55 protein-coding genes and 1 tRNA gene (1 of these 56 only partly in view) are annotated in these 55,875 nt (G+C 69.3%); 24 read left to right on the forward strand and 32 right to left on the reverse strand.

Annotation, left to right across the window (positions count from 1 at the left end):
- Positions 1–866, reverse strand: an 866-nt coding sequence (locus tag AC3E6M_RS09850; RefSeq protein WP_490529762.1) for a hypothetical protein, incomplete at its 3' end; no start/stop codon positions are given.
- Here AC3E6M_RS09850 and AC3E6M_RS09855 point away from each other — a divergent pair.
- From AC3E6M_RS09855 to AC3E6M_RS09940, 18 genes are all read left to right on the forward strand, one after another.
- A complete protein-coding gene (locus AC3E6M_RS09855) occupies positions 825–1,565 on the forward strand; it encodes a tetratricopeptide repeat protein (RefSeq protein ID WP_252371080.1) in 741 nt (246 codons plus the stop codon). The genes AC3E6M_RS09850 and AC3E6M_RS09855 overlap by 42 nt on opposite strands.
- Positions 1,562–2,599 (forward strand): HAD-IIA family hydrolase, encoded by a 1,038-nt coding sequence (locus AC3E6M_RS09860; protein ID WP_490529763.1) that lies wholly within the window; start codon positions 1,562–1,564, stop codon positions 2,597–2,599. Before AC3E6M_RS09855 ends, AC3E6M_RS09860 begins: the two co-directional genes overlap by 4 nt.
- A 19-nt stretch (positions 2,600–2,618) precedes the next feature.
- The gene (locus tag AC3E6M_RS09865; protein ID WP_490529764.1) at positions 2,619–2,780 is read left to right on the forward strand and encodes a hypothetical protein; all 162 of its coding nucleotides are present in this window, start codon (positions 2,619–2,621) and stop codon (positions 2,778–2,780) included.
- Positions 2,777–3,577 (forward strand): TlyA family RNA methyltransferase, encoded by an 801-nt coding sequence (locus tag AC3E6M_RS09870; protein WP_138178185.1) that lies wholly within the window; start codon positions 2,777–2,779, stop codon positions 3,575–3,577. The genes AC3E6M_RS09865 and AC3E6M_RS09870 overlap by 4 nt, the downstream gene beginning before the upstream one ends.
- Complete coding sequence (locus AC3E6M_RS09875) at positions 3,574–4,494, forward strand: NAD kinase (RefSeq protein WP_138178183.1); 921 nt, start codon at positions 3,574–3,576, stop codon at positions 4,492–4,494. Before AC3E6M_RS09870 ends, AC3E6M_RS09875 begins: the two co-directional genes overlap by 4 nt.
- The gene (recN, locus tag AC3E6M_RS09880; RefSeq protein ID WP_490529901.1) at positions 4,491–6,191 is read left to right on the forward strand and encodes a DNA repair protein RecN; all 1,701 of its coding nucleotides are present in this window, start codon (positions 4,491–4,493) and stop codon (positions 6,189–6,191) included. Before AC3E6M_RS09875 ends, recN begins: the two co-directional genes overlap by 4 nt.
- A 132-nt stretch (positions 6,192–6,323) precedes the next feature.
- Complete coding sequence (gene pyrG / locus AC3E6M_RS09885; protein WP_138177431.1) at positions 6,324–8,030, forward strand: CTP synthase; 1,707 nt, start codon at positions 6,324–6,326, stop codon at positions 8,028–8,030.
- A 1-nt stretch (position 8,031) separates the two neighbouring features.
- Entirely contained in the window at positions 8,032–8,610 is a 579-nt protein-coding gene (locus AC3E6M_RS09890; RefSeq protein WP_138177410.1) for an NUDIX domain-containing protein, read from the forward strand.
- Between the two features lies 1 nt (position 8,611).
- The gene (gene xerD / locus AC3E6M_RS09895; protein WP_490529765.1) at positions 8,612–9,541 is read left to right on the forward strand and encodes a site-specific tyrosine recombinase XerD; all 930 of its coding nucleotides are present in this window, start codon (positions 8,612–8,614) and stop codon (positions 9,539–9,541) included.
- A 503-nt stretch (positions 9,542–10,044) separates the two neighbouring features.
- Positions 10,045–10,947, forward strand: coding sequence for a ParA family protein (locus AC3E6M_RS09900; RefSeq protein WP_252371051.1), 903 nt, complete (start codon positions 10,045–10,047; stop codon positions 10,945–10,947).
- Positions 10,931–11,773, forward strand: coding sequence for a segregation and condensation protein A (locus AC3E6M_RS09905; protein WP_490529767.1), 843 nt, complete (start codon positions 10,931–10,933; stop codon positions 11,771–11,773). The genes AC3E6M_RS09900 and AC3E6M_RS09905 overlap by 17 nt, the downstream gene beginning before the upstream one ends.
- On the forward strand, positions 11,763–12,395 hold the full coding sequence (scpB, locus tag AC3E6M_RS09910; RefSeq protein WP_138177417.1) for an SMC-Scp complex subunit ScpB: 633 nt from the start codon (positions 11,763–11,765) through the stop codon (positions 12,393–12,395). The genes AC3E6M_RS09905 and scpB overlap by 11 nt, the downstream gene beginning before the upstream one ends.
- Positions 12,392–13,162, forward strand: a complete 771-nt coding sequence (locus AC3E6M_RS09915) for a pseudouridine synthase (RefSeq protein ID WP_490529769.1) — start codon at positions 12,392–12,394, stop codon at positions 13,160–13,162. The genes scpB and AC3E6M_RS09915 overlap by 4 nt, the downstream gene beginning before the upstream one ends.
- 52 nt (positions 13,163–13,214) lie before the next feature.
- Positions 13,215–14,348 (forward strand): prephenate dehydrogenase, encoded by a 1,134-nt coding sequence (locus AC3E6M_RS09920; protein WP_490529770.1) that lies wholly within the window; start codon positions 13,215–13,217, stop codon positions 14,346–14,348.
- A complete protein-coding gene (gene cmk, locus AC3E6M_RS09925) occupies positions 14,341–15,054 on the forward strand; it encodes a (d)CMP kinase (protein ID WP_490529771.1) in 714 nt (237 codons plus the stop codon). The genes AC3E6M_RS09920 and cmk overlap by 8 nt, the downstream gene beginning before the upstream one ends.
- Entirely contained in the window at positions 15,044–16,567 is a 1,524-nt protein-coding gene (gene der, locus AC3E6M_RS09930) for a ribosome biogenesis GTPase Der (RefSeq protein ID WP_138177425.1), read from the forward strand. The genes cmk and der overlap by 11 nt, the downstream gene beginning before the upstream one ends.
- A gap of 297 nt (positions 16,568–16,864) precedes the next feature.
- Positions 16,865–17,308 carry a DUF805 domain-containing protein gene (locus AC3E6M_RS09935; RefSeq protein ID WP_138177427.1) on the forward strand — a complete coding sequence of 148 codons (444 nt, stop codon included), beginning with the start codon at positions 16,865–16,867 and terminating at the stop codon, positions 17,306–17,308.
- A gap of 110 nt (positions 17,309–17,418) precedes the next feature.
- On the forward strand, positions 17,419–18,321 hold the full coding sequence (locus AC3E6M_RS09940) for an NUDIX domain-containing protein (protein WP_490529772.1): 903 nt from the start codon (positions 17,419–17,421) through the stop codon (positions 18,319–18,321).
- Positions 18,322–18,337: 16 nt separating this feature from the next.
- Here AC3E6M_RS09940 and AC3E6M_RS09945 read toward each other — a convergent pair whose 3' ends face one another.
- Together AC3E6M_RS09945 and AC3E6M_RS09950 are read right to left on the reverse strand one after the other, a co-directional pair.
- On the reverse strand, positions 18,338–18,721 hold the full coding sequence (locus AC3E6M_RS09945) for an RNA-binding S4 domain-containing protein (protein ID WP_490529773.1): 384 nt from the start codon (positions 18,719–18,721) through the stop codon (positions 18,338–18,340).
- Positions 18,722–18,761: 40 nt separating this feature from the next.
- Positions 18,762–19,340: a GNAT family N-acetyltransferase gene (locus AC3E6M_RS09950; protein ID WP_490529774.1), complete on the reverse strand. Its 579-nt coding sequence runs from the start codon at positions 19,338–19,340 to the stop codon at positions 18,762–18,764.
- 298 nt (positions 19,341–19,638) lie between these two features.
- On the opposite strand from AC3E6M_RS09950, the gene AC3E6M_RS09955 reads away from it, so the two are divergent.
- Positions 19,639–19,712: transfer RNA gene (locus AC3E6M_RS09955), tRNA-Pro, on the forward strand.
- Between the two features lie 207 nt (positions 19,713–19,919).
- Here the strand turns inward: AC3E6M_RS09955 and AC3E6M_RS09960 are convergent.
- The 7 genes from AC3E6M_RS09960 to AC3E6M_RS09990 form a co-directional block, all read right to left on the reverse strand.
- Positions 19,920–21,149, reverse strand: a complete 1,230-nt coding sequence (locus tag AC3E6M_RS09960) for a tyrosine-type recombinase/integrase (RefSeq protein ID WP_341360873.1) — start codon at positions 21,147–21,149, stop codon at positions 19,920–19,922.
- Positions 21,133–21,345, reverse strand: coding sequence for a helix-turn-helix transcriptional regulator (locus tag AC3E6M_RS09965; RefSeq protein WP_268777298.1), 213 nt, complete (start codon positions 21,343–21,345; stop codon positions 21,133–21,135). Before AC3E6M_RS09965 ends, AC3E6M_RS09960 begins: the two co-directional genes overlap by 17 nt.
- The gene (locus tag AC3E6M_RS09970; RefSeq protein ID WP_490529775.1) at positions 21,342–21,929 is read right to left on the reverse strand and encodes a hypothetical protein; all 588 of its coding nucleotides are present in this window, start codon (positions 21,927–21,929) and stop codon (positions 21,342–21,344) included. Before AC3E6M_RS09970 ends, AC3E6M_RS09965 begins: the two co-directional genes overlap by 4 nt.
- Positions 21,930–22,018: 89 nt before the next feature.
- Positions 22,019–23,797 carry a TraM recognition domain-containing protein gene (locus tag AC3E6M_RS09975; RefSeq protein WP_341360874.1) on the reverse strand — a complete coding sequence of 593 codons (1,779 nt, stop codon included), beginning with the start codon at positions 23,795–23,797 and terminating at the stop codon, positions 22,019–22,021.
- Positions 23,794–24,276, reverse strand: coding sequence for a hypothetical protein (locus AC3E6M_RS09980; protein ID WP_308420487.1), 483 nt, complete (start codon positions 24,274–24,276; stop codon positions 23,794–23,796). The genes AC3E6M_RS09975 and AC3E6M_RS09980 overlap by 4 nt, the downstream gene beginning before the upstream one ends.
- Before the next feature lie 69 nt (positions 24,277–24,345).
- Positions 24,346–25,848 (reverse strand): ATP-binding protein, encoded by a 1,503-nt coding sequence (locus tag AC3E6M_RS09985; RefSeq protein ID WP_114116231.1) that lies wholly within the window; start codon positions 25,846–25,848, stop codon positions 24,346–24,348.
- On the reverse strand, positions 25,842–26,633 hold the full coding sequence (locus AC3E6M_RS09990) for a hypothetical protein (RefSeq protein WP_282072114.1): 792 nt from the start codon (positions 26,631–26,633) through the stop codon (positions 25,842–25,844). The genes AC3E6M_RS09985 and AC3E6M_RS09990 overlap by 7 nt, the downstream gene beginning before the upstream one ends.
- Before the next feature lie 78 nt (positions 26,634–26,711).
- On the opposite strand from AC3E6M_RS09990, the gene AC3E6M_RS09995 reads away from it, so the two are divergent.
- Positions 26,712–27,572 (forward strand): DUF4062 domain-containing protein, encoded by an 861-nt coding sequence (locus AC3E6M_RS09995; protein WP_114116232.1) that lies wholly within the window; start codon positions 26,712–26,714, stop codon positions 27,570–27,572.
- A gap of 10 nt (positions 27,573–27,582) precedes the next feature.
- On the opposite strand, the gene AC3E6M_RS10000 is transcribed toward AC3E6M_RS09995, so the two are convergent.
- The 14 genes from AC3E6M_RS10000 to AC3E6M_RS10065 form a co-directional block, all read right to left on the reverse strand.
- Positions 27,583–29,052 carry an SCO6880 family protein gene (locus tag AC3E6M_RS10000; protein ID WP_268777299.1) on the reverse strand — a complete coding sequence of 490 codons (1,470 nt, stop codon included), beginning with the start codon at positions 29,050–29,052 and terminating at the stop codon, positions 27,583–27,585.
- Between the two features lie 6 nt (positions 29,053–29,058).
- A complete protein-coding gene (locus AC3E6M_RS10005) occupies positions 29,059–30,438 on the reverse strand; it encodes a TrbL/VirB6 family protein (protein ID WP_114116234.1) in 1,380 nt (459 codons plus the stop codon).
- Positions 30,439–30,468: 30 nt separating this feature from the next.
- The gene (locus tag AC3E6M_RS10010; RefSeq protein ID WP_007926521.1) at positions 30,469–30,738 is read right to left on the reverse strand and encodes a DUF6112 family protein; all 270 of its coding nucleotides are present in this window, start codon (positions 30,736–30,738) and stop codon (positions 30,469–30,471) included.
- A gap of 88 nt (positions 30,739–30,826) precedes the next feature.
- The gene (locus tag AC3E6M_RS10015; RefSeq protein ID WP_114116235.1) at positions 30,827–31,093 is read right to left on the reverse strand and encodes a DUF6112 family protein; all 267 of its coding nucleotides are present in this window, start codon (positions 31,091–31,093) and stop codon (positions 30,827–30,829) included.
- Complete coding sequence (locus AC3E6M_RS10020; protein ID WP_187346593.1) at positions 31,093–32,697, reverse strand: M23 family metallopeptidase; 1,605 nt, start codon at positions 32,695–32,697, stop codon at positions 31,093–31,095. Before AC3E6M_RS10020 ends, AC3E6M_RS10015 begins: the two co-directional genes overlap by 1 nt.
- Positions 32,698–32,763: 66 nt before the next feature.
- Positions 32,764–33,453: a hypothetical protein gene (locus tag AC3E6M_RS10025; protein WP_114116237.1), complete on the reverse strand. Its 690-nt coding sequence runs from the start codon at positions 33,451–33,453 to the stop codon at positions 32,764–32,766.
- A gap of 46 nt (positions 33,454–33,499) precedes the next feature.
- On the reverse strand, positions 33,500–34,510 hold the full coding sequence (locus tag AC3E6M_RS10030; RefSeq protein WP_114116238.1) for a ParB N-terminal domain-containing protein: 1,011 nt from the start codon (positions 34,508–34,510) through the stop codon (positions 33,500–33,502).
- Positions 34,507–35,430, reverse strand: a complete 924-nt coding sequence (locus AC3E6M_RS10035) for a hypothetical protein (RefSeq protein ID WP_114116239.1) — start codon at positions 35,428–35,430, stop codon at positions 34,507–34,509. The genes AC3E6M_RS10030 and AC3E6M_RS10035 overlap by 4 nt, the downstream gene beginning before the upstream one ends.
- 94 nt (positions 35,431–35,524) lie before the next feature.
- A complete protein-coding gene (locus AC3E6M_RS10040) occupies positions 35,525–35,935 on the reverse strand; it encodes a hypothetical protein (RefSeq protein WP_341360875.1) in 411 nt (136 codons plus the stop codon).
- Positions 35,932–36,630, reverse strand: a complete 699-nt coding sequence (locus tag AC3E6M_RS10045) for a helix-turn-helix domain-containing protein (protein WP_114117223.1) — start codon at positions 36,628–36,630, stop codon at positions 35,932–35,934. The genes AC3E6M_RS10040 and AC3E6M_RS10045 overlap by 4 nt, the downstream gene beginning before the upstream one ends.
- 26 nt (positions 36,631–36,656) lie before the next feature.
- Positions 36,657–37,589 carry a bifunctional DNA primase/polymerase gene (locus AC3E6M_RS10050; RefSeq protein WP_114116241.1) on the reverse strand — a complete coding sequence of 311 codons (933 nt, stop codon included), beginning with the start codon at positions 37,587–37,589 and terminating at the stop codon, positions 36,657–36,659.
- On the reverse strand, positions 37,589–38,683 hold the full coding sequence (locus AC3E6M_RS10055; protein WP_268777301.1) for an ImmA/IrrE family metallo-endopeptidase: 1,095 nt from the start codon (positions 38,681–38,683) through the stop codon (positions 37,589–37,591). The genes AC3E6M_RS10050 and AC3E6M_RS10055 overlap by 1 nt, the downstream gene beginning before the upstream one ends.
- Before the next feature lie 142 nt (positions 38,684–38,825).
- Positions 38,826–39,857, reverse strand: a complete 1,032-nt coding sequence (locus AC3E6M_RS10060; RefSeq protein ID WP_419181714.1) for a helix-turn-helix domain-containing protein — start codon at positions 39,855–39,857, stop codon at positions 38,826–38,828.
- A 39-nt stretch (positions 39,858–39,896) separates the two neighbouring features.
- Complete coding sequence (locus tag AC3E6M_RS10065) at positions 39,897–41,324, reverse strand: MFS transporter (protein WP_222843206.1); 1,428 nt, start codon at positions 41,322–41,324, stop codon at positions 39,897–39,899.
- A gap of 411 nt (positions 41,325–41,735) precedes the next feature.
- Between AC3E6M_RS10065 and mobF the strand changes: the two genes are divergently transcribed.
- Positions 41,736–45,287: a MobF family relaxase gene (gene mobF / locus AC3E6M_RS10070; RefSeq protein WP_490529903.1), complete on the forward strand. Its 3,552-nt coding sequence runs from the start codon at positions 41,736–41,738 to the stop codon at positions 45,285–45,287.
- Between the two features lie 21 nt (positions 45,288–45,308).
- On the opposite strand, the gene AC3E6M_RS10075 is transcribed toward mobF, so the two are convergent.
- The 3 genes from AC3E6M_RS10075 to dprA form a co-directional block, all read right to left on the reverse strand.
- Positions 45,309–46,148, reverse strand: coding sequence for a helix-turn-helix domain-containing protein (locus AC3E6M_RS10075; RefSeq protein ID WP_268777304.1), 840 nt, complete (start codon positions 46,146–46,148; stop codon positions 45,309–45,311).
- Between the two features lie 143 nt (positions 46,149–46,291).
- Positions 46,292–47,455 carry a Cmx/CmrA family chloramphenicol efflux MFS transporter gene (locus AC3E6M_RS10080; RefSeq protein ID WP_268777305.1) on the reverse strand — a complete coding sequence of 388 codons (1,164 nt, stop codon included), beginning with the start codon at positions 47,453–47,455 and terminating at the stop codon, positions 46,292–46,294.
- Positions 47,456–47,709: 254 nt separating this feature from the next.
- Positions 47,710–48,678, reverse strand: coding sequence for a DNA-processing protein DprA (dprA, locus tag AC3E6M_RS10085; RefSeq protein WP_490529776.1), 969 nt, complete (start codon positions 48,676–48,678; stop codon positions 47,710–47,712).
- Between the two features lie 244 nt (positions 48,679–48,922).
- Between dprA and AC3E6M_RS10090 the strand changes: the two genes are divergently transcribed.
- The 3 genes from AC3E6M_RS10090 to AC3E6M_RS10100 all read left to right on the forward strand — a co-directional run bounded on the left by AC3E6M_RS10090 (position 48,923) and on the right by AC3E6M_RS10100 (position 51,296).
- Positions 48,923–49,252, forward strand: coding sequence for a sulfate permease (locus AC3E6M_RS10090; RefSeq protein WP_268777307.1), 330 nt, complete (start codon positions 48,923–48,925; stop codon positions 49,250–49,252).
- 235 nt (positions 49,253–49,487) lie between these two features.
- Positions 49,488–50,483, forward strand: a complete 996-nt coding sequence (locus AC3E6M_RS10095; protein ID WP_268777308.1) for a DNA cytosine methyltransferase — start codon at positions 49,488–49,490, stop codon at positions 50,481–50,483.
- 57 nt (positions 50,484–50,540) lie between these two features.
- Entirely contained in the window at positions 50,541–51,296 is a 756-nt protein-coding gene (locus AC3E6M_RS10100) for a hypothetical protein (RefSeq protein ID WP_490529777.1), read from the forward strand.
- Between the two features lie 15 nt (positions 51,297–51,311).
- On the opposite strand, the gene AC3E6M_RS10105 is transcribed toward AC3E6M_RS10100, so the two are convergent.
- The 5 genes from AC3E6M_RS10105 to AC3E6M_RS10125 all read right to left on the reverse strand — a co-directional run.
- Entirely contained in the window at positions 51,312–52,127 is an 816-nt protein-coding gene (locus tag AC3E6M_RS10105; RefSeq protein WP_268777310.1) for an HNH endonuclease, read from the reverse strand.
- Positions 52,124–53,041, reverse strand: a complete 918-nt coding sequence (locus AC3E6M_RS10110) for a NaeI family type II restriction endonuclease (protein ID WP_268777311.1) — start codon at positions 53,039–53,041, stop codon at positions 52,124–52,126. The genes AC3E6M_RS10105 and AC3E6M_RS10110 overlap by 4 nt, the downstream gene beginning before the upstream one ends.
- 94 nt (positions 53,042–53,135) lie before the next feature.
- Complete coding sequence (locus AC3E6M_RS10115; RefSeq protein ID WP_282072131.1) at positions 53,136–54,767, reverse strand: DUF6119 family protein; 1,632 nt, start codon at positions 54,765–54,767, stop codon at positions 53,136–53,138.
- Between the two features lie 24 nt (positions 54,768–54,791).
- Positions 54,792–55,274, reverse strand: a complete 483-nt coding sequence (locus AC3E6M_RS10120; RefSeq protein WP_268777314.1) for a very short patch repair endonuclease — start codon at positions 55,272–55,274, stop codon at positions 54,792–54,794.
- A gap of 91 nt (positions 55,275–55,365) precedes the next feature.
- Positions 55,366–55,875, reverse strand: partial view of a HEPN domain-containing protein gene (locus tag AC3E6M_RS10125; RefSeq protein WP_327036727.1) — the 3' portion only. Its footprint extends 48 nt past the window's final position; only the last 510 of its 558 coding nucleotides appear in the window; the start codon falls outside the window, past its right edge — the gene reads right to left on this strand; it ends in the stop codon at positions 55,366–55,368.

Here is a 55,875-nt window from a genome sequence, read left to right on the forward strand (position 1 = left end):
ACGGACACATTTCCGGGGGAAGGATCGTCATGTCGAACGACGACGCCAATGATCGCAATGTCAATGGAGGTCGTTCCGACGATCGTTCGCGCCCCCGATCGGGATCGTCCGGTGCGGGGCGTCCGTCGGGCGGACAGCGTGGCAATGCCCGTGATTCGTCCGCTCGGCCTTTCAAGCGCGATGACGACCGTTCGTCTCGCCTTCGTAGAGACTCCGACGGGCGACCCGCTCGTCGCGACGGCGATGCCAGCAGCCGTCCCCGTCGTGATGGCGACGCGCGTCCGCGTACCGGCGGCTCGGATGGTCGGCCGCCGCGCGACGGTGCTCGGCCCTTCAGCGGTGGAGTCGATCGCTCCCGCCGTGAGGGGGACGGTCGTCCGTTCCGCCGCGACTCCGACGGCGCGGGTCGGCCGCGCCGTGACGGCGATTCGCGCCCGTTCCGTAGCGGAGCCGCCGGTGAAGGGCGTCCGCGTCGCGAGGGTGACTCGCGTCCTTATCGCCCGCGTACGGAGGGTGGGGACTCGCGTCCTTATCGCCCGCGTACGGAGGGTGGGGACTCGCGTCCGTATCGTCCCCGTGGTGAGGGCGGTGACCGCCGTCCTTCTGGCGACCGCCGCCCGTCCGGCGATCGTCGCCCCGGTGCGGGTGCGCCGAGGCGCTTCGATCGCGAAGATGCCCGCGCGACCCGTCCTCCTCAGGATCAGCGTGAGCGCGGTCCCGAGATCCCGGAGGAGGTCACCGCTCGGGATCTTCCGGGTGCCGCGCGCAATGAGCTCAAGACCCTCAGCAAGGACAACGCGGAGAATGTCGCGCGCCACCTGGTGATGGCGTCGCGACTGATCGACGAAGACCCGGCTCTCGCTCACGCGCACGCCCTGGCGGCCTCGCGCAGCGCGGGTCGTGTCGCCATCGTCCGCGAAACGGTCGCGATCACGGCCTATGCCATCGGCGACTTCGCCCTCGCTCTCCGTGAACTACGTACCCACCGCCGCATCTCGGGCTCCGATGAGCAGCTGCCCCTCATCGTGGACAGCGAGCGTGGTGTCGGACGGCCTGATCGGGCGCTCGAGGAGGGCCGGTCGGTCGACCGCTCCACGCTGCCCGCTGCGGTCCGGGCCCAGCTCGCCATCGCCATGTCGGGCGCACGACTGGACGTCGGCGAGCCTGAGCGCGCTCTGCAGGAACTCGAGATCCCGGAAGCCGACCCCGATCGCGCCTTCGAGTGGAGCCCGGCGCTGTTCGCGGCGCGCGCGGCCGTACTCGAGGAACTCGGTCGAGAGGACGAGGCCGCGGAATGGTTCCGCCGGTCCGAGGTCGCTGCTGACGCCCTCGATGCGGCGGCCGGCGTCGCCGACCGCGAAGTCATCGTCGTCGAAGAGATCGACCTCATCGATGACGAGGGCGGAGTCGAGGTGGCATCCGGGGTCGTGCCCGTCGAAGACACCACGACGGAGAGCTCCGTCGCAGCGCACGTCGACACGGTCGAAGCGGCCGCCGAGGCGGACGACACCGAGGGGGAGCACCCCGCACGCGACTCCGACGAGGGGCAGGACGAGACACGATGATCTTCGGGCGGAGCAAGTCGGGTGCCACGCCACTGGACGGAGTGGACGTCGTCCTCGCCGACCTCGATGGTGTCGTCTACGCCGGTCCGGGCGCTCTGCCGCACGCGGTGGACAGCTTGAACCGCGCCGCTGACGAGGGGCATCGCCTCGGCTACATCACCAACAACGCCTCGCGGACGGATGCGTCGGTCGCCGAGCACCTGACGTCTTTGGGGCTGACGGTCGCGCCCGAAGACGTCGTCACCAGCCCGCAGGCCGCGATGCGGCTCCTGCGAGAGCTCGTTCCCGCCGGCTCGACGTTGCTCGTGATCGGGGGAGAGGGACTCGTCGTCGAGGTCGAGAAGGCCGGCTTCGTGGTGACACGCAGCGCAGAGGATTCCCCGGCCGCGGTCGTGCAGGGCTTCGCCCCCGAGGTCGGATGGGCCCAGCTCGCCGAGGCGGCGTACGCTCTGGCGACACCGCTCGACGAGGGCGGCATCCCGTGGGTGGCCACCAACACGGACTGGACGATTCCGCAGGCGCGCGGTATCGCACCGGGCAACGGCACGCTCGTGTCCGCAGTGCACACCGCCGTCGGACGGTTGGCCACGGTCGCGGGCAAGCCGGAACGTCCGATCTTCGACGTCGCGGTTGCGCGCACGGGCGCGAGCTCGCCGCTGTTCATCGGCGACCGGCTCGACACCGATGTGCAGGGGGCGCGGGCAGCCGACATGCGGTCGGTCCTGGTCCTCACGGGGATCGATCGCCCGAAGCAGGTGCTGGCGGCGCCGCCGAACCAGCGTCCGGACTTCATCGTGAGCGACCTGCGGCAGCTGTTCGAGCCGTACCCGGCCACCGTCGTCAAGGGCGACCGCACCCGCGTCGGGGATGCCATCGTCGAGATCGACGGAGTGGACTTGCGCATCGTGTCCGCGGGGGAGCAGCAGATCGATCTGCTCCGTGCCGGCGCTGCGGCCATCTGGAACTCCGGCCGTGCGATCTTCGGTTTCCGCGTGCCCGAGCAGCTGTACGCGGATCCGTTCCGCGTGCGCTGACGCGGATACGATGGCATCCATGTCGGATGATCGCGAGACGGATGCCGGTGCCGAACTGATCGGCCGCCTCCGCATCATCGAGGACCAGCCCCTCGAGACGCGAGCCGACGCCTACGCCGCTCTGCACGACGAGCTCGCACGACGGCTCGAATCGGGTGCCGCGACGCCGGCAGACGGATGAGCGGCCGGCTCGACGCGGAGCTCGCTCGGCGAGGACTCGCGCGTTCTCGGACGCACGCCGCACAGCTGATCTCGGATGGGCTGGTGACGGTCGACGGAGACGGCGTGGTGAAGCCGTCCGTGCGCGTCGACGACGACACCCGGATCGAGGTCGCCGTCTCGGACCACTACGTCAGCCGCGGGGCGCACAAGTTGATCGCGGCACTCGACGCCTTCGGTGTAGACCCCGCGGGGCGGGTCGCGCTCGATCTCGGCGCGTCCACCGGGGGATTCACACAAGTGCTGCGCGAGCGCGGGGCGGCGCCCGTTCTGGCGGTGGACGTCGGGCACGGACAGTTGTCCCCAGCGGTGGCCGCCGATCCCGAGGTGGTGTCGGTGGAGGGGTATAACGTGCGCTTCATGACCGCCGACTCCCTCGCCGCAGCGACCGGGATCGCCGAGCGCCCTGCCGTCGTCACCGGCGACCTGTCCTTCATCTCGCTGCACCATGTGCTGCCGGCGATCGTGGCGACGGCGGCGCCCTCTGCCGAGGTCGTCCTCCTCATCAAGCCCCAGTTCGAGGTCGGCCGCACCGCGGTCAAGGGCGGTCTCGTGACCGACCCGGCCCTGCGTTCGGACGCCGTGCACGGCGTCCTCTGGGCCGCGTGGGATGCCGGTCTGCGCACGGCGGGGATCATCCCTTCGCCGATCGTGGGAACCCATGGCAACCAGGAGTATGTGGCGTGGTTCTCGGACGCGCACGGCACCGACCCCTCAGAATGGGAGAGCACCGTGACCCGACTGACCGGAAGCCGATGACCCCCAGCGAACGCCGAATACTGATCGTCGTCCACGCCCGCCGAGACGACACCGTCGAGGCGGCACAGCGTGTGCTCACGGCGGTGCGTGCTGCCGGAGCCGTGCCGGTGGTCTCCGCCGAGGACCGACCCGAGCTCGCCGAGCGGTTGCCGCTGGACGGGGTCGAGACGCTCGGCGTCGACGTCGGCGTGGAAGACCTGGAGCTGGCGATCGTCCTCGGCGGCGACGGCACGATCCTGCGCGCGGCCGAGACGGTGCGCGGCGGCACGGCGCCGATCCTCGGCATCAACATGGGTCATGTCGGCTTCCTCGCCGAGATCGAACGCGACGACATGGATGATGCCGTCCGCCGTGTGATCGCCCGCGACTACCGCGTCGAGGAACGCCTCGCCCTCGCGGTGAAGGTGCTGGATGCCGACGATCGGGTGATCTTCGAGACGTGGGCCCTGAACGAGGCCACGGTCGAGAAGGCGAGTCGCGAGCGCATGCTCGAGGTCGTCATGGAGATCGACGGTCGCCCCCTGTCGTCGTTCGGATGCGACGGTGTCGTCATGGCGACGCCCACCGGCTCGACGGCCTACAACTTCTCCGCCGGAGGGCCGGTCATCTGGCCCACGGTCGAGGCGATCGCGGTGGTGCCGCTCTCGGCCCACGCCCTCTTCGCCCGCCCGCTCGTCGTGAGCCCCGATGCCACGGTCGCCGTCGAAGTCCTCGAGCGCACGAGCGGGAGCGGCATCCTGTGGTGCGATGGGCGTCGCTCGCACGATCTCCCGCCCGGTGCCCGCGTCGTGGCACGCCGGTCGTCGCGGCCGGTGCGTCTCGCGCGGCTGCACCCCGCCGCGTTCACCGACCGGCTCGTGCGCAAGTTCCGGCTTCCGGTGACCGGATGGCGTGGCTCGCTCGGAGGGATGCCGTGATCGAAGAGATGCGGCTGCGCGATCTCGGAGTGATCGCGGACGCGACCCTGCCGATCGGGCGCGGCTTCACCGCGATCACCGGTGAGACGGGCGCGGGCAAGACGATGGTCGTGACCGGGCTCGGACTCCTCCTCGGCCAGCGCGCCGACTCGGGCGCCGTGCGGTCGGGCGCGGCCCAAGCGGCGGTCGAGGGTGTGTGGGTGGTCCCCGAGGACGGGCCGGTCGCCGCGCGCGTCCGCGAAGCCGGAGGAGACATCGAGCCGCTCGGCGACGGAGCCGCGGAACTTTATCTCGGCCGCACGGTCTCGAGCGAGGGGCGGGGACGGGCCACGGTGGGGGGACGGACCGCGCCGGCCGGCGTGCTCGCCGATCTCGCCGACGACCTCGTCGTGGTGCACGGCCAATCCGACCAGCTGCGGTTGCGTTCGGCATCCGCTCAGCGCGACGCGCTCGACCGGTTCGGTGGAGATCCGGTCAGCGGCGCGCGGGCGGCTTACCGTGCGGCGTGGGACACCTGGCGAGCCTTGGATGCCGAACTCGCGACCCTCACCACCGACCGCGACGACCGTGCGCGCGAGGCCGAAGAGCTGCGCGCCGCGATCGCCGAGATCGAGGCGGCGGCGCCCGTGGCCGGCGAAGAGGAGGAACTCCAGCGCCGGGCCGAGCGTCTCGCGAACGCCGAGGAGCTCCGGATCGCCGCGGTGAGCGCGCACGCCGCTCTCTCCGGCGACGACGAGACGCCTGACATCGTGACGCTGCTCGCCGAGGCCCGTCGGTCCCTCGAGCGGGTATCGGCGAGCGACGCGGCCCTCGCCGCCATCGGCGAGCAGGTCGCCGACCTCGGCTACCGCGCGACCGACGTCTCCGTCGCGCTCTCGGGGTACCTCGCCGACCTCGATGAAGCCGGACCGCACGAGCTCGCCGCCGTGGACGAGCGGCGCGGGGTCCTGGCGGCGCTGACCCGGGCGCACGGATCCGTGGATGCCGCGATCTCGTTGCTCGAGACCGGATCGGCGCGCTTGCTCGAACTCGACGACGACGGGGATCGGATCGAGCGCCTCACGGTACAGCGCGATGCGGCGGCCGCCGACCTCGACTCCGCGGCCGAGACCCTCACGAACGCCCGGCGCGAAGCCGCCGAGCGGCTCGGTGCCGCGGTCACCGAGGAACTCCACGCCCTGGCCCTGCCCGACGCCCACCTGAGCGTCGAGGTGACGGCCTCGTCCACGCCCGGGACGCACGGGCGCGACGACGTCGCGATCCTGCTCGCCCCGCACCCCGGTGCCGACCCGCGACCCGTGTCGCGCGGAGCCTCCGGCGGCGAGCTCAGCCGCGTCATGCTCGCGATCGAGGTCGTGATCGCCGGTGTCGATCCGGTGCCGACGTTCGTCTTCGACGAAGTGGATGCCGGGATCGGCGGTGCCGCGGCGATCGAAGTGGGGCGGCGACTCGCCCGGCTGGCGGAAACCTCGCAAGTCATCGCGGTCACCCACCTCGCCCAGGTCGCCGCGTTCGCCGGTAACCATCTCACGGTGGTCAAGGGCAACGACGGGTCGGTGACGGCATCCAGTGTCCGCCGGCTCGAGGGAGCCGAGCGCGAGGCCGAGATGGCGCGTCTGCTGTCGGGGCTGAGCGACTCCGACGCGGCGCTGACCCACGCGCGCGAGCTGCTCGCGACGGGACGCACCGCCCGGTGATCCCACCCCTCCGACACCGGATCGTCACGCCCGGGTGACACCACTGTCGGAGGTCGATGTCAGACTTCCCTCAACGCGCGGCGCTCGCCGCGCCTCCACCCTCCGACTCGACTGATAGGATCGAAGCCCGTGATGCAGACTTCGGACGCGGGACATTCAGACGACACCACGGCATCGGCCTTCACCACGAAGCACATCTTCGTGACCGGAGGTGTGGTCTCGTCTCTCGGCAAGGGCCTGACGGCGGCAAGCCTCGGCAACCTTCTCACGGCGCGGGGTCTCCGCGTCGTCATGCAGAAGCTCGACCCCTATCTCAACGTGGATCCCGGGACGATGAACCCGTTCCAGCACGGTGAGGTGTTCGTCACCGACGACGGGGCCGAGACCGACCTCGACATCGGTCATTACGAGCGCTTCCTCGACATCGAGCTGAGCCAGGCCGCCAACGTCACGACGGGCCAGATCTACTCGCAGGTGATCGCACGCGAGCGCCGGGGCGAGTACCTCGGAGACACCGTGCAGGTCATCCCGCACATCACCGACGAGATCAAGCGCCGCATGCGCTTGCAGGCCACCGAGTCGCCGCAGCCCGACGTGATCATCACCGAGATCGGCGGCACGGTCGGCGACATCGAGTCGCAGCCCTTCATCGAGTCCGCGCGCCAGATCCGTCACGAGCTCGGCCGCAAGAACGTCTTCTTCGTGCACGTGTCGCTCGTGCCGTTCATGGGCGCCTCCGGCGAGCAGAAGACCAAGCCCACGCAGCACTCGGTCGCGGCGCTGCGCTCCATCGGCATCCAGCCCGACGCGCTCGTCCTGCGCAGCGACCGCCCCGTGACGGAGTCGAACAAGCGCAAGATCGCGCTCATGTGCGACGTCGACGAGGACGCCGTGGTCAACGCCGTCGACGTGCCGAGCATCTACGACATCCCGACGATGCTGCACGATCAGGGCCTCGACAAGTACATCGTCGACTCGCTCGACATCGACACGGCCGCCGACGTCGACTGGTCGCGCTGGCAGCGGGTGCTGCAGGCGGTGCACAACCCCAAGCACGAAGTCACGATCGGGCTCGTCGGCAAGTACATCGACCTCCCCGACGCGTACCTGTCGGTGACCGAGGCGATCAAGGCCGGCGGATTCGCCCAAGAGACGCACGTGAAGATCACGTGGATCCCCTCCGACCTGTGCGAGACGCCCGAGGGCGCGGCCAAGGCGCTCTCGGCGGTCGACGGGATCATCGTCCCGGGCGGCTTCGGCATCCGCGGGATCGAGGGCAAGCTCGGGGCGCTGCGGTTCGCACGCGAGCAGGGCATCCCGACCCTGGGCATCTGCCTGGGCCTGCAGTGCATGGTCATCGAGTACGCGCGCACCGTCGCCGGGCTCGAAGGTGCGTCGTCGAGCGAGTTCGACCCCGACACCGCGCACGCCGTCGTGGCGACCATGGCCGAGCAGATCGACATCCTCCAGAGCGGAGACCTCGGCGGCACGATGCGCCTGGGCCTGTACCCCGCCGACCTCGCCGAGGGATCCCTCGCCGCCGAGGTGTACGGAGCGAACCGCGTGTCGGAGCGCCACCGCCACCGCTACGAGGTCAACAACGCCTACCGTCAGCAGCTGAGCGACGCCGGCCTGGTGTTCTCGGGACTGAACCCCGACCTGGACCTCGTCGAGTACGTCGAGCTGCCGCGCGACGTGCACCCGTATTACATCGCCACGCAAGCGCACCCCGAGCTGCGTTCGCGGCCGACCGAGCCGCACCCGCTGTTCCGGGGCCTCGTCGGTGCGGCGCTCGAGCGCCACCGTTCGAGCGAACTGTTCGACGTCGAGGAGGACTGACATGGAATCGCTGCGCGACGAGCCCCTCGACCTGGAGGTCGTCGCCAGCGACCTCGTGTATCGGGGCGCGGTGTGGGACGTCCGGTCCGACACCGTGCGCTACGGCGACGACGAGATGACCCGCCAGTACGTCGAGCACCCCGGCGCTGCGGCGGTCGTCGCGCTGGACGACGAGGGTCGTGTCGTGCTCATCCAGCAGTACCGGCAGCCGATCAAGGAACGCGACTGGGAGATCCCGGCCGGCCTGCTCGACGTGGCCGGGGAGCCGCCCGTCGAGACGGCCAAGCGCGAACTGGGCGAAGAGGTCGACCTCGCGGCCGACCGCTGGCAGCATCTCGTCTCGATCCACACGACCCCCGGCGGGAACGACGAGGTCGTGCACCTGTTCCTCGCCCGGGGGCTCTCCGACGTCGTCACCGACTACGAGCGCGAGCACGAGGAGTCCGACATGCGCGTCGAGCGGGTGCCGTTGGCCGACGTGATCGAGGGAGTGCTGGCGGGGCGTCTGCGCAACGGCATCCTGGCCACCGGCGTGTTCGCCGCCGCCGAGGTGCTGCGTCGCGAGGCCGCGTCGGCGTGACGTGAAGCTCGAGCGCGCCGTCCAGACGTACCTGCGGCACGTCGCGCTCGAGCGAGGGCTGTCGGAGCACACCGTCGACGCCTACCGACGTGACCTCGCCGTGTACACGGCGTGGTTGGGGGAGCGCGGCATCGACGAGGTCGAGGCCGTGACGTCGGCGACCGTCGCGGAGTTCGCCGCGGAGCGAGCCGCGGCCGAGCCGCCGCCGGCCGCATCCTCGCTGGCCCGCCTGCAGTCGTCGGTGCGGGGATTGCACCGCTTTCTCGTGCGCGAGGGAAGCGTCGCCGACGATCCGAGTGGACGGCTGCGCCCGCCGCGTGCGCCCCAGCGACTGCCGAAGGCTCTCTCGATCGGGCAGGTGGAACAGCTGCTGGATGCCGCGGGGCCGGCGCCCGGGTCGGCGGATGCGGCCGGGGCCGATCCCGCCGCCGTCCGCGACCGCGCGCTGCTCGAGATGCTCTACGCGACCGGCGCCCGTGTCTCCGAGATCGTGCAGCTCGACGTGGACGACACCGCCCACGGCGATGTCCTGCGGCTACGGGGCAAGGGCTCGAAGGAACGGATGGTCCCGGTGGGGTCCTACGCGCGCGCCGCGGTCGACGCCTACCTGACGCGCGTGCGCCCGGGGTGGGCGGCGAAACGGCGGGCGACGCCCCGGTTGTTCCTCGGGGTCCGCGGTGCGCCGCTGTCGCGCCAGAGCGCATGGCTCATCATCCAGGCGGCCGCCGAGCGCGCCGGTCTCACCGCGCACGTCTCGCCCCATACGCTGCGGCACTCCTTCGCGACGCACCTCCTGCAGGGCGGCGCCGACGTTCGCGTGGTGCAGGAACTCCTCGGTCACGAGTCCGTGGCCACCACCCAGATCTATACGCACGTCTCGGTCGACGCCCTGCGCGACGTGTACGCCACCGCTCACCCGCGGGCGCGCTGAGCGGACCGAGGTGGTAGCGGCCGCGGGTCGTGGCTGCGCGGGTTGGCCGGGGAGGTGGCATCCGTCCGGTGTCATCGGACCAGGGGATGCCGTGGAAACAGGGGGATTCGACGGGTGTCGGCCTGTTCTCGGTGCGTGGCCTGTTCTGGGTGCGGGCGGCGGCGGGGGAGGCCGCGGGTCGTGGCATCCGTCCGGTGTCACCGGACCAGGGGGTGTCGCGGAAACAGGCGGATCTTCCCCGGTTCGGCCTGTTCTCGGTGCATGGCCTGTTTTCGGCGCGCGGGGTGCGGCGCCCGGGTCGCGCGCGGGCGCTGGGCATCCGATACCTGCCGGGGAGGGCGGCATCCGTTCTGCGGTGTCGAGAACAGGGGATGCGACTGGGACAGGGGGATTCGACGGGTGTCGGCCTGTTCTCGGTGCTTCGCCTGTTCTGGGCGCGCGGTAGCGGGCGCCCCGCGGGTCTCCCGGCGCGCGGCGGGGTGGCGAGTAGACTCGGCAGCGTTATGACGAAGGCGGGAGACTCGGTGTCGGCGAGCACGAAGGGGACGGCGAAGAACGCGGACGAGGTCATCCTCGGACCCACAGGTCGCCCGTACCAGGGGTTCCCCACCCCGCCCGCGCTCGACAGCCACGGTCCCGCGCGCATCATCGCGCTGTGCAACCAGAAGGGCGGCGTCGGCAAGACGACGACGACCATCAACCTGGCGGCGTCGCTCGCCGGCTACGGCCGTCGCGTCCTCGCGATCGACTTCGACCCTCAGGGTGCGCTGTCGGCGGGGCTCGGCATCCAGACGCACGACATGCTCACGATCTACGACCTGCTGCTGGACACCAAGCGCGACCCGCGCGACGCGATCGTGCCGACCCGTGTCGAGGGCCTCGACCTGATTCCGGCGAACATCGACCTGTCCGCCGCCGAGGTGCACCTGGTCAACGAGGTTGCGCGCGAGACGATCCTGGCCCGCGTGCTGCGCAAGGTCGCCGCCGACTACGACGTCGTGCTCGTCGACTGCCAGCCCTCGCTCGGCCTCCTCACCGTCAACGCCCTCACCGCGGCCCACGGCGTGCTCATCCCGCTCGAGTGCGAGTTCTTCGCGCTGCGCGGTGTCGCGCTGCTCATCGAGACGATCGACAAGGTGCGCGACCGCCTCAACCCCGCGATCGAGCTGGACGGCGTCCTCGCCACGATGTACGACCCGCGCACGCTGCACTCGCGCGAGGTCCTCGAGCGCGTCGTCGAGGCGTTCGGCGACGACGTCCTCGAGACCGTCATCGGGCGCACGGTGAAGTTCCCGGATGCCTCGGTCTCGGGCATGCCCATCACCGAGTTCGCGCCCGAGCACGCTGCCGCGCAGGCCTACATGCGGTTGGCGCGGGAACTGGTCGCCCGTGGCGCTGTCGCCTGACGGCGGCACCGCTGCCAGCCCGCTCGAGAGCGGGGATGCCGAGGCCGCGGGCTTCCGCGTCTCGCTGCCCGTCTTCGACGGCCCCTTCGATCTGCTGCTGAACCTCATCTCGGCGCACGAGCTCGACATCACCGAGGTCGCGCTCAGCCGCGTCACCGACGAGTTCATCGCCTACCTGCGCGCCCTGGGGCCGGACGGCGATCTCGACGAGGCATCCGAGTTCCTCGTCGTCGCCGCGACCCTGCTCGACATGAAGATCGCAGGTCTCCTGCCGCAGGGCGAGCTCGTGGATGCCGAATCGGTGGCGCTCCTCGAGGCGCGCGACCTGCTGTTCGCGCGCCTGCTGCAGTACCGGGCGTTCAAGGAGGTGTCGGCCTGGTTCGCGCGCTGTCTGCAGCGCGAGGACCGGCGTCACACGCGGAACGTCCGTCTCGACGAGAAGTACCGCAGCGCCGTCCCGGAACTGGTGTGGACGCTCAGCGCCGAGGACTTCGCCGCGCTCGCCGTGGTCGCCCTCGCGCCGAAGCATCCGCCCACCGTGGGGCTGGACCACCTGCACGCGCCGCTGGTGAGCATCCGCGAGCAGGCCGCGATCGTCGTGACGCTGCTGCGCGGCGCCGGCACGCTGAACTTCCGTGACCTGGTCGCCGGGGTGACCCAGACCGGGGTCGTCGTGGCACGGTTCCTCGCGATCCTCGAGCTGTACCGCCATGCCGCGCTGTCGTTCGAGCAGCTCGAGCCGCTGGGGGAGCTGACCCTGCGCTGGACCGCCGAGAGGTGGTCGGAAGAGAACCTCGCCGCACTGGGAGCCGATTATGACCGATGACCCGACCGCCCTGGCCGGCGCTGTCTCCGCCACTGAGGCGGCGGCCGCGCCGCGCCCGAACGACGCGGCATCCGTGGCACGTCGTCTCGAGGCGATCCTGCTGATCCTCGACGAGCCGCAGAGTCTCGTCTCGCTCGCCGCCGCCGTCGGCGCGCCCGTGCCGGCCGTGCGCCAGGCGATCGAGGGACTCGTCGCCGACTACGACGGCGAGACCGGCGGTCCTCGCCGCGGCTTCGAGCTCCGCGAGGTCGGTGGCGGATGGCGGCTGTACGTCCGCGAGGAGTACGACGACGTCGTGGGCGAGTTCGTGAACACGCAAGCGCCCTCGCGCCTGTCACAGGCGGCGCTGGAGACCCTGGCCGTCATCGCGTACAAGCAGCCCGTGACGCGGGGGCAGGTGGCATCCATTCGGGCCGTGAACGTGGATTCGGTGGTGCGGACGCTGCTGGCTCGTGGCCTGATCACCGAGGTGTTCACCGACCCCGACACGGGCGCGATCCACTACGGCACGACGGATCAGCTGCTGATCAACCTGGGCATCAACTCGCTCGACGAGCTGCCCCACATTTCGCCGTTGCTCGACGACGGCGCGGACGGATTCGACGGAGAGGTGCTCAGATGAGCGAGATGGATGCCGAGGGCGTACGGCTGCAGAAGGTGCTCGCCAACGCGGGAGTGGCCTCGCGCCGGGTATCGGAGCAGATGATCGTCGAGGGACGCGTGCGGGTGAACGGTGTCGTGGTGACCGAGCTGGGCTCGCGCATCGACCGCGAGAACGACCTCGTCGACGTCGACGGAGTGGCCGTGCAGCTGGACGCGTCCAAGCGCTACGTCATCCTCAACAAGCCGACGGGCGTCGTCAGCTCGATGAGCGACGATCGCGGGCGCCCCGACCTGCGCCGCTTCACCGGGGAGTGGGAAGAGCGCCTGTTCAACGTCGGACGCCTGGATGCCGACACGAGCGGGCTCCTCGTGCTCACCAACGACGGCGACCTCGCGCACGTGCTCGCCCACCCCTCGTTCGGCGTCACCAAGGTGTACATCGCGAAGGTCGAGGGGCTCGTGACTCCGCAGACGATCTCGCGGCTGACCATGGGCGTCGAACTCGAGGACGGACCGATCGCGGCCGACAAGGCCCGCCTGCTGGATGCCTCGCAGGGAGCAAGTCTGGTGGAGTTGACGCTGCACTCCGGGCGCAATCGGATCGTCCGGCGAATGATGGCCGAGGTGGGCCACCCCGTCGTCGAACTGGTGCGGCGGCAGTTCGGCCCGCTCCACCTGGGAACTCTCCCGGTGGGGAAGGCGCGGGAGTTGACTACAGTAGAACGTGGCGCACTGCTCACGCTGTCTCGTCGAGACGGCGACACTCCGGCCGCTCCGGCCGAGTGACCGTCGGGCGCCGCGCGGTGCGAGTGTCACCGCCAGGGCAGCAGGAGACCCGATGATCGAAGCGAACGGAACGCCCGCGCGCGCGGACGCGCCCTTGGCGACCCGCACGAGCGGCACCGTCCGGGTGGTCGGATCGGGTCTGCTGGGCGCGAGCATCGGTCACGCGCTGACCGCGCGCGGTGTCGATGTCGTGCTCGCCGACACCTCCCCGTCGCAGTTGCGTCTGGCGATCGACTACGGCGCCGGCCGCGCCGAGCGGGCGGACGACCGTCCCTCGCTCGTCGTCGTCGCCGTGCCGCCGGACGTCGTCGCCGACGTCGTGCAGCGGGAACTCGCGGCCTTCCCCGGCGCGGTCGTCACCGATGTCGCGAGCGTCAAGCTGGACCCGCTGCGCACCTTGCGCTCGCGCGGGGTCGATCTCACGCACTACATCGGCTCGCACCCGATGGCCGGCCGTGAGCGCGGGGGAGCGATCTCGGCCCGCGCCGACATCTTCGTCGGACGCCCGTGGGTCGTCTGCCGCGACGGCGAGACCTCCGCGCGCGACCTGTCGCTCGTCGAGGGCCTCGCCCTCGACCTCGGTGCCTCGCTCGTGGAGATGACCCCCGAAGAGCACGACGAGTCCGTCGCGCTCATGTCGCACGTGCCGCAGCTGGTCGCGAGCCTCCTCGCCGGTCGCTTCGTCACCGCTCCCGACGGCTCGCTCCGACTCGCGGGGCAGGGCGTGCGCGACACGACCCGCATCGCGGCATCCGCTCCCGAGCTGTGGGTGCAGATCCTCGGCGCGAACTCGGCCCCCGTGGTCGAGGTCCTCGACCAGCTCGCGGCCGACCTCACCGACGTCGCCGAGGCGCTCCGCGAACCCGACGCCCCCGGTGCCCGTCGCACCGTGGCCGACACGATCCGCCGCGGCAACGAGGGCGTCGAACGTCTGCCCGGAAAGCACGGCCAGAACCGCCGCTTCGACTCCTTCGTCGTCATGGTCGACGACACCGCCGGTCAGCTCGGGCGCCTCTTCGGCGAACTGGGCGACCTCGACGTCAACGTCGAAGACCTGCGTCTCGAGCACTCGCCGGGGGCTCCCTTCGGTCTGGCCGAGATCAGCGTCGTCCCCGACGCCGTCCGCCGAGCCGTTGACGGGCTCCAGCAGCGGGGATGGCGGATTGCGAGCACCACCCATGACTGAGCCCCTCACCAAGCCGTCGGTCGACGCGCCCGTGACCGTCGTGGCCATCGACGGACCCGCCGGCAGCGGCAAGTCCAGCGTGTCCAAGGCTGTCGCCGAGCGCCTCCGTTTCGGCTTCCTCGACACCGGCGCCGCGTACCGCGCCCTCGCGTGGCACGCGCTCGAGCACGAGGCCGACACCTCCGACGCCACCGCGGTGCTGGAGGTCTTCGGCGACTTCGATTACGCCATCTCGCTCGACCCGGCGGACCGCTGGGTCCGCGTCGGGGGGACCGATGTCACCGCCGCGATCCGCGAGCCCCGCGTAACGGATGCCGTGAGCGGCGTGGCCCGCGTCCCCGCCGTGCGGCAGGCCGTCAACGACCTCTTCCGTCGGCTCGTGGCATCCTCGGGTCTGCGCGGTGTCGTGGTCGAGGGCCGCGACATCACCACGGTCGTGTACTCCGATGCGCCGGTGCGCATCCTGCTGACCGCCGCCCCCGAGGTGCGTGCCGCCCGGCGCAGCGCCGAACTCACCGACCACGATGCCGCCAAGGTGGCCGCTGCGCTGCACCAGCGCGACGCCGCCGATTCCACGGTCGTCGACTTCCTCACCGCCGCCCCCGGCGTGCAGGTGGTCGATTCGACCCACCTCGATTTCGAACAGACCGTCGACGCCGTCCTGAACGTCGTCGACTCCACGATGGGAGCCCGCGATGGGCGTTGAAGACGAGTACGAAGGCGGGCCCGACCAGCTCGCCGAGAAGATGGCCGAGCTCGACGAGGTCCTGGCCGAACAGCGCGCGCAAGCGCTGCGCGCCGGCCTCGAGGACTTCGACCTCGACGAAGAAGATGCGCAGCTCCTCGCGGGCCTCGCATCGGGCGAGGACGGCATCGAGTTCCTCCCCGCGCTGCCGGTGGTCGCGATCGTCGGCCGCCCGAACGTGGGCAAGTCGGCGCTGGTGAACCGCATCCTCGGGCGTCGCGAGGCCGTCGTCGAGGACACCCCCGGTGTCACCCGCGACCGCGTCACGTACAAGGCCGAGTGGCTCGACCGCCGCTTCTCGCTCGTCGACACCGGCGGCTGGGAGCCCGACGCACGCGGCATCGACCGCTCGGTGGCGGCGCAGGCCGAGGTCGCGATCGACCTCGCCGACGTCGTTCTCTTCGTCGTGGATGCCACGGTGGGCGCGACCGCGACCGACGAGCACGTCGTGCGGTTGCTGCGCAAGACCAAGAAGCCGGTGTTCCTCGTCGCGAACAAGGTCGACGACGCCCGCCAGGAGCCCGAGGCCGCAGCGCTGTGGAACCTCGGACTCGGTGAGCCGCACCCCGTCTCGGCCATCCACGGCCGTGGCGTGGCCGACCTGCTCGACGAGCTCATGAAGGTGCTGCCGCAGATCTCGGCGGTGGCGAAGTACGAGATCGGCGGCCCGCGCCGCGTCGCGATCCTCGGTCGCCCCAATGTCGGCAAGTCGTCGCTGCTGAACAAGGCCGCCGGCGAGGAGCGCGTTGTCGTCAACGAGCTCGCGGGCACCACCCGTGACCCGGTGGACGAGGTCGTCGAGCTCGGCGGCAAGCTGTGGACGCTCGTCGACACCGCCGGCATCCGTCGTCGCGTGCACCTGCAGCAGGGCGCCGACTTCTACGCGTCGCTGCGCACCTCGACCGCCCTGGAGAAGTCCGAGGTCGCCGTCGTCGTGCTCGACGTGTCGCAGTCGATCAGCGTGCAGGACCTCAACATCATCGACCTCGTGCTCGAGTCGGGGCGCGCGCTCGTGCTGGCGTTCAACAAGTGGGACCGTCTGAACGACGACGACATGGAGAACGCCGACCGTCGCCGCTACCTCGAGCGCGAGATCGAGCAGGACCTCGCGCACGTGACGTGGGCGCCGCGCGTGAACATCTCGGCGCGCACCGGCCGTCACCTCGACAAGCTCGTGCCGGCGCTCGAGACGGCCCTGGAGTCGTGGGATCAGCGCATCCCGACCGGCAAGTTCAACGCGTTCCTCGCCGAGCTCGTTGCCGAGCACCCGCACCCGCTGCGCGGAGGCAAGCAGCCGCGCATCCTGTTCGGCACGCAGGCGTCGACGCGCCCGCCGACATTCGTGCTGTTCACGACCGGGTTCCTCGACCCGGGCTACCGCCGGTTCATCCAGCGGCGCCTGCGCGAGATCTACGGCTTCGAGGGCACCCCGATCGTGCTGAACATGCGCATTCGCGAGAAGCGCCAGCGCTGAGTGCTGTGCAAACGCCCCGGCTTCGGCCGGGGCGTTCGTCGTTCGTGGCGTGGCGTGGCGCTCGCCGGCCCGGCGGCCCGGCTGTCGGCGGCTCGGGGCTCGGCGCCTCGAGACTTCATCCTGCTGACATCTTGCGCGCGGCGTGCAGTGGAGATGTCAGTCAGTTGCACTCTCGAGAGTCGCGGCTCGGCGTGTCACTGTTTCTGAAAGACACCTGAGAGTCGATAGAGTCCACAGCGGCGGACCATTCCGGGCCGTCGGAGTGGCATCCCTTCGATGCCGTGACGGGGGATCACCATGACCAATCCGCAGGCCGTTCCGGCGCTGAATCTGCCTTACTACGGAGCGCCGATCGGTGCCGCCGTGCAGCGCTTCTTCAAGAAGTACGCCACCTTCACCGGGCGCGCCAGCCGCAGCGAGTACTGGTGGTGGGCCCTGGTGCAGGCCGTCGTCTCGTTCGCGTTGACGTTGCTGGCCGTGGCAACGAGCGGCCGGACCGTCGACGAGTTCGGCAACCCGATGGCCCCAACCGGTCTGGGCCTGGTGTTCTTCATCGTCTACCTGCTGTGGGCGCTGGCGACGATCATCCCGCACCTCGCCCTCACCGTTCGTCGCCTGCACGACACGAATCGCAGCGGTTTCTGGATCTTCATCGCCTTCGTGCCGTTCGTCGGTGGGATCATCCTGTTCGTCTTCATGCTTCTGGACTCCAAGCCGGAGGGCGCACGCTTCGACGCGTGACCCCGTCCTCGACGCGCCCCGACCAGCCGGTTCGGGGCGCGTCGTCGTTTCGGCGGCGGCATGTGACGCAAGGCGCGCCGGGCGCTGCGGGGTGTGCCAGGCTGGGGGAGATGACGATCCAGCCTCCTGCCCCGGGCGAACCGCGGCGTCCGCACGGGCCCCGCGATCCCGGTGACGCGTGGGTCGTCGCGCCCACGGGCGAGAAGTACTGGGGCCGATTCGGCGCCGCGGGTCTGCTGGCGCTCGACGCGCAGCGCGGTGTGCTGCTGCAGCACCGGGTCTCGTGGAGCCACTTCGGCGACACCTGGGCCCTGCCCGGCGGCGCCCGGCACGAGGGCGAATCCGCCCGCGACGGGGCCCTGCGCGAGTCGGCGGAAGAGGCGGGCGTGCCGGTGGATGCCGTGCAGCCCCGCTTCGAGAGCGTGCTCGACCTCGGCATCTGGAGCTATTCGACGCTCGTCGCCGACGTGACGACGCCGTTCGAGCCGGTGATCAGCGACCCCGAGAGTGTGGCGCTGGAGTGGGTGCCGATCGACGAGGTGGCATCCCGTCCGTTGCATCCCGGATTTGCCTCGGCGTGGCCGGCGCTGCGCGACGCGCTGTCGGCGCGCCCCGCCGTGATCGTCGACGTCGCGAACGTGATGGGCTCGACACCCGACGGGTGGTGGAAAGACCGCGCCGGCGCGGCCGAACGCCTGGTCGGACAGCTCTCGCGGCTGGCCGTCGAGGGAATGGATGCCGAGCACCTCGGCCTCGCGGCCACGCGCTGGTTCCCGTTCGTTGCGGCGGTGCTCGAGGGCGAGGCGCGTTCCGCCGACGTGGATGCCGAGCAGGTCCGGGTGTTTCGCGCCCCGGGGTCGGGCGACGACGAGATCGTCGAGGTCGCTCGCTCGCTCGTGGGTCCGCGGAACCCCGTCATCGTCGTGACCAGCGACCGCGGGCTCGCGGCGCGGGTCGAGGAACTCGGGGCGTCGGTGCGCGGCGTGCGGTGGTTGCGGGAGCAGCTGGGCTGAAGGGCCGGGGCGGGCGTCAGTCGAGGTCGCGGCCGCGGAGCTTCTCGATGTCGCGGCGGTCGCGCTTGGTGGGGCGTCCCGCGCCGCGGTCGCGGACGGGTACGAACGGCATGCTCTCGCGAGGGGGCGGCGGGGGAGTGCGGTCGTCGACCGACTCGGCCACGAGGGCGGCGCCGACGCGCTTCGCGATCGTCTTCTTCACCACGAGGATGCGGTCGAAGCCCTGGATGCGCACGCGCAATTCGTCGCCTGGGCGCACCGGCTGAGCCGCCTTCGCCCGCTCGCCGTTGACCCGCACATGCCCCGCGCGGCACGCCGTCGTCGCGGCCGACCGGGTCTTGTAGACGCGCACGGCCCACAGCCACGCGTCGACGCGCGCGGTGGTCGTGGCATCCGTCATCGAAGCTCCTTCGGGGGGACCTCCATCGTAGGTCGGGGGATCAGTCGCGGAGCGTGAGGGACACGAGGGCGCGGTCGGGCTTCGGGCGAGCGACGACGGTGAAGCCCGCGTCTTCGAAGACGGACACCGTGCCGCGGTAGAGGTCGTTCACCGGGATCTTCGCGGCGGCGGGGTCGCGCGGATACCCCTCCACGACACGGGCACCGCCGTCGCGGGCGGCCTCGACCGCGGCATCCAGGAGGTCGCGCATGAGACCGCTACCGCGATGCTGTGTGCGGACGACGAAGCATGTGACCGCCCAGACGCTGTCGTCGTCGAGCGGTTCCGTCGTGGAACCGGTGACGGCGCGCGTGCGCGCAAGTCGGGCTTGGGAGGTGCGCGGACCGACGCGCACCCACCCCGCGGGCTCGCCGTCGACGTAGGCGATGAGTCCCGGCGGGCGGTCGCCGGCGATCTCGGCGCGGAACATCTCGGTGCGGTCGGCGACGGATGCCTCTTTCCACGGTCCGTTCGGCAGCAGCCACCACTGGCACTGGCACTCGGGCCCGTCGCCGCTGTCGAGCGCGAGCTCGGCGTCATCGAAGCGGTCATCGGTCGCGGGGAGGATCTCGATGCTCATGCCGCGACCGTAGCGAGGGGGTCCGACACGGACAAGGGATGCCGCGGGGGTTGCGGGGGCGGTCCACCATGGTGCGCGACCGGACGCATAGCGGCGCACGAGCCGCAAGCGAACCCCGCACGCGACCGCACACACGCCCGGGTCGCCGCTGGTTCGCGGGACGCCCGCAGAGCGGGTAAGATAATCGAGTTGCCCGCTCGCGGGCGACGGGATGTGGCGCAGCTTGGTAGCGCACTTGACTGGGGGTTAAGGGGTTTGCCCCGCTCTGGTCGGCCCGAACAACTGAAAATCTATGCCACGGGCTGTGGCGCAGCTTGGTAGCGCACCTGACTGGGGGTCAGGGGGTCGCAGGTTCAAATCCTGTCAGCCCGACGTAAAAGCCCAGGTGAGAGTAGGTTTCTCGCCTGGGCTTCTTCATGTCCGGGGGTCGTTTTCCGTGGTCCCCCTCTGGTCCCCCGGCGCTCTCGCTGGTGGTCGACTGTGGACGAACGGACCGCCCTGGACCTGCTTCCTGTGGATAAGGGGACCAAAAGGGGACCAGAACGCTTCCGGGAGCACTCCCGCGGGGGTGGGAGCGCATCACAGGCCCCTGGTCGCGGGGCTGCTGCGCCGGGCGTGCTTGCGTTGTCCGGCGGCGGAGAGGAAGGCGTTGGCCTGCTCAGCGGCGGAGGCGAGGTGGCGGTCGTCGGGGTGCAGGTAGCCGCGGGTGGTCTCCATCGAGGCGTGCCCGAGGATGTCTTGGAGGACGTGCAGCGGGATGCCGGCGTCGGCCATCCATGTCGCCCCGGTGTGGCGCAGGCCGTGCCGGGTGAGGTCAGGCAGCCCGAGCTTCGCCACGACGCCGTCCCAGTTCGTGGCGTCGCGGACGGTCGCAGTGGTGAGGTAGCCGCCCTTCGGACCGACCAGCAACGAGTCCGCGGGCTCCTTGCCGTCGGTGAGGCGTTCGAGCACGGGTCGGAGCGGTTCGAGGATCGGCACGCGTCGCTCTTTGCGGCTCTTGGTCGGCTTCGTGACCAGGCCACCCTTGCCGGGGAACGCCTGTCGGCGGATCATCACGAGGTTCTTGTCGAAGTCGACATCCCCGACCTGCAACCCAGACACCTCTGAGGACCGGGCCGCGAGCAGCGCGGCGAGCATCACGAAGTCGCTGTAGGACTGATGCACCTTCCCGCATGCGCGCGCGAGGCGGTTGAGGGTCTTCATGTCCGGGATCGCGTGCGCCCGCGGGGAGGCGTGTTCGGCGGACTGGCCGCGGAAGGCGTTGCGGTTCAGGCTCCGCTTGGCACGGTTCTTCGCGGGGTTGATCTGGATCAGCCCGTCCCGCACGGCTTCATCGAGCACCCGCACGAGCGGGGCGATGGTGTTCTTGATGGTTGAGGAGCCGTGACGCTGTTCCCACTCATCAATGGTGCGGTCGATGATCCCCGCGGTGATCTGGGTGACCGGCAGATGCCCGAGCGCGGGCAGCACCCGCAGCTTCAGCCCGTACCCGTAGGTCTCACCGGTGGAGGTCGGGTCCAGGCCACGCGCCCACCGGTCGCCGATGGAGGTGACGAACTCCAGCAGCGTCATGGACACGTCCATGCCCTTGGTCGAGGAGCTGCGGAGCTGGTCGAAGAACGCGTGCGCGGCCGCCTCATCCCGCACGATCTCCGATCGGATCACCCGGCGCTTGGTGGTCGGGTCCGTCCACCGGGCGCGGGCGCGGATGCCGTAGGAGCGGCGCTCCATGTCCGTGGAGACCTTCACACCGATCGGCGGGACCGGCTTGGGCTCGGCGGTCGGCTGCGGCTCAGCTCTCCGGGGCATGGTCGTGTTCCAGCTCGCTCAGCCAGCGGTCCACGGCGTCGAGCCGGTACCGGGCGATCCCGCCGAGGCGCAGGAACGGCGGCCCCGTGCCCGCCGACCGCCACCGCGACAGGGTGGACTCCGAGACCTTCAAGTACGCCGCGACCTCGCGGCTGTGCATGAGCGGCGACACCACGAGCGTTCCGTCGTCGCTCATGACAGTTCTCCGGTGTCGGGGTCGAGGGTGCGGTAGAACGCTTCCTCGGCGTCGCGGCGAGCCTGGACGTCGGCCATGACGAACTCCACAAACTCGGCGTCGCGGTCGATGATCGGCAGGTCCTCGATCGGGTCGGCGGGTTCCTCACCGGGCCAGACGGTCTGCCGGGTGGGCCGGTCGTGGTCGAGCTTCGTGCCGGACGCAGCGACCCATTCGCGCAGCCGCTGGCGGGCGTCGGCGAAGTCGCGGTGCCAGCCCAGTGGCGCGGAGCCGTTCTGCTCGGGGTCGTAGGCGCACAGCCAGTGCAGGTGCAGCGCGGACAGCTCCCATAGTAGCTCCGGGTGGGCGTACCAGGCGGGCGGGATCACCGCGGCGGGCAGACCGTAGGTGTGCCGCAGCCAGTCCACCCACCGGTTCAGCTCCAGCCACTCGACCTCGGCGTCGGCGGCGTTCAGCAGGTTCCAGTTGATCGGGTGTGGAGGCTCGGCGATCAGTGGGTCCTCGAAGCCCTCGTCGCCGCCGTCCAGCTCCGGGCCGGGCAGGTCGCCCGTGGTGGCGTCATCGTCGCGGGGATCGTCGGCCATGGTGTGCTCCTGTCTGCTCTCGCGGTCCCCGGTCATGCCGGGGCCTTGCTGTGGCAGGCAGGTGGGCGCGGAGACGCCTGGGCGTGTGCTCAGGTGTCAGAGCGGCGCAGCAGGGCCTCTGTCTGCGCACGGTCCGCGGTGAGCTGGGTGGCGTCGGGGCGCTGGGGCCACGGGTGCAGGTCGGTGACGATCGGGGGCGCGGAGCGCAGCAGCACGATCCCGGTGCCGAACGGGAGCCGGCGGATGCGGTCGGGCGGGAAGATTGGCACCCGCCGGACGGAGCGCTGGTTGGAGCGGGTGCCGTGGTCACCCCGCGTCACGGAGTCGGTGTACTCGTCGCGTTCCCCGACCAGCGCGCTCAGGTCTTGCAGATCGCGGCTGTTGGACGCGCCGCCGAGGATGACCTTCACGATCGACGCGTCCCAGATCGCGCCGGCCTGATGCTCGTTCCACTTGTCCCTGGCCTGCGCGAGGGACTGGAGCACTGGCATAGTGGTGATGCCCGAGCCGCCGCCTTCGGCCATGAGCGTCGGCAGCGACGGCAGGGGTGAGAGGTTGGCTATCTCGTCCAGCGCGAGCAGCATCGGCGGATCGAGCCGCGCGCCGGCCGATCGTGCGGCGAGGCGGCGGGCGGTCTCGATGAGGTCTTCCACGAGCGCCGCGACGAGCGCGGCGCTGGCCCCCGCGCCGGACCCGGTGGCCAGGAGGAACAGGGTGCCCTTGTGCTGGATGAAGTGCTCGGGGTCGAATCCTTCACCTGGGCCGGGTGAGACGGCATCGAGCACTCGGGGGTCGGCGAGCGATCCGAGGGCGAGGGACACGCCTTGCCAGATGGAGTCGCGGGTGCGGGGGTCGGAGTCGATCATCGCTTCCAGAGACTCGGCCCATCCGGTCGCCGCCTGGCTCGAGCCGGTCAGGATCGCCACCGCGTCGGCAGCGGCGGTCGGGTCGAGGGTCCAGCGGAACAGCTCGGCCGGTGGGCGGTGGTCGATCGCGGCGGCGTGCAGGAGCGCTTGCAGCGCGGCGCGGGTCTTGCCTTCCCAGAACCCGCCGCCGTCGACGCCGCCGGATGAGAGGCCGGTTCCGGCGGCGAGCCCGGTGGCGCGGATCATCGCGGTCTGCGGGGACTCACAGCCACGGATCGGTGACCACCGCATCCCCGCGGGCAAGCCTTCGGCGAGGTGCTGGGGGTCGAAGATCGCGACCGGCCCGACCCGGCTGCGGGCGCGCAGGGTCGCGGTCAGGTTGTCCGGGCGGGTCGAGGTCACCACGACGGCACCGGGGGCGTCGAGGATCGCGGGGATCACCAGGTGCAGGCCCTTGCCGGAGCGGGGCGGCCCGATGACCATGATCGAGTCCTCCACCGACGCCCACACGCCGGTGCCCTTGGAGGCGCCGAGCCGGTAGCCGACATCTTGCGGGCGTGGATCATCCAAGCCCGGGCGGAGGTTCCCGGCGCGGCGCAGCAGCGCCTTCTCGGACGCGGCGGCAGCGACCTCATGCCGGGTGGCGATGCCCGCCATCCGGCGCGGGTCTTGCTCGACTCGGTGCGTGTGACGGCGCAGCCGCGACCAGACCCACACGCCGCCGGTGATGAGCACGGCGAGCAGGAGGCCCGTGACGAGCCAGTAGACGACCGGGCTCATGCCGGGCGCGTCCAGGGCGCCAGCGGGATCGCTCGGATCGAACAGCACACCGATCCCGGACGCGGGACCACCGGCGGGCTGGCTCGTGCCGGTGAAGAATGCCGCGACGGAGCCGGCGCCGCGGAGCACCAAGGCGACGCCGAACAGGCCGACCAGCCCGATCATCGCCGCGTTGGTCAGCTCATCACCGAACGAGCCGGTCTGCCGGCCCTGACTGTTCATGGCAGCCGCCGGATGATCGTGGTGCCGGAGATGCGGCCGAACAGCAGCACCTCCACGACGCCGCCCGCAGCGTCCGGCCCGAGCCGGTCCGGGTCGACCAGGGCGCGGGCCGTGCCGGTGCCGGACACGTCGGTGTGCCCGGTGACGACGGCGACCGCCACGTCCTCTCCGGGAACGAACCCGTCACCTTCGACGGCGTGGAACGCAGGCCGCGGTGTCGGTTCCTCAGGCTCAGGCGTCGGGTGGGGTGCTCGGCGACGTCGGGTCGCGATGATGTCGGTGAAAGTCGTCCCGTCTGCCTCGCGGACCTCGACCCGCGCCGGAGTCGTCCGGTCATCCGTGGCGCGGTCGATGATCTGCCCGAACGAGGCTCGCCGCCACGGCGGCGCGAACGGGTCGGGGTCCAGCCGTATCCCGTCGACGGTGACGGCCACGGTGCCGTCCTTGCGCACGTCGAGCACGACGAGCGGAATGGACACGGGGACGGATTCGGGCTCGGCTCTCCTCATAACGGCGAGGTGGGCCAGCAGCGGACTGCCGCCGCTTGTTCAGGATTCGTGACCCTGCGCAGAGCCGGTCATGCGGGCGGTGGTGTCGAACGCGGCCAGTTCGGCGGGATGAAGCTGGTGCTGGACGACGAAGCTGCGGTCCTTGATCCGCCAGAGCCCTTGCCCGGTGCCCAGTCCCGGCAGGAGGCGTTGCTCGGTGCCGGTGAGCCCGAGCGTGGTGGCGGTGGGGCCGAGCTGGTCGGTCTCTTGCCGGTAGACGATCCGGGTCTCCGCGTTCGCCAGCAGCGAGTTCGCCAGAGCACGGTTCGCTGAGCCGAGGTCACCGACGTTCTCCAGGTCGGTGAGCTTGTGGAACACGAGCAGGTTCGCCAGGCCGTAGTGGCGGGCGAGCCGCCAGTGCGCGTCCATCCGGCGCAGCAGCGCCGGGTGCGACATCAGCCGCCATGCCTCGTCGTAGATGACCCAGCGTCGGCCGCCGTTCGGATCGAGGAGGGCGGCTTCCATCCACGCCGACGAACAGGTCATCAGCACCGAGATCAAGGTGGAGTTCTCGGTGACGCGGGACAGGTCCAGGCTGACCATCGGCAGCGTCGGGTCGAACCTCACCGTCGACGGGCCGTCGAACAGCCCGGCCAGGTCACCGGCGACGAGCCGCCGCAGCGCGTGCCCGACTTGACGGCCATCCTCAGCAAGTCGGCCGTCTGGATCGTCGGCCGGGTCTGGGCGCAGCAGTCGGTCGACCACCATCGGCAGGATCGGCACGTCAGCGTCGCGCACCGCGCCGGCCAGGGCGGTGTCGATCGCGGTGTGTTCCAGCGGAGCGAGCGGCCTAGCCAGGACGGTCTCGGTGAGCGCGCCGAGCAGGTCGCGGCGCCGCGCAGCCAGCGTGGTCGCCCACTCCTGATCGGAGAGGCCACCGGGACGGTAGCCCTCATCGAGCGGGTTGAGCCTGTTGCCCATCCCGTGTCCCAGGATGATCGCTTTCCCGCCGACCGCTTCGGCGACGCCGGTGTGTTCTCCTTTGGGGTCGCCGGGAACGTAGACGCGGTAGCCGAACGGCAGGCTGCGGGTGTAGAGGCTCTTGGCGAGCGAGGACTTTCCGGAGCCGACGATCCCGGCGAGGACCAGGTTCGGGGCGGTGATGATGCCCCGCCGGTACAGCACCCACGGGTCGTAGACGAACGAGGACCCGGAGTAGAGGTCCTGGCCAATGAACATGCCCTGCGGCCCGAGACCTGCTTCGGCCAGGAACGGGTAGTGGCCGGCGAGGACGGCGCTGGTGTCCTGGTGCCGAGGCAGCCGGAACCTCCCCGGCGTGCGGAGCGCGGCTGGTCCGGGTTCGCCGGCCGAGGGCAGGTAGACCGTGGCACGCCGTTCGGCGCGCTTCGCCTCCAGCTTCGCGCGGGCGGTGGCCTTCTCCGCCTGCCGTTGCTCGGCGACGAGCCGGGCGGCTGCTTGTCGCCGCTGCTTTCGCAGCCGCCGTCGTTCGGAGGCCGGTGCGACGAGGACGGCGGTGTGCAGCTTCTCGTCCCGGTTCACCACGAGAGCCCTCGGGTCTGCTTGACGGCGGCGACGCCGGGATGCTCGAACCAGCTGCCGTCCCGGACTCCGCTGTGCCGTCTTGCGGTGTCGCGTCCGGCTGGGCGGTCCGGAGGTGGGACGGGGGTGTCGTCGGTTGGGTCGATCGCATGGTCGGCGGGGATCAGGTGCCGCCGGTAGAGGGCGACGTGCCCGGCCTGCGGGTTGTAGGACATCGCGTAGTCGCCGGTCTCGGCCTGCCGGTCCCCGGCATAGACAGGGGCGTGGTCGTGAACATCGCCGTTCTCCAAGGCGGCGTCGGTGGTCTCGTCGCCGTAGTCCCAGCCGGACAGATGCTCGATCCCCGCCTCGACGCCGTCACGGTCGATGAGGTCGAGAACCCGGTCGGCGTCCTCGCCTTGCAGGAACACGACCCCCACCCAACGATCAACGAGTTGCGTCGGTGGGTTCCAGACGATCCGGCCGGAATGACTCATCGCGGCGTTGAGCCGGTCGTGGGCCTGGTCGATGAGCGTGCCGGCCTGGTGCAGCTCGTCGGCCGCCGACACCGCCTCGACCGCACCGCCGGCCGGGTCGCGTGCTTCGTCGGTCACCTGATGCTGCTGGTTCAGGTGGGCGGTGGCGAGCTGGTCCAGGACTTGCCGGAGCGAGCGCGCCCCTGCCAGCAGGTCACCGATCACCGCGTACGTGTCGGCCGGGTGGTCGAAGCTGCGGGTGGCGTGCGCGAGCCCACGCAACGCCTCGGACGCCTCGGCGGCATCGCGAGCGGGATCGGTGAACGTGGGCATCGCGGTCTCCATCACTTGGTTGCCCGCCAGGTGCGCTTCGCCGGACCGCTGTCCGTCCCTCTCCGTAGGCTTGTAGCCATGCCCTATGTCGCCACTGTGTTGCGCGTGATGATCGCCTCGCCCTCTGATGTGCCGGAGGCTCGCGATGCTGTAGAGAAGGCGGTACACGGCTGGAACGACGCGAACGCGAGGAACAAGGGCGTGATCCTCCAACCGTGGCGTTGGGAAACCTCAGCGGTGCCGGTCATGGGCGCTCACCCGCAGAAGCTGATCAATGCACAAGGCGTCGATGATTCGGACATCGTGTTCGCGCTGTTCGGCGGACGACTCGGCTCACCGACACCTGACGCGATCTCGGGAACCGCCGAGGAAGTAGACCGAGCGCTGGAGCTAGGCAAACCTGTTCATCTCTACTTCTCGACCGCTGCTCTCCCGAACGACATCGATACCGCGCAGCTCGATGCCTTGCGGGCCTTCAAGAAGGACATGCAGGACCGCGGACTCCTCGGCGAGTTCAACAATCCCGAACAGCTCAATCACGAGGTCTGGAAAGCGATCGAGCACGACATCGTGGCCCTGAAACTCGACGCGACACCCGCCGTGCAGTCACAGCCAAGCGGAGTGGACTTCCTGGTTCAGCCCCATCAAGAGCGCGAAGTCTCGGGAGTGAACTCGAAGGGTGCACCGCGCTACACGACGAAGCACTGGCTCGACATCACAAACACTGGCGATCGCGACGCGGAAGGCGTTCTGTTCGAGAGCGTTGGCGAGGACAGTGCCATGTTCATCGCTGGCCCGGAAGGATCCACCACGATCCACCGTGGCCAGACCCGGCGCCTGCCGGTGATGTTCACCTTCGGAGGGTCGGGTGACCCGGTTCTTCGCATCCAATGGGTCGAAGATGATGACGCCAAGCACCGAGACTTCCACGTTGGGTAGTCACCTGTAGCTACACCGTGCGGCACAGCGGGAGCGCCGCCGCGGTGAACGCTGCGGCTTGCTGGCCGATGAGCCGGCGGGTCTCGCAGGAGGCTTGGATCGCGGACTGCTCGATCGCGGCGACTGCGGCTTCCAGGTCATCGAGGGTGGGCGCGGTGATGCTGATGAGGCCGGAGACGCGGAGCACGCCGTGTCCGGCGGTGAGGTCGGCTTCCTGTTGGAGCACGTCGTGGTACTCGGCGGTTTGGGCGGCGTCCTCGATCTGTCCCATCCGTGCGCGCTGGGCGGCATCGGAGAGGTGTTCGACCTTCTTCTTGCGGATGTCGCGGGCGGCCTGGTCCGATCGCATCGGGGTGTAGAGCAGTGAGACGGAGCGTTGGATGCCGGTGGACAGCAGTACGGGGGCGAGGAAGCCCGGGTAGACCATGCTCCGGGGCCATTCGGCGACCCACAGGACGGTGTGCCAGGCCGAGTCGGTGCGCAGGCTGCCCCAGGTCTCGGTGACCGCGACCGGGCCGGCGGTGGCGAGGTCTTGCCCGAGCTTCCCGTGCCGCTCCAGCGTGGCGGCGACGGCCGGGTCGTAGGCCGAGCGCAGGATCACCGCGACCTGGCCGGGGCCGAGCCACCCGACCGGGGTCAGGTCGGCCGACCGCAGCGCGGCGGTCAGGGTCGCCATCTCTTGGCGCAGGACCGCGGCGGCGCCGCGGATGCCGCCGCCGGCGGTCCTGATCTGCCGGGCTGCGGTCTTCATGTCCAGTGAGAGGCTGATCGTGGTGGCGTGCCGTTCCCCGGCGGGACCGGCTCGTTCGATCAGCTCGGTGTAGGTGGTCGCGGCCCAGGAGTCGTCGGCGGTGCCGTGCTCGGCCCACCATTCGGCCAGTCCGGTCCCGGAGTCCGGCAGCGTCCGCTCCAAGACTTGCAGGGTCGCGATCCGCCCGGATCGGCAGACTGTGGCGAGCACCCGCCCCCAGGAGGTGACCCGGCGTTCCTGCTCGCCGGGGTCGAGCAGCACGAACGCGGGATGGGTGACTTCGCAGACCACGGTGAGGGTGGACTGGCGGGGGTCGTGGATCATGCATGCCCCGGTCTCGGGGTCCAGATGCTCGCGCAGCCGGGCCATGTCGCCGGGCATGGCGAGGTTCCCGACCGGGCGCGGGGTGACGATCCGCCGGCGGTACAGCAGTTGCCCGCCGGTGGAGCGCCACAGCCACCAGCAGGCGACGGGCAGCCATTCGACCATCGGCCGCCCGGCGACGGGCACCCAGGTCAGCACCGCGGCGAGCAGCCAGATCGGGGCGGTGTAGGCCAGCAGCATCCCGGCTCCGCCGTAGAACGCCGTCAGTACGGCCAGCCCGCCGATGCCGAGGGTGATGAGCTGTGAGACTGAGAGCCCCAGCAGCACGCCCCGGCGGGTGAGGCGGGAGAACTTCACCGGCGTCAGTTCACTGCCCGGAACCTTCTGATCTGTCGTGGTGGGCATGGCCGATCACTCCTTTCCGGTCTGCGGCGGCTGGGACGGTGCCGGGGTTCGCGGCTGGGGCGCAGACGGCGGGGGCGGTGTCTTCGACGGCGCGGTCTGGCCGCTACCCGCTTGGCCGTCGGCGCCGCTGGCGGCGGTCTCGGCCTGTCCGGCGACTGCTTTGCCGGCCTTCGGGCCGGCTTCGGCCGCGCCCTTGACGACCTGCGCTCCGACGACCACTGCCGCTGCCGGACCCGCCGCCGCAGCACTGGCCCCCGCTCCTGCCGCCGCACCGGACCCTGCGCTGGCTCCGGCGCCTGCGGTGCCAGCGCTGCCGGTGCCGCTGGCTGCGGCCGGTGCCGGGGTGCGCGGCGGCGGGGTGCCGCCTGGTCCGCCGCCAGCCCCCTTCCCGCCTCCCGGGTCGCCGCCCTGGGGGTCATCGAGAACCTTCTTCGGCTCGCCGCCGCCGGGGGTCTTGGAGGGCAGCGGGAGGGGACGGTTCAGGGCGTTCTTGGCTTCCTGCTCGGTGCCCATCTGCTGGTAGAGGTCGAAGCCGATGAACGACACGAACCGGTAGACCATGTACGGGGCGAAGGCCGCGATTCCCATCAGCACGATCCCGGTGATCGGCTCGGTGACCGCGGTGATGTCCGCCTCGATGGGGGTGGCGATCTGGGTGATCGCCAGCAGGAAGATCACCACGAGCACGAGCTTGGACACGATCAGCGCGATCACGAACGCGGCCCACTTGCCGATCCACCCCTTGGTGGCATCCCACGAGGCGCCGGCGAACGCGATCGGCGCGAGCACGACCCCGACCAGCAGCAGCGCCTTGCGGATCAGCAGTGAGAACCAGACGATGAAGACCGCGGCGATCATCAGCCCGGCCAGGAAGATCGTGACGATCGCGCCGACGCCGGGAGCGGCGATGTTGATGCCGGTCAGGCCGGCGGCGAGCAGGATGATCTTGTCGCCCATCGTCTCGGTGGTCTCCCCGGACGCCTGGATGATGCCGATGCAGAGCTGGTCCACGATCTCCAGCGCGAGCGCGGTCAGCGTGACCACAACGAACGCGCCGAGCACCGATTTCGCCGCGCCGAGCGCGGCCCGGGACAGGGCGGTCGGATCACGCTTGATGAGCCCGGTGATGAGTTGCAGGCAGAAGAAGATCAGCACCAGGAACACGCCGATGCCGAAGATCAGGTTGTAGACGCTGGTGAACCCATCGGTCTGGACATCGACCAGGGTGGTCGTGTCGAACACCGCCCACATCGCCTCGATCAGCCAGCCGGCCGCGCCGCCCATCGCCTGGGCGAGCCAGTCGAACGGGGCCGCCACGACCGTCGCAGCAGCTTCCCCGGCCACATCGCACACCGACGAGATGACCGGCACATCGCAGACACCCATCGTGAACCTCCTGTCGTGTCCGGGCCGGCCTCAGACGGCCTGACCGACGTCCCAGAAGAAGTTCACGAGCGTCACCGCCGCACCGCAGATCACCGCGGCACCGCAGGAGATCAGCACGCCGAGCTTCCCCCGCCCGGACAGGTGCGGATTGGAGCTGTTGGCGCCGTAGGCCCACACGATCGCGGACACGATCAGCGCCAAGACGGACAGGATGAGGCCGACCGTCATCACCGCGCCGACGATGGCGCGGAGCTGTTCGATGCCGGGCAGGCCGGAGCTGTTGGGGTCGATGTCGATCACGGCGGTTACTCCCTCGCTGAGCGGATGGCTGGTTCAGCGGCGAGGTGAGCCAGTCACACCCTGAGCGCGTGCTGCCGTCGCGCGGGGGTCAGAGCTGGCGGCCGAGGACGATCAGCCAGTTCACCCACGCCACCCCGGCACCGGCGAGCACGGCGGCACCGACCCCGACAAGCACCCCGACCCGGCCTTTGGAGGCCAGCGAGTGGTTGCCGTGCGAAGCGCCCAGCGCCCAGCAGATCGCCGAGACGACGATCATCAGCACCGCGACGACGAGCACGATCGTGAGCAGCGCACCGATCACCTGTTCCAGGTCACCGATCCCGGCCAGGCCGTCGAAGTCGGGGAACACGTCCATCACGCACCGGCCTTGACGGTGACGTGGAGGTGGTCGAAGTGTCCGCCGGTCACGTCACCGGGGTCGTGGCTTCCGCCGCCGTCGTAGTCGCGCCAGCCTTCGCCATCGCGGGCGATCGACCAGATGCGGCCCTGCCAGATTAGGTACTCCACGCCCAGGGTCTCGGCGTGGTCCTTCATCCAGTTCGTCACCCGCCAGCCGTCCTCGAGTTGCGTGGGGGTGGGATAGGTCCCGATCCGGTTGCCGAAGGTGATGTCGCAGGCGCGTCCCAGCGGGTGCTCGGAGGTGGTGCCGGGCCGGGGCGAGTAGCAGGCCCAGCCGGTGTCGGGGAACCCGGCGCGGGCTTGGGCCACGAGGTGTGCCACCCGGGCGGTGATCTGCCCGTCGCTGGTGGGGTCGTCCACGAGCCGGTCGGGGTCGCCGTCGACCGGGGCGGGTTCGCCCGCGGTGCCGCCGGGGGTGTCACAGCTGGTCGGGGCGCCGACTGCGGCTTCGGGCAGGTCGGCGGCGTTGTGCGCGTTGAGCCAGGCGGCGGCGTCGACGGCCTCGCCGTGGGTGCCGCCGGGGCGGACCTCGAAGTGTAGATGCGGTCCGGTGGAGTTGCCGTAGCTGCCGACATCGCCGATGTGCTGCCCGGCGACGACCCGGTCACCGGCTGAGGCGTGGAGGCCGGATTCCCACATGTGGGCGTAGGCGGTCGCCACCGTCTGGCCGTCGATCTGATGCTCGATGACGATCAGCCCGCCGTAGCCGCCGGAGAACTCCGCGACGGTCACGGTGCCGTCCGCGGCGGCGAGGATCGGGGTGCCGTCGGGGGCGGCGAGGTCGGTGCCGGTGTGGAACGACGACTCTCCGGTGATCGGGTGGACTCGTGGCCCGAACTCGCTGGTGAGCACCCAGGTTCCCTCCGGCAGCGGGAACACTACCCGCGCGGACTGTGCCACCGGAGCCGCCGCGACCACGGACCCCGCCGGACCGGCCGAGCCGGATGCGCCGGTTCCGTCGCTGGCGGCGCCAGTGAGGGCATCGAGGATCGCGTCGGCGACTGGCTGGTAGTTGCGGTAGCGGTCCGGGTAGGCGCTGACTTCGACGGCTTGGGCGGCTTCGCCGGGGTCCATGTGCTGCCAGCCCGGGATGTCCAGCAGCCCCCGCGGGCTCGGGTAGTTCGGGCCGTCCGGGCCGCCGAAGAACGCCCGCGCCTGGTAGGTCGGGTCCATCAGCTCCGCGACGGTGCCCCACCCGGATTGCGGTCGCATCTGGAACAGACCGAGCGAGTCGTGATCCGAGCCGTTGCCGTCGTTGGGGTAGTTCCCGCTGTCGGGGTAGGCGCCGGTGTTCGCCAACTGCCGCAGCGTGCTCTCGGTCAGCGCGGCCATCAGCGCGATCGTGATGCCGGGTCGGCCGACGCCCTCGATCCCGCCGCCGATCGTGATGATCGTGGCCGCGTGCGTGAGTTGCTGCCGGTTCAGCGTGAACGTCTCACCGTTGGCGGTCGTGACCGTCAGCGACTCCGGGACGGCCCCGACGGTGACGGACCCGCCGGGGGTCGCGCAGTTCGCGGCGGCGGGATTCATCAGCACGCCGATGCCGACCAGCCCCAGCATGGGGCCGAGCAGCAGCAGCGCGAGGACGGCGGCGGTGAGCTTCGTCAACACGGTAGGACCCGGCGGCTATCGGAGTGGGTTGTCGAGCTGGGACAGGCGCAGTACATGACACAGGCCGGTGCGCAACTGCGGTGTCGGCGGCGGGCAGGCCAGGAACACCGTGAACGACACCGACTGCTCAGCCGTGACCGGTTCGCCGTTCCAGACGCCCGCGCGGTGGCGGGTGCCCTCGATCGTGACCGCGGTGGCACCAGGAGGGAGCTGCCCGGGCTGGGCTTGCTCGACCGCCTGATCCCATGCCTCCGGTACGAACGAGCGGTCGATGACCAGGCGCTGGGTGGTGGCGTACTGGCGCAGCTCGATCCACGCCTCCCGGGAGGGCAGGTAGGCGGCGATGTCCGAGGCGAGTCCGGCCTGCTCGGCGCCGGAGGGGTCGCCGACCTCCAAGATTCCCGCGGAGTAGTCCAGCGGCATCAGCCCCGAGCCGGTGTCCCACCCGAACAGCGCCTCCGCGACGTTGCGGGCGAACTGATCCGGGTCGTGAGAGGGCAACACTAGCGGCGGCCCTGGCGCCTCCGGGCCGGTCTCGCCGGGCACGGTGACGGTCGGTGCCGGTGCGGGTGCGTCGTCACGGGGTGGTCGTGGGCCGGTGATGAGCCCGTAGACGCCGATACCGACCAGGAGCAGCAGCACGATCCCGGCGGCGATCACGGCGATCAGCCGGCCACGGGACCAGGACGCGAGATTCGTCTTCATACCCGCCAGGTGCGCCCACCCACGACACGCCGGGACCCGGGGTAGTTCAGAGGGCGCGTAGCAGCGGCTGGTCGGGCTGGGTCGCGGTGCGGGCGGTGCGGAGCCGGTCAGCGAAGGCCATCGTGCCTTCGACGGCGGCGAAGAACGCCTCGATCTGCTCGTCGGTCAGGTCGGTCGCCAGCTCGTCCACGTCGTAGTGCGTCCACCACGCGTCCAGCTCGCCCCAGGTCAGCACGAACGCGCGTACCGAGAACCGCGTCGGCCCCTCGTCCCCGTCAGCGGGTCGCGCCCCGGATGCGGCCCGTTTCGGAGCCTTTCCGCGCCGGGTGGTGTGGACGCGGGCGAGCGCTTCGTCGGCCAGCTCGTGCAGCCGCCGGTCCCGCTCGGCACCGGTGTCGGCGTGTGCGTCCCGGAGACGCTGGAAGATCGGATTGACCGGCGCGCCGGCCTCGATCCGCGCCAGCCCGTCACGGGCCTGGCCGCGCAGCTCCTCAGAGACGGCGGGGTCGCCGGTCAGGCGTTGCAGGAACCCGATCTGCTCCAGCCGCGTGTAGGACGACGAGCCGGTCACCATCCGTGCTGCCTGCGCGCGGGCATCACCGAGCGGGCCGGGTGCTGGTGGTCCCGCCGAATCGGCGGGACCATGCTTCCCGGGCTCGTGGCCGTCCTGGAACTGGGTGGCCGCCTTCCTGCGGGCGGCGTCCTCGGCGATGAGTTCCTTGATCTCCCGGTACAGCCCGGCGGCCTCGATCGGGGTGAGGGACTTGTGGAGCTGGTTGTCGTCCTGTTCAGCGAGCAGATGCCCGAGCCGGTCCGAGATGCCCGAACGCACCCACACGCTGACGCGGCGGTGCCCGAGCTGCTTGATCGCCGCGAGCCGCCGCGCCCCGCACACCAGCGTCCCGTCCGGGGTGATCGTCGGCGGCTGCAACAGGCCGTCCCGCTCGATCGACGCCGCCAGAGCGTCGAGGTCGCCCAGGTCGGTGCGGTGCCGGCGCCCGACGGTGATGGAGTCCACCGTCCGCTCCAGCTCGATCCGCCCGTCCGGGGTGTTCATCGGGCGCCTCGCGACGTGTCGGTGCCGCGCGTGTTCGTGCCGGGTGCCGCCAGCGACAGGGTGAGCACGAGGTCGTCGTCGCGCAGCAGCACCGGCAGCGTCTCACCGATCAGCAGCCGCAGCAGGATGCCCCGTCCGGCGCCGGTCGCCGCGAGCTCCGCCGCGGGGCTGCCCAGCAGCGCACGCAGCAGCACCGCCCAGGTCCGGCCCGGCATGTCGAGCAACGCGCGGGCGTGCTTGTCGCGCCGCAGCGTCTCGTAGGCGGTGTGCCGGTTCCCGACCCGGGTCAGCGCCCCGCAGACATGCTCCACCGCCGCCCGCGCGGTCCCCGCCGGCCAGCCCAGCAGCACCAGCAGGGTGATCGCATCCGCGACCGCCGCGGTCGCCGAGGTCGGTTCCGACCCGTCCCGCCCCGCGTCGTCATCGTGTTCCTCGCCGTGCCCGGTGGTGTCATGCGGATCGGTGATCTGGAAGGCGGGGTGGTAGTCGTCCAGTGGGTTCTCCCGGTCGGAGAGCCGTTCGGGGTCGTGGAACACCGAGTAGCGGGGCCGACGCGCCTGGTGGGTCGAGCACAGCAGCCCTTGGCCGCGTTCCTCGGCGATGCAGGTGATCCGCACCGCGTGGGTGACCACCGCCCACGGGTCATCCGCGGTGCGGGCGGCCTTGCTGCGCATCACGTCGAACGCCGCCGACGCGGCCTCCCACGGGTCGAGCCGGTGCTTGTGCGCCAGGGCCGCGTACTTCTCGGCCGCGAACGCCATCAGCTCGCCCGCCACCGGGTCCTGCTCCCACGCTCCACGCCCCGCGGCGTGGAGCCGGTGCAGCAGTGCGCGCAGCCCTTCGCTGCTGCGGTAGTCCTCCGCCCGCTCGCCGCTGCTCGTCGCGTTGGTCGTGCCGGTGGTTGTGGTGTCGTCAGTCATGGTCGGGGCACCTCCTGGCGGGCAGGTGCGCCCGCAGGTCCCTGCGGGTCTGACCTCCGCCAGCCAGGCGTCCACCACTGACCACCGCTCCCGGCTACCGCATCCCGACCCCGGACCGCGCCTGGGCATGGTCCGTGCCGCCGCGACGCCCGAACGCCGACAACGGCGGCAGATGCCGGGCCCGTTCGCCCGCCCACTGCGCGCCCTTCTCGATCGGAGCGCGCAGCCGGCGGCTCCCCGCGGCGGCGAGGTCGACGCCGCCGCGCGACAGCGCCCCGCCGGCACGGGCGAACAGATCGGTCGGGCGCACCCAGTCCACGCCCCGGCCCCGTACCTGCGCCAGCTTCTCCTTCGCGGCCCGGCGGGACGCGGCGTCCCTGATCGCGTCCGGCGTTCCCGTCGCCTCCGCATCCTCGGCCGGCGCGGTCTGTGTCTGCGGGGCGTCGTCCGGCACGCGATGCCGGCGGTACTGCTCGACCGGGTTCGTCTGGTCCTGGTCGTTCATGACGTGACTCCTTCCCTTACGGGCTCGGACCCGGGCGGGCCGGCCTCATCGCTGTGGTGCGCGTCGGGACGCTCGGGGCGGGGCAGCCACCGGCCGACCGTCGAGGGATGCACTCCCAGGTGCCGGGCGATGGCCTTGTTCGACCACTCCCGCTCCCGTAGCTGCGCCGCCTGCGCCCGACGATCCGAACCCGCGTCTTCACCCGCCTCGACGGGGCCGGGCGTGGCAGGCGGGGGTGCGGCCGGTGCGGGCTCGATGCCTGGCACGGTGGCCGTGGCGGGCGGCACCTCGCCCGCTGTCTCTGGCGGGTCGGCGGGACGGGCGCCGGCTCGGGTCAGGACGACGGTCAGATGGGTGATCGCCAGCAGCACCACGGGCGGCACCGCGGCGACGGCGGCCGCGAGCGGGCCGGGCACGTCGGCGTCCGCGGCGACGACCGCGTGCAGGGAGTTCGCCGTCACCGAGACCGCCGCGCCGCCGATCAGCAGCGTCCACGGATACCAGGCCGCCTTCTCACCGGCGAGCGCCACCACGGCGACTGTGGACACCACGATCACGCCATCGACGATCAGTGGCCACGCCCACGCCTGCCCCGCACCGATCCCGGAGCGGCGGGCCAAGTCCGCCAACGCGGTGAACGACAGCCAGAACGCCCCGGCCGCGATGAACACCGTCCCGGCAACGGATGTGACCACCGCCCAGCGCTGCCCCCGCACCCTGTTCACCCCAGGCCCCTCACCGCGCTCGCCCGTGACCCGGGATCACGTCGAGCGAGCCCGCCCGCTGGCGGGCTCGCCGAGGCGGAGCGTTCTCGGCGGGCGGCTCCCGCGTTGACGCTGCGGTAGGCGCTGTAGACGGTGCGGGTGATCTCCCGCTCGGCGAAGTCGGGCTGCTCGGCACGCACCAGCGCATCTAGAGCCTCGGAGACCGGCACGTTCCCCTCAGCCAGGCGGCACGCGGCCCAGAACAGCTTGTAGTTCCGATCGCCCTTGACCTGCCGGGACAGCCACGCCGCCAGCCGGTCCGCGTCTTCCCGTCCCGACGCCTGCCCACCTTGCCGCAATGGGCGGCGTGGCGGTGGCGGATCGAGGAAGTCGCGTAGCCGCACCGCATCCACCGGGGCGACCACACCGGTGGCCACTTGCTCGACCCGGTACGAGACCGAAGTACCGTCCAGTCGCAGCGTCGAGGGCGGGGCGATGACGTAGCCGCCGTCCCCGCGGCAATCCACGCCGGCCTTGCCGACCACCCACGACCGCTGCACCCGCCCCGAGACAGCCGGGAAGTAGGCATGCTGACCCCCGGTGGGCGTGGTCACCGTCGCCAATGGCGCCGGGATCAGACCCGCCCGAGCCGCCCGCGCATACGCCGCGTACCCATCGACACCGTGCACGTCCACATCGATCACAACCAGACCTGAGACGGCGCCGGTCGGGATGCCGATGTTCGCCTCCGGCTGCCACCGCCACCACCCCTGCACGCGCCGCGCGTCGGTCGTCGCGCGCCGGAAACCGGACGAGACGAGGGGCGTCTTCTCACCCGGCACGCACGGGAACACCGGCACCCCGGCCCGTGCCAACTCGCGCGCCGCGACCGACAACGGCAGACCGTCGAGCCGGTCGAACACGGCGGCGAGGGTTCCGGGGGCGACCATCACAGCACCGGCCCCGGCGCCGCCTGCACCCTCCGCGGCTCACGCTCGGGCAGCGGCTCCACCCGCGGCGCCCGCTCCGGTGCCCGTTCTGGTCCAGAGTGTGCGGGTCCGGAGCGTTCGGGGGTGTCGATGCGCAGCGAGGTCGGGTTGCCGTTGCCGAGCTGGATCGTATCGAGCTGGCCCAGAACCTCGGTCGCGGTGCGCCGGACCTTCTCGCCGGTGTCGCGGATGACCTGAACCGGGTCCTTGCCGTCCACGTTCGCCGCCCACCCCGCCACATAGGGGACCGTGTAGTCGCTGGTGTCCATGCCATGCGCGGCAGCGATCATCAACGCCACCGACTCGGCCTCGACCTCACCGGTCCCGCGATGCCGGCGGGCCTCCTGCTGGTTCGGCCCGTGCATCCGGACGTGACCCAGCTCGTGCGCGAGGGTCTTCACCTGCGCGGCCGGGTCCATGTCCGTGCGCACGAGCACTTGCCGGGTGTCGTAGTCGGTCATGCCGTTCGCGCCGCGGATCGCGTCGGCGTCTGGCATCCGCAGCACCTCATACCCCAGCGACTCGACCTGCGCGGCCAGCCCCTCCCACAGACCGGCGGGTGCCTCGCCTTCCAGCAGCTTCGGGCTTGGCAGCTCCGGCAGTTCGGCACCGTGAGTCCGGGACACATCCCACACATGAGCGGGAACGACGCTGACGATCCGGCGCTGCACCACCTCGCCCGGGCGCGGTTTCTCGCCTTTGGTCAGGCGTCGCCACGAGGCGGGGTCCTTCGGCGTCGCTGTCGCGAACCTCACCCGGACCGGCGCGCGAATCTCATAGCCGCCGCCGGCCTCGGCCCAGCGGCCCATCTTCTTCCAGTCCTGGAACCCGGCCACCCACGTCGGCGTCGGGGCCGACACCCGGCCCTGCTCGTAGGCGTCCAGGTGCTGCGCCCAGATCAGCAGCGTGTTGTTGAACGACCTCGACCGGAACCGTGCGGCGAACTCCATCGCCCGACGCCAGTCCTCACCCGACACCAGTTCCTCGACCGAGCGCACGATGCGTTCTTCGAGCGCGTCGAGCTTCGCTTCCCGTGTCTCGTTCCTCATCGCCATCGCGGGACCTCCCTCCGCCAGGGCCGCCCCGGGAGGGAGCAGCCGTGCGACCACGAGGTACGCCGGGCGGATCAGGAAGACGAGACGGACGACGGAAACGAGACTGGCGACCGTCAGGCTCCGCGACGAACCCGACTGGTCTCTACCGGACTACCGGAGCGAGGGTGTCCTCGGTTGTCGCACGAGCTGATCCTGCGGTTATCGTCGGGGCAGATGCGCGCTTCCGCCGGTTGAGTACGGAACCTTCTCCGTAGCTCAAAGCCCGATAACCGGCGGGAGTCAGCCCGACGCTACGGCGGAACTGGCGCGTAGCGAAATCTGAATCGCTCCAACCCACCTCGCGAGCAATCAGAGCGATCGGCGCATCGGATTCGCGCAGGAGCGCGGCCATCCGCTCGGTGCGAAGCATCGTGAGATAGGCGATAGGAGACTTCCCGAACGCCTCCACGAACAAGCGGCCGAGCTGCGACTTTGAGAGATGTACCTCGTCAGCGAGCTCAGTCGTAGACCATCGTCGCTGGGGTTCAGCACGCAGGAGATCAGCTGCCCTGCGAACTTCCGCTCGCAATGGTGCGAATCGGCGATGTCGTGGCGCGGACGGCCACGTTGTAGTGCGCTGCGTCGGCGACACTCGCACCTGCGAAGTCTTGACGAAGGGCGCGATCACATCGACCAGGCTGAACCAAAGAGCCTGCATCCGGTAGAAGTTCTTCGCGGGTCGTCCTTCGATGCTTAATGCCGCCAACTCATCGAGCCAGGGCATCAGCCCCTGGGTGCGATCCTCGCCGAGGCGGAGTACCTGCGCAGGTTCGGTGTACATCGTTGCTGCGAAGTCCTGGGCGTCGAGACGGTGGCACAAGCTGCCGACGTGCTGCCAGAACACCTGGTCGATCACATAGTCCGTGTCTGCGTAGATCGTCGTTACGGTGATGTGCCCCTCGGGCTCGCTGCCACATAGAGTGTTCGCGCCGAGCAAGATTACGTCGCCGGGCCCGACGGGCTGTTCACCAAACTCACTGAAGAGGATTGCCGAGCCATCGCGAACGACGATCACCTTCACGCAGTCGTACGCGACCGGCAGGCGAGCACGGGAGATGGTTGCGGTACGAACTATGAGTGGTTCGTACCGCAACCCTCGCCTGCTTCGATCAAACGAGCTGTTCGAGGGCGCCATAGAGCACCTCGTCCATCACATTTACGTGCTCGCGGATGCCTACGAACTGCCCATCGAGTCAGTGTTCGTGACTTCGACGTTGGGGAGGGCAATTCGCGCGGCAATGCCGCCTGCAATACAGAGACCAACAATTGCGAGTCCGCTGCTGAGTACGTAGGGCGATAGCCCGTGGGCGATCGACGTAAAACCCAAGCCGACGTAGACGGTGACCCCCGCGGACCCGCCGAGCTGGTCCGAGGCCCGCTGGACCCCGGACGCGACTCCCGCATCCTCTTCTGTGACCTCGGTCACCGCCGCATACTGCAGTCCAACGAGCCCGAATCCCATGCCTGCGGCGATAAACAGCATCGCGGGGGTCAGCAGCCATGCGGGGGCTTCCAACTGCGCAGCTACAGCGATCACGATCATGCCTACTCCTGCGGAACTTAGCCCGACAACGATGCAAGAACGCGCTCCCCAGCGCCCCAAGAGGCGGGGCACGATGGTCACGGCGGCGATGAGTGCCACGGCAAGGGGCAGGAGTAGCAGACCGGCTTCCAGTGGGGAAAGACCGACTTCATCCTGTAGGTAGAACGTGAACAGCAGGAATGATGTCGAAAGCGCCGCGCTCAGTAGTGCAGTCGCAAGATTTGCTCGCACCCGTGTTCGGTTATGGAAGAAGGTCAGAGGAACCAGAGGATTCGCGGCTCGGCGTTCCACTGTGACGAACAGGCCTGCGGCGACACTCGCTCCTACCAGGGCGGCGATTGCTAGCCATGGCAGATTCCCGGTGTTCTCTCCGGCTTCGACCACCCCGAATGCGAACAGCAGGGGTGCGCTCGTCAGCAGGATCGATCCAAGGAAATCCAACGGGGCGCGCTCTTGTTTCTGGTCGCGTGGCAGGAGGACGACCGTGGCGAGCAGTACGAACAGAATGAATGGAACCGCGATGAGGAAGATCCATCGCCACCCCAGGTGTTCGGTGATGATTCCCGAGAGCACGAATCCCAGTACGAGACCGCAGCTCGCCACTGCCGCCCAGACGCTCAGCGCACGGCTGCGAGCCTTCCCTTCGGGGAACAAGAGCACGATCGTTGCCATCGCAGCAGGCAGGGCGAGTGCTTCACCTGCTCCCTGGAGCAACCTGGCGATCACGAGTAGCGCGAAGGAATCTGCGAGCCCTGCCATCAGAGAGGCTGCTCCGAAGATCGCGGTACCGGTGAGAAGGAGGCGGCGGCGGCCAAAGACGTCCCCCAGGCGGCCACCGAGCATGAGCAAGCCACCGCCTGCGATGGTGTAGCCGACGACCACCCATGTCAGGCCGCGCGGGTCAACGCCCAGATCGTTGCCAATGGATGGCAGCGCTACGTTGACCACGGTGACATCTACGGCGATGAGGAATTGCAGGACAGACAGGCACACGAGGACTGCCCAGGAATGTGCGGCCGAAACTTGCGCTGGCCGCGACGATGAGGTGCTGAAAGACATTGAAACTCCGCTGCTCGAATGAAGAATCGGGCGACAACGTGTGTCGCTCCGAACCGACGATCAAGCGACGGAACGTGGAAACTGAAAAGTGAGAAGACGTTCCGCCGCTAGCGGAGCGTCTCCGTCACAGCGGCAGCGGCCGCAGCAGAAGCACCTGACATGCCTCCCATCCTAACCGACAGCAACTACGGATGCTTCGGCCCTGCTGTCCTACGTCCCGCGTTGAGACGCCCCGTCGACGTGGCGCCGGGCTGCGCCAGCCCGCCGCCACCCTCTCGCAGGTCACCAGAGCCACCACACGTCTTTCAGACGAGGCGCGAGGGTCTCGAGTCGCATCTGATGCGACCGGGCTTGCGGGATCACCTGCTCTCCGAGCGGTTAGCGGAAGGGGCAGCCGAGGTGACGGTTTCGATGCGTGTGATGAGCGCGGGCGATGGGTACAAGTACCTACTGAAGTCCATCGCCGCGGGCGATGGCGACCGCTCGCTGTCCACGCCGCTGACTCGGTATTACGCAGAGGCAGGAACGCCGCCCGGCTTCTGGATGGGCTCGGGACTTGGCCGGCTCGGGCACGGCGAGCTGGTCGAGGGAGCCCAGGTCGCAGAAGCCCAGCTCGCGCTGTTGATCGGGATGGGCCATGACCCGATCACGGGCGATCCGCTGGGCCGCGCCTACCAGCAGTTCGCGTCGGTCGCGGAGCGGATCACGCAGCGCGTCGACGCCCTCGACCCCGAACTGGGGCCGGCCGCTCGAGCTCAACAAGTAGCCGCGATCGAAGCGGAGGAGGCTGAGCGCGGAACCCGCCGCGCCGTGGCGGGCTATGACTTCACCTTCTCCGTGCCGAAATCCGTCTCCACGATCTGGGCGGTTGCAGACGCGGGCACCCAAGCCTTGATCGCAGACGCCCACCATGCGGCGGTTGCAGAGCTGGTTGCGTTCCTCGAACGAGAGGTTGCGACAACCCGAGTCGGTGCACCCGGCCCGGACGGCGCGGTTGCGCACGTCGATGTCGCCGGCGTCGTGGCGGCGGCGTTCGATCACTACGACAGCCGCGCGGGCGACCCGCAGTTGCACACGCATGTCGTCATCAGCAACAAGATTCTGACCGTGCAGGACGGGCGCTGGCGAACCCTCGCTGGCCGGCCGATGCACTCGGTCGTCGTAGCCGTCTCCGAGCTCTACAACGCCGCTCTGGCGGACCAGCTCACCCGCGTCCTCGGCGTGGAGTGGGAGGCGCGAGAGCGGGGCCGGGACCGGAACCCGGCATGGGAAATCGAGGGCGTGCCCGACGAGCTGGTGACTGAGTTCTCCACCCGGTCGCGACACATCGAGGCCGAGAAGGATCGCCTGATCGCTGAGTACGTCGCCAGGCACGGGCGCCAGCCTTCGGCGCGGACGGTGCTGAAACTCCGGGCACAGGCGACGCTCGCTACCCGGCCGGAGAAGCAGGTTCGGTCGCTGGCCGACCTCACCCGCGAGTGGCGGCAGCGCGCCAGCCGAGTGCTCGGGAAGGACGCGAACGGCTGGGCTCGCACCCTCACCGTGACGAACGCGCGGGCGCCGCGGGTGTTGCGTGCCGACGATATGCCGCTGGACGTGGTGCGTGAGGTCGGGCAGACCGTGATGGAGACGGTCGGTGAGAAGCGTTCGACCTGGACCCGCTGGAACCTGCATGCCGAGGCATCCCGGCAGTTGATGGGGTGGCGGTTCGTCACCATGCAGGATCGGGAGGCGATCACTGGCCTGGTGGTCGACGCGGCCGAGCACGCTTCGCTGCGGTTGACGCCGCCGGAGCTGGCGTCGAGTCCGTTGCAGTTCCGCCGCGTGGACGGCACCTCCCGGTTCCGGCCGCACTCGTCGACGCTGTTCTCATCCGAAGTCCTGCTGGCCGCCGAAGACCGGCTCCTGGCCCGAGCGTCCACCACCACGGGGCCGGTCGTGGCGTTGGAGACGGTCGAGAGGATCGCCCGAAAGCCCGACGCACGCGGGCGGGTGCTTAGTGAGGATCAGGCCGCGGCCCTGGCAGCTATCGCAGTCTCCGGTCGGATCGTGGACGTGCTGGTCGGCCCGGCCGGTGCCGGGAAGACCACGGCCATGAACGGGCTCCGCAGGGCGTGGGAGAAGGAACACGGCAACGGGTCGGTGATCGGACTCGCGCCCTCTGCTGTGGCGGCGCAGGTCCTCGCCGATGACCTCGGCATCGCGACGGAGAACACCGCGAAGTGGTGGCAGAACCACCTCATGCACGGCACCACGTTCACGGCCGGGCAGCTCGTCATCATCGACGAGGCGAGCCTGGCCGGCACCATGTCGCTGGACCGGATCACCCACGAGGCCGAGCAGGCGGGCGCGAAGGTCCTCCTGGTCGGTGACTGGGGCCAGCTCCAATCACCGGGCGCCGGCGGCAGCTTCGCCATGCTGGTGCACGCCCGCGGCGATGCTCCTGAGCTGACCGATCTGCACCGCTTCACCCACGAGTGGGAGAAGACCACCTCGCTCCAGCTCCGCCACGGCCGCACGGAGGCGATCGACACCCTGATTGGGCATGGCCGGATCACCGGCGGCGACGAGGAGGCGATGATCGACGCCGCCTATCGCGCGTGGCGGGCCGACATTGCTGCTGGGCGTGCGTCGATCCTGGTGACCGAGACGCACTCGACCGTCACCGAGTTGAACGCGCGGGCGCGGGCAGATCGGATCATCGACGGCGCCGTGAACCTGACCCGCGAACTCGCGCTGCACGACGGCACCGCGGTCTCGGAGGGCGATCTGGTCATCACCCGCGAGAACGACCGGCGGCTCGGCAACGGCCGAACGTGGGTCCGCAACGGCGCCCGCTGGATCGTCACCGGCGTTCGTGAGGACGGGTCGGTCAGCGTCCGCCCTGCCGGGCGCAGGTTCGGCGGCGGGATCGTCCTGCCGGCCGACTATGTGGCCGAGTATCTGGACCTCGGTTACGCGATCACCGCGCACCGTGCCCAAGGCGTGACCACCGACACCGCGCACGCGGTCGTCACCGCCACGACGACGCGGGAGAACTTCTACGTCTCCATGACCCGCGGCGCCACCAGCAACCATGCCTACGTCGCCGTCGACCGTGAGGACGCCGAGCACGCAGTGCCGCATCCCGGCGACAACCCGAACGTCACGGCACGCTCGATCCTCTACGGCGTGTTGCAGCACATCGGAGCGGAGTTGTCGGCGCACGAGACGATCACTGCCGAGCAAGACCGCTGGGGCTCGATCGCCCAGCTCGCAGCCGAGTACGACACGATCGCGCAAGCCGCGCAGCACGACCGCTGGGCCACCCTCCTGCAAGCCTCCGGGCTCACGGTCGAGCAGGTCGAAGACGTGCTCGCCTCCGACGCCTACGGTGCGCTGTCGGCCGAGCTGCGCCACGCCGAGGCCAACCACCACGACCTCGACGTTCTGCTGCCCAAGCTGGTGGCCGCGCGGGGCCTGGGCGATGCCGACGACCTCGCCTCTGTCCTTCACGCCCGCGTCGCTCGTGCCACCGTCCGGCCTGTCGGATCGGGACGCACCCGCAAGCCCCCGCGGTTGATCGTCGGGCTCATCCCGCACGCCGGCGGGCAGATGGCCGAGGACATGCGCCAAGCCCTGGACGAGCGCCGCGAGCTGATCGAGGCCCGCGCCAACGCCATACTCCGTACTGCGCTCACCGAGAAGGAACCGTGGACGGCCAGCCTCGGCCAGGCACCGAAGGACAAGAAGCAGCAGGCGGCATGGTGGCGCGCCGCCCGCACCATCGCCGCATACCGAGACCGTTACGGCATCACCGACGACCGCACCCCGTTCGGCCCCGACCCGGAGAGCACCAGCCAGAAGATCGACGCGATCCGCTCCCGCGCCGCCCTGAACCGCGCCCGCGCCGCCACGATCGAGGGCACCACGACGGAGCAGATACGGCCTGTGGCTGTCGGGCGGCGGACGCCGATTCTGTGAATGGGCACCTGTGGCCGCACGTCACCCGACTACCAATCGAGCAGACTTAGCATGTTCGATGCTCCGGTACTGATTGGGCGTGACGCCGATACCGCGGCGAAACTGTCGCGCAGCGAAGTCTGAATCACGCCAGCCGACTTCGCGAGCAATAGCGGAAAGTGGCCGGTCGGTAGTGCGGAGAAGATGAGCCATCCGTTCTGTGCGGAGCATTGTTAGGTAAGCGATGGGCGACTTGCCGTACGCTTCCACAAACACCCGCCCCATCTGCGACTTAGACAAATGGACTTCATCGGCAAGGTCCGAGACCGACCAACGGCGCTCAATGTCCGCGCGCAGCAGTTCCGCGGCTCTCCGCGCCTCCACGCGCAGCGGGGTGAACCGGCGGTGGCGAGGCAACGTGGGCCACGTTGTCGCTCGCTGCGTTGAGGATGTTCGGATCGGAGAGGTCTTGATGAAGGGGGCGATGACGTGCGTGATCGAGAACCAGAGCGCCTGCATTCGGTAGAAGTTCTCCACTGGCCGGCCTTCGATACTTAGCGTGACCAGTTCGTCCAGCCACGGCGCTAACGACTCCGCCCGATCCTCGCCGAGTCGAAGAATCTGGGCGGGCTCAACATAGGTGGCGGCGTAAAAAACCTGCGCATCGAGACGATCTTGCAGCATCCCGACGTACTGCCAGAACACTTGATCGACCACATAGTCGGTGTCGGCATAGATTGTCGTCATCGTGATACGGCCTTCGGGTTCACCACCGCACAGCGTGTTCGGACCGAGCAGGATCACGTCACCGGCATTGACCAGTTGCTTCCCGAACTCACCGACCAAGACCGCGCCGCCGTCACGGACGATCGTTACGGTCACACAGTCATAGGCCGACGGTACGACGGCAGCACGGAGCACTCTGGTTCGAGCAATGACCGGCTCGAACCAGAGTGCTCCACTGTGACGGGGAGACATCACGCTGTCGAATCCCAGTGATGCGTGTCGTCCGACGACCCACCGTCCTAGTTGACACGCTCCCGATGCGCCTTCGTGCGGTACCACCACAGAAGCAGAGCGAGGCCGACGAATATGGCACTGGTCAGAGCGATGCCGCGTGTTCCGGCGAGGTTGAGGGCGAGACCGCCAGCAATGGGGCCGATGATCGCCCCGATGTTGAGTGCCGCAGTAGAGAACGACCCGGACATCGTTGGGGCTGTTTCCGCCTCGGCCATGATCCGGGCGATCAGCGCGCTGCCGACGGTGAAGGACAGAGCGCCTTGTGTGAAGGCTAGAACCCACAGCAGAGCGGGGCTCGTCGGTGCCAGGGCGAGAGTCGCCCAGCCGATAAGCAGGAGCGGACTCGCTATCGCGATCAGCGGGCGCCAGTGACGGTCTCCGAGCTGGCCGGCCAAGGTGACACCAGCAAAGGCGCCGATGCCGAACAACGCCAGGAGCGCCGGCACCGCCCGGTCACCGATGCCACCCGGTCCAGCGGCGATCACAGCCAAGTAGGTGAACGTGCAGAACGTCGCTCCGTTGACCAAGATCGCCAGGACCACGACGACTTGTAGCGGGCGCCGACGCAAGACCGAGAGCTCTGCACCCAACGTTGTCGGTGCGGTGGCTACTGTAGGTGGGTCGGGCCGGGTCGGCGTCGCCGCGACCACCGCGATAAGTGCGGGTACGCAGATGATCGCGATGGCCCACAGGGTCGTGCGCCACCCCAATGCCTCACCGACAAGAGCCCCGAGAGGAACACCGGCGATCAGCGCGAGCGTGGTGCCAGCGAGGATCACAGCCAGGGCGCGTGCGCGCCGGTGGGCGGGAACGATCTGGCCGACCGTCGACAATGCGACGGCAAGGAACCCGGCGTTCGCCAACGCAGCGACAAACCGGGTCAGGATGAGAATGACGAACGACCCAGTGACGGCACCGACGACGTGTGCGACCACGAAGACGGCGAGGAACCCGGTCATGGTCCACCGCGGCGATAGCCTCCGGCCGCTAGCGGCCATCACCGGCGCGCCGATTACCATTCCGACCGCGAACGCGGAGGTCAGGAGACCGGCCTGACTCAGTGAGACGCCAAGCTCGGTGGCGATAGCCGGTAGCAGGCCAGCCAGGACGAACTCGGAAGTTCCTTGAGCGAAGACGGCGAGGGCAAGTAGATATAGCAAGAAGGGCATGAGAGTGCTTTCCGAAACATGAGACGAATACGGGTGCGAAAGGCACGGCCGGTGTTTCGGATGCACAGGCTCAACGGACGCGACGACTCAGGGCGCGCGTGCGACGAGGCTGGTGGGGAAGAACGTCAGCATCCAGGGCTACCGGCGTGCCGGCAGCCCTGCTCTGTCTGACTCAGGTGACCCCATACTCCCTAGACTATCTCAGAAGCAGAGCGGAGCACTCGCGCGGCGTTCTCGGCGCGGGTGCCTCGAACTCAGAGCGAGCGTCCCTGCGTGCCCGGTGACGGCCGCCGGTGCCAGAACTCGCGTCCTACTTCGGGCTGGGTCGCGGCCCGCCCTGGGCTCGGGTCGGCGTCGAGCAGGTCGATCACGTCGCTGGGCTGGGTGACGGTGGAGGCGAAGCCTTGCTTGATGAGTTCGTTCGGCCCGGCACTCGCGATGCTGGTCACCGGACCAGGCACCGCGCCAACGCCCCGGCTGAGTTCGCGTGCCGCGAGAACGGTCGTCATCGACCCGGACCGCGGACCAGCCTCGGGGATCACGGTCGCACTCGAGAGCGCCGCCATCAGACGGTTGCGGGCCAGGAACCTGTGCCTGGTCGGTGTCGCTCCGGGTGGCAGCTCGCTGACCAGCAGCCCGACATCCCCGATTCGGTTCAGCAGCTCGCTGTGCCCGGCCGGATAGGGACGATCCAGCCCGCCTGCCAGGACCGCGATCGCCTGACCGCTCGCGGCGAGAACGCTCTTGTGCGCGGCTCCCTCGATCCCGTAGGCGCCCCCGGAGACGACGATCCGTTCCTCATCGGCCAGACCCGTCGCCAGCTCGCCCGCGACCTGCTCGCCGTAGGAGGTCGCGGCGCGTGAGCCGGTGATCGTGGCTCGATCGCTCAGCGCCGTCGTCAGGAACGAGACCGCGCCGCGTGTCCACAGCAGGTACGGCGCACGATCGCTCAGGTCGTTCAGCCCGGCTGGCCACTCCCTGTCGGACGGGATGAGCGTGCCGAACCCGTGCCGTTCCGCCTGAGCGATCTGATCCAGCACTCCGGGTGTGACCCGCGCCGTCAGCCGTTCGCGCCACATCAGCACGTCGGCGCGTGCCAGGCCGGACACTTCGTCGTCCGCCTCGATCAGCCGCAGCGTCTCGACCCCGCCGTGACGGGCAAGGACGTACCCGGTGGTCGGGTCGTTCGGTTCGGCGATCATCGACAGCGCGACACGCGCCATCCGCTCACCCTGCATCTGCGCCGCCAACGTCGCCATGATCGGTGTCCTCTCACTCCCAGGTCACCGACGAGGTACGCCCATCTGACGCTGGGGTTCCCTCCGTCACGAGCCAGTCGTAAACTTGGAAGCGAGGCAGGTTCAGCAAACTACGCGGGTCCTTCGGGACGGCCCCTCGCGGGCACTCGGTTCATAGCCGCCTCCACGACGGAACACCGTCGCGCTATGACGAGGAAAGAGGCCCGCAATGCTCCGCACTTCCGTAGCGCTCAGCGCACGAGGCTACGGCGTACTCCGCTACGCACCCACCAACCTGCTCATCAACGCCGTCCGCACCAGACGCGGCCTCAAGTGGGGTCTCCCTGCGACGCTGCTCGCCGGTGTCTACATCTACGCAGCCGCGATCTGCACCACGATCATCAACGACGACGGTCCAGGCTGGCTCTACCTGCTAGTCCTGCTGTTCGTCTGGGATGCCTTCAAGTTCCTCTGGATCGGCCCGGTCAGCCTTGTCCAGCTTGTTCACGCTCGCTCCGCGGAACGGGAGGATTCTGATCGATCCGTATACCCCCGCTAGACCATGCGGCGCGGGGCGTCGGAGACCTGCTCCTGGACGAGGTCGAGTCCGTCGTACCCGGAGAACAGTGACCCGACACGGCTGGGCATGTCGAGGGGGCCTTCGACAGGGCCGGATGACCGCTGTGTAATACCCGCCGGGCCCGGTGACGGAGGATGTCCGAGGTCCGTGACATGATCCGTCACGCCGCCCGAGGGTCCCGGGATCTGGCCGTTTCAATGAGAGGATGAGAGGCATGACGAGAGCGCCCGAACTGAGTGTCCTGGAGATTTGCGCAGGTGCCGGAGGGCAGTCGTCTGGCCTGGAGATGGCCGGGTTCGGTCACTCGCTCGCCGTTGAGATCGACCGTGACGCAGCGGCCACGCTCCGCCTGAACCGGCCCGAGTGGGATGTGCACGAGGGCGACGTCCGCGACATCAACGGCCGCGACTACAAAGGCGTCGATCTGCTGGCCGGGGGAGTGCCCTGCCCGCCGTTCTCCATCGCCGGCAAGCAGCTCGGTGCCGACGACGAGCGCGACCTGTTCCCGGAAGCCATCCGGCTCGTCCGCGAAGCACGCCCGACCGCCGTCATGCTGGAGAACGTCAAGGGCCTCGCCTCCGTCCGCTTCGCTCCGTACCGGCAGTCCATCCTGGACGCGCTCGACGACATGGGCTACGACGCAGACTGGCAGCTGTTCAACTCCAGCGAGTTCGGCGTCCCGCAGCTGCGGCCCCGGTTCATCCTCGTCGCGATGAAGCGCCGCAACTTCCGCAAGTTCACCTGGCCCCGCGCACTCGGCACCCCGCCCACCGTCGGCCGCGTCCTCGGCCCCCTCATGGGGTCCCGCGGCTGGGAAGGCGCCGCAGAGTGGGCCAAGCGCGCGAACAATATCGCGCCTACGCTGGTCGGCGGTTCCAAGAAGCACGGCGGCGCTGACCTCGGCCCGACCCGGGCGAAGCAGGCATGGCTGCAGCTCGGCGTCGACGGCAAGGGCATCGCTGACGAGGCACCCGCACCGGACGCACCGCTGGACTACGTGCCGCGGCTGACGAACGACATGGCCGCCCGCATTCAGGGCTTCGACTCGGAGTGGCACTTCTCCGGCCGCAAGACGTCGGTGTACCGCCAGATCGGAAATGCGTTCCCGCCGCCTGTTGCCAGGGCGATCGGAGAGTCAATCGCCGAGGCGATGGGCGCCTTCGTGTCTCGCACAACGCGAACCGGCACCAGCCTCCGCGCCGTCAGCTAATCAATCCTCTGGCTGCGGAGGGGCATCCTTGGCTGGGGAAGCGGATAGCGTGAGGCTGTGAGCGGACGGCGGGCGAAGGCTAAGCGGCAAGAGCAGCGAGAACGCCCCGCACATATCGTGAACGCCGAGTATGTGCTGCGCTCGGCTGACGCGGTGTTATCCGTGGACCTGAGCGAAGTGCCGGTGTCCCACGTCAATCAGTTCGCCATCGGCTGGATGCGTGCCGCCTTCGAGCAGAGCCGGATCATCGCGAATCTCACGAGCTCGGGAATGAGACATGCGGCCGCGCCGAACAGGCGGGCCTTCTGGGAACTGGTCCTCCGTCTTCTCTGGCTGGGTGACATGCCCCAGGCGCAGCGTGAGACTGCAGCGGACACCATGCTCGCGAACGATCGTGCGACGGAGACGGCAACCGACAGGCACATGCGAGAGATGGGCCTCGAATCGCTCATTGATATTGCCGCGATGGAGGAGTTCGCCCTGAACGCCTCCGATGACAAGCACCTGAAGAATCAGACGAAGATCCTGACTGAAGCAGCTAAGTCGACCGACCTGAATAGCGGAGTCGTCTACCGCCTGTGGCGCGAAGACTCAACGTGGGCTCACGCGACCGGATTCCTCGCCGGCTACTACGCCCCAGCAGGCGAGACGACCATCGGCGAAGGCAAGCCTCCGATCATCGACCATGATCTGGAAGCGCACCGGCTCGCGACGATGTTCATCGTGTTCGCGGTCGGATTCATCCTGAAGGACGAGGGCGTCCCTGACGAGCTGGCCACTGCTCCTGCTGTCGCGTTCCACCAAGTGCGATAGCCCAGTTCGTTCTGCCTATGCCTGTTTCTTAGCATGCTCGCGGCGCTTGATCTCCGCAGCGATGTTCCCGTCAGGCCAGTCTGTGAACGCGGTGAGCCGGTAGTAGCTGCGGATGCGCCCGTTCTCCTTGCGTTTGATGGTCTCGTAGTCCCAGCCGAGCTCCCTCAGCTCGCGCATCCGCTTCTGCCAGTCCTCCTGATACTGGTGCATCGATGCCACGACGCCAACGACCTGCGACGGTGCGTCGACACCGGCGGCATGGAAGGCCTTCAGCAGCTCGCCGATGCGGCGGTGCGGCTCCATGTATGCGGTGGCGGCGCGGATCTGCTCCTCGAACGGGTCCAGCGATGAATAGAACGCCTGCTTGTCATGGTTGCACTGCGTACACAGCGGCTGGAGGTTCTCGATGTCGTCCGTGCCGCCCCAGCTATGCGGGATCTTGTGATCGACCTCCAGCTTCACGTGATCCTCAGCCGGGGTCTTCCCGCACTGCGCGCACCGCTTCACGCTGAGCACCTCGCCGCGCACTGTCGGCGAGATACCGCCCCGTCCGCCCCGGACTGTGCCCGCGCGGCCTTCGAGGAGATAGACGTGCGCGCGCCCGGAACGCACCGCAGGCAGCCGGAACCACCCACGTAGCTCCCGGACGCGCCGGTCAGTTTGCGAATGTGACTCGCCGTTCTCCGTAGCGGCGTGCGCACGGATTTCCACCATCGTCGGCGGGTTCACGCGCCGCTCATATAGGAACGCGTAGAGCGACCGCAGATCCTCGCGGGTCAGCAGCTGCCGGAGTTCATCACTATCGGGCGCGGGGAGGTCTGCGTCGCTCACCGCGGCACCACCGGCGCAGGCACGCTTGCAGTTTCACTAGCCGTCGCCAGCCGCCACCAGCCGCCCGCGATCTCGATCCCGTCAGCCGGCGACGCCGGGATGACCCGCACGCTCACCAGCTCTCCCGGCTCAGGCGTCACAGCACCGAGCATCGTCGCGAGGTCCCGCTGCACGTGGTAATCCCCGCCGAGGATGAGGTATCCCTCCGGGCGCAGTGCACTGCGAGAACCGCCGTTGTCGCGGACGCGCTTCATATAGTCGTCCTGCTGCGCGACTGTGGCGATGATGTTGCGCGACAGGCGCAGGTTGGTTGCCTTCCGGAACAGCTCATTGAGCCGGGCCTGCCCGCTTCGCCCGCTCATGATCTCGTCAACAGCTTGCGGCGGCAACTGAAGCAGGGCGTTAGGCTGCATCGGTGCGTCCTTGTGCAGCCAGAGGATCTGTGACCGGCCGTACGCATTCAGACCGGTCTTGCGATCCCGGTTCTCGCTGGTGCGGCGGTTCTGCTCGCTCACCCTCACCAAGCCTGCACTCCACACGGACTTCGCGTCGTCGGCCCGCGTGACCAGGACAATCTGCTCGAAGCTCTCAATCGGGAGCATCCAGGCGCCGGTATGGGAGTACTTGCAGTCCACTTCGTGCCCGGCGATCGAGAAGTCGAGCACCTGACCGTCATCGAGCTGCAGCTCACGCTGGAGGTTGATCTCAGCGAGCGTTCCGAAGTGGGTCTTCTCGGTCTTGAACAGTTGATCGAGCCGGTATCGGCCCGTGTGCTGGCCGTCGTAGAGCTGGTCGAAGGTCGCGCGGAACACCTTCGCCATCCGCTGCCCGTCCGGATCGAGGGCGCGCAGCACCGCGGCGACCTCGGCCACCGCGTCGTCGTGCGGAGGCTCCTCCAGTTCGAACAGGCTCACGGGACAACTCTAGAACGTAGCCCCCTTGACTCCTGGTCCCCGAGTCAAGTCGTGGCCGTCAGCTCCCGCGGCCCGTCCAGAAGCGGACAGGTGGTCAGTCTCCGGGTCGAGGCGGCAAGGCCGTGGTCACGCGCACCTGGACGCCGAGGTAGCGCAGCGCATCGAACTGCTTCACGAGATTGACTTTGGTGAAGGTGAAGAGAGTCTCGGCGGTCACAGGCTGATCACTCCCGATGGCCAGGATCACCTCGTTCAGCCCGGCATCCTCGACCGTTCCGCCGCTCTCCTCAGCGACACGCTTCTTCCACGCCGCGCGCGCATTCTCATCCCTCGCGAGAGCATCAGTGGACACCAGCCCCTGGGCAAGCAAATGGCTCAAGTCGGATGACCGGCGTCCCCGTTTGACATGGATCAGCACACCGGGAGCGACGAACACATCGCATGGTTCGATCCCGCCCCGCGAATGCAGCGGAGTCGTAATGAGCTTCCGGTCCAAGCAGTACCCGGACAGCACCTCTGCGGCGTGCTTGTTATACTCGTCCTCGTGCGAATCGCCCCATGGCGGGAGCTGCAGCGATGGCGGTTCAGCCAGGATCCCGCGCACGCGCTCGTCGATCCGGGCTAGGTACTGATCGTCCATGCGGTACCAGCTGCCGTCGTGGAGGCAGAACCGCTGATTGTCGTCTTCGACTTCAAAGGCCAGCCACCGGCGCAGCGGAACCGGAGCAGAGACGAGCGTGCCCCTCTGAGGGTCAGCCTCGCTGTGCAGCTCGATCTTCACCGACTTGATCCGGTCCAGGACCTCCTCCCGAGGAACATCGGAGAGCCATTCCGTGATATCGCTCACGTCCGGAGCCTGATCGAAAACGCGCCGCTTGTGATCGCCTAGACCGGTGACCTTGACACTCATCACCGGTCCGAACGCGTCGAGGCGCTCGTGCGGCCAGGAGACCCCCAGCCGCTGGGGCTCGTCGCTCAGGAGCGCGTCGACGAGCTTCTCGTCCAGGGCAGGAACCCTGCTGTCGCGCGGTTTGAGCGCGATGAGCTGTTCGAGGCTCTCCAAGCCGGCGAGCACCGGACGCTGGGACAGCGTGTCGAGGACCGCGAGGTCCTCGATGAGGCGCCCCGGCTCCTTCGCGAGCGGAAGGTTCAGTGAATCGGCGGCACGAAGCTGGATGACCTTTTCACCAACCGCGAGATCCTTGATTACCGCTTTCGATTCGATCCTGCTGACAACTTCGCCGTAGCCATCGACACCGAGATCCCGGATGGTACTTCCGTTAGGCATCGAGCTGCGATCCACGCGCGCACGATGGTCGAGGATCGTCTTGGTCAGCGATTTGATCTCAGAAGGGAGCGCGGAGCGGGCCACGATGCCAGAGCCGAATCCGAAGTCGATCTGCTCAGAGTCCAGGAAGTGAAAGCCCGTGCCCCAGGTCAGCGCCCAGATCACGTCATCCTTGTCCTGGATCAGCAGGGCAGCTCCGGGTGAACTGTTCGACAACGACACCGCGTGCCCGGTAAGGAGCTTGACGTCATTGGCCCACTTCGTGCCGGTGGTGATCGCCCCGGACACCAGGCGGGCGGGACGCTGCTGCATGGTCAGATCCGCAACAGTGAAGTGATCGTCCGACTCGCGACGCGACTCAGTTAGCGCCGTCTCAAGAGTGCTCCCTTCAAGCATCCTGTAGAGCGTCGTGCGCTTCGTCGCGGCAACCTGCACCATGGCTCTTGTTACCACAGGCGACGGTCATTCCAGTGGAACCACGCCGCCTGGTGCTGCCTCACGCTCGGACCCGACCGCTGCTGCGACCAGTTCAAACGCCGCCTTGACGTGCACGTGCTCCCAGATGCGTAGCACCGTCCACCCCGCCTCTCGAAGGAGTCCAGTGTTGCGGGCATCCCGCTCCACGTTCCGCGCGAGCTTCGGTGACCAGTACCCCTGATTCACCGACGGCTTCGAGCCGTGCTCCGGACAGCAGTGCCAGAAGCAGCCATCGATGAACACCGCGACGCGTCGGCGAGTAAAGACGATGTCCGGACGGACCCGGCCCTCGGGCAGGTCGATGCGGTAGTCGCATCGATACCGGAACCCTGCCCGGTGCAGCGCGGAACGCAACGCCATCTCAGGCTTGGTGTCCCGGCGCCGGTTTGCCTGCATGTTCCGGCGACGCCCCTCGCTGGAGGCAGCAGGAGACCGTAGCGTCCCCCCTCCCGTTGCGCTGCCGACCATGCCATCAGGTTACGTGCAGGAGAGTGCAGGCTCCGAACCGACGTAAGTGATCGCGACCAACGGTAATCAGACGGTGGCTTCCGGGCTGGGGCTACGAGGGCGCGTTGACCGCTGGCGCGTCCACTTGAAAGCTCACGGTTGACCCCAAGGGTGTAAGGAGTTCTGCGGTGAACCACTCATAGATCGCTTTACATAAGATGCGGTATCGTTCCGGGTCGAGTTTCTGACCGCCCGCTACCTCACCGTGAGCGATGGGGTTTCTCACGGAGGCCAGGTCGTTGAGACTGTCGCGGAGCGGAGTAGTCAAGAAAGTTTCAAATCGCGATTCGTGATCCTCTCCAAAACGAGCTATAAGCTTGCTTAGCGAGCCCGCATTCAAGTTCGGCGCATGCGTGAAGAAAGACTTCGCAAATACGAGAGTGGGGCCGCCTGCAGTTTGCTCCAAGTACTTGATGACGCAATCGAAGGCCAACTTCTCCAGGAACCCAGCACAGCGAAGACACAGATACCTGCGCAAGTCATCTTGAAGGCGTGTCTGTTCTATCGGGATGAACGAGATGGCGGCGTGGAAGCGATCGAACTCTGATTCGAGCCTGGACCA

It is taken from the genome of Microbacterium sp. SCPM-O-B-15248 (M128), from assembly GCF_058214835.1.

What these genes read in the sequence shown, in the direction of transcription:
- AC3E6M_RS09855 (WP_252371080.1), top strand. Translation starts at nt 825, where the DNA reads ATGGCGTCGCGACTGATCGACGAAGACCCGGCTCTCGCTCACGCGCAC.
- AC3E6M_RS09860 (WP_490529763.1), top strand. Translation starts at nt 1,562, where the DNA reads ATGATCTTCGGGCGGAGCAAGTCGGGTGCCACGCCACTGGACGGAGTG.
- AC3E6M_RS09865 (WP_490529764.1), top strand. Translation starts at nt 2,619, where the DNA reads ATGTCGGATGATCGCGAGACGGATGCCGGTGCCGAACTGATCGGCCGC.
- AC3E6M_RS09870 (WP_138178185.1), top strand. Translation starts at nt 2,777, where the DNA reads ATGAGCGGCCGGCTCGACGCGGAGCTCGCTCGGCGAGGACTCGCGCGT.
- AC3E6M_RS09875 (WP_138178183.1), top strand. Translation starts at nt 3,574, where the DNA reads ATGACCCCCAGCGAACGCCGAATACTGATCGTCGTCCACGCCCGCCGA.
- pyrG (WP_138177431.1), top strand. Translation starts at nt 6,324, where the DNA reads ATGCAGACTTCGGACGCGGGACATTCAGACGACACCACGGCATCGGCC.
- AC3E6M_RS09890 (WP_138177410.1), top strand. Translation starts at nt 8,032, where the DNA reads ATGGAATCGCTGCGCGACGAGCCCCTCGACCTGGAGGTCGTCGCCAGC.
- AC3E6M_RS09900 (WP_252371051.1), top strand. Translation starts at nt 10,045, where the DNA reads ATGACGAAGGCGGGAGACTCGGTGTCGGCGAGCACGAAGGGGACGGCG.
- scpB (WP_138177417.1), top strand. Translation starts at nt 11,763, where the DNA reads ATGACCGATGACCCGACCGCCCTGGCCGGCGCTGTCTCCGCCACTGAG.
- AC3E6M_RS09915 (WP_490529769.1), top strand. Translation starts at nt 12,392, where the DNA reads ATGAGCGAGATGGATGCCGAGGGCGTACGGCTGCAGAAGGTGCTCGCC.
- AC3E6M_RS09920 (WP_490529770.1), top strand. Translation starts at nt 13,215, where the DNA reads ATGATCGAAGCGAACGGAACGCCCGCGCGCGCGGACGCGCCCTTGGCG.
- cmk (WP_490529771.1), top strand. Translation starts at nt 14,341, where the DNA reads ATGACTGAGCCCCTCACCAAGCCGTCGGTCGACGCGCCCGTGACCGTC.
- der (WP_138177425.1), top strand. Translation starts at nt 15,044, where the DNA reads ATGGGCGTTGAAGACGAGTACGAAGGCGGGCCCGACCAGCTCGCCGAG.
- AC3E6M_RS09935 (WP_138177427.1), top strand. Translation starts at nt 16,865, where the DNA reads ATGACCAATCCGCAGGCCGTTCCGGCGCTGAATCTGCCTTACTACGGA.
- AC3E6M_RS09940 (WP_490529772.1), top strand. Translation starts at nt 17,419, where the DNA reads ATGACGATCCAGCCTCCTGCCCCGGGCGAACCGCGGCGTCCGCACGGG.
- AC3E6M_RS09945 (WP_490529773.1), bottom strand. Translation starts at nt 18,721, where the DNA reads ATGACGGATGCCACGACCACCGCGCGCGTCGACGCGTGGCTGTGGGCC.
- AC3E6M_RS09950 (WP_490529774.1), bottom strand. Translation starts at nt 19,340, where the DNA reads ATGAGCATCGAGATCCTCCCCGCGACCGATGACCGCTTCGATGACGCC.
- AC3E6M_RS09960 (WP_341360873.1), bottom strand. Translation starts at nt 21,149, where the DNA reads ATGCCCCGGAGAGCTGAGCCGCAGCCGACCGCCGAGCCCAAGCCGGTC.
- AC3E6M_RS09965 (WP_268777298.1), bottom strand. Translation starts at nt 21,345, where the DNA reads ATGAGCGACGACGGAACGCTCGTGGTGTCGCCGCTCATGCACAGCCGC.
- AC3E6M_RS09970 (WP_490529775.1), bottom strand. Translation starts at nt 21,929, where the DNA reads ATGGCCGACGATCCCCGCGACGATGACGCCACCACGGGCGACCTGCCC.
- AC3E6M_RS09975 (WP_341360874.1), bottom strand. Translation starts at nt 23,797, where the DNA reads ATGAACAGTCAGGGCCGGCAGACCGGCTCGTTCGGTGATGAGCTGACC.
- AC3E6M_RS09990 (WP_282072114.1), bottom strand. Translation starts at nt 26,633, where the DNA reads ATGCCCACGTTCACCGATCCCGCTCGCGATGCCGCCGAGGCGTCCGAG.
- AC3E6M_RS09995 (WP_114116232.1), top strand. Translation starts at nt 26,712, where the DNA reads ATGCCCTATGTCGCCACTGTGTTGCGCGTGATGATCGCCTCGCCCTCT.
- AC3E6M_RS10000 (WP_268777299.1), bottom strand. Translation starts at nt 29,052, where the DNA reads ATGCCCACCACGACAGATCAGAAGGTTCCGGGCAGTGAACTGACGCCG.
- AC3E6M_RS10005 (WP_114116234.1), bottom strand. Translation starts at nt 30,438, where the DNA reads ATGGGTGTCTGCGATGTGCCGGTCATCTCGTCGGTGTGCGATGTGGCC.
- AC3E6M_RS10015 (WP_114116235.1), bottom strand. Translation starts at nt 31,093, where the DNA reads ATGGACGTGTTCCCCGACTTCGACGGCCTGGCCGGGATCGGTGACCTG.
- AC3E6M_RS10020 (WP_187346593.1), bottom strand. Translation starts at nt 32,697, where the DNA reads ATGCTGGGGCTGGTCGGCATCGGCGTGCTGATGAATCCCGCCGCCGCG.
- AC3E6M_RS10025 (WP_114116237.1), bottom strand. Translation starts at nt 33,453, where the DNA reads ATGAAGACGAATCTCGCGTCCTGGTCCCGTGGCCGGCTGATCGCCGTG.
- AC3E6M_RS10030 (WP_114116238.1), bottom strand. Translation starts at nt 34,510, where the DNA reads ATGAACACCCCGGACGGGCGGATCGAGCTGGAGCGGACGGTGGACTCC.
- AC3E6M_RS10035 (WP_114116239.1), bottom strand. Translation starts at nt 35,430, where the DNA reads ATGACTGACGACACCACAACCACCGGCACGACCAACGCGACGAGCAGC.
- AC3E6M_RS10040 (WP_341360875.1), bottom strand. Translation starts at nt 35,935, where the DNA reads ATGAACGACCAGGACCAGACGAACCCGGTCGAGCAGTACCGCCGGCAT.
- AC3E6M_RS10050 (WP_114116241.1), bottom strand. Translation starts at nt 37,589, where the DNA reads ATGGTCGCCCCCGGAACCCTCGCCGCCGTGTTCGACCGGCTCGACGGT.
- AC3E6M_RS10055 (WP_268777301.1), bottom strand. Translation starts at nt 38,683, where the DNA reads ATGGCGATGAGGAACGAGACACGGGAAGCGAAGCTCGACGCGCTCGAA.
- AC3E6M_RS10060 (WP_419181714.1), bottom strand. Translation starts at nt 39,857, where the DNA reads ATGGCGCCCTCGAACAGCTCGTTTGATCGAAGCAGGCGAGGGTTGCGG.
- AC3E6M_RS10065 (WP_222843206.1), bottom strand. Translation starts at nt 41,324, where the DNA reads ATGTCTTTCAGCACCTCATCGTCGCGGCCAGCGCAAGTTTCGGCCGCA.
- mobF (WP_490529903.1), top strand. Translation starts at nt 41,736, where the DNA reads ATGCGTGTGATGAGCGCGGGCGATGGGTACAAGTACCTACTGAAGTCC.
- AC3E6M_RS10080 (WP_268777305.1), bottom strand. Translation starts at nt 47,455, where the DNA reads ATGCCCTTCTTGCTATATCTACTTGCCCTCGCCGTCTTCGCTCAAGGA.
- dprA (WP_490529776.1), bottom strand. Translation starts at nt 48,678, where the DNA reads ATGGCGCGTGTCGCGCTGTCGATGATCGCCGAACCGAACGACCCGACC.
- AC3E6M_RS10090 (WP_268777307.1), top strand. Translation starts at nt 48,923, where the DNA reads ATGCTCCGCACTTCCGTAGCGCTCAGCGCACGAGGCTACGGCGTACTC.
- AC3E6M_RS10095 (WP_268777308.1), top strand. Translation starts at nt 49,488, where the DNA reads ATGACGAGAGCGCCCGAACTGAGTGTCCTGGAGATTTGCGCAGGTGCC.
- AC3E6M_RS10115 (WP_282072131.1), bottom strand. Translation starts at nt 54,767, where the DNA reads ATGGTGCAGGTTGCCGCGACGAAGCGCACGACGCTCTACAGGATGCTT.
- AC3E6M_RS10120 (WP_268777314.1), bottom strand. Translation starts at nt 55,274, where the DNA reads ATGGTCGGCAGCGCAACGGGAGGGGGGACGCTACGGTCTCCTGCTGCC.